General features: G+C 50.2%; 40 protein-coding genes, 1 pseudogene and 1 riboswitch (1 of these 42 running past the window's edge). Of the genes and pseudogenes, 4 read left to right on the plus strand and 37 right to left on the minus strand.

The features are described from left to right. Positions 1-118, minus strand: the beginning of a protein-coding gene (locus tag BM159_RS03080) for a TAXI family TRAP transporter solute-binding subunit (protein WP_093912799.1). 866 nt of this gene lie to the left of the window's left edge; only the first 118 of its 984 coding nucleotides appear in the window; its start codon is at positions 116-118; its stop codon lies off the left edge, out of view. Positions 119-338: 220 nt separating this feature from the next. On the opposite strand from BM159_RS03080, the gene BM159_RS03085 reads away from it, so the two are divergent. Further along, positions 339-683: a hypothetical protein gene (locus BM159_RS03085; RefSeq protein ID WP_093912800.1), complete on the plus strand. Its 345-nt coding sequence runs from the start codon at positions 339-341 to the stop codon at positions 681-683. A gap of 117 nt (positions 684-800) precedes the next feature. On the opposite strand, the gene sucD is transcribed toward BM159_RS03085, so the two are convergent. The 11 genes from sucD to BM159_RS03140 form a co-directional block, all read right to left on the minus strand. Next, the gene (gene sucD / locus BM159_RS03090; RefSeq protein WP_093912801.1) at positions 801-1,706 is read right to left on the minus strand and encodes a succinate--CoA ligase subunit alpha; all 906 of its coding nucleotides are present in this window, start codon (positions 1,704-1,706) and stop codon (positions 801-803) included. Between the two features lie 3 nt (positions 1,707-1,709). Beyond that, a complete protein-coding gene (gene sucC, locus BM159_RS03095) occupies positions 1,710-2,909 on the minus strand; it encodes an ADP-forming succinate--CoA ligase subunit beta (RefSeq protein ID WP_093912802.1) in 1,200 nt (399 codons plus the stop codon). A gap of 298 nt (positions 2,910-3,207) precedes the next feature. Next, positions 3,208-4,050 carry an Asp23/Gls24 family envelope stress response protein gene (locus tag BM159_RS03100; protein ID WP_093912803.1) on the minus strand — a complete coding sequence of 281 codons (843 nt, stop codon included), beginning with the start codon at positions 4,048-4,050 and terminating at the stop codon, positions 3,208-3,210. A gap of 22 nt (positions 4,051-4,072) precedes the next feature. After that, positions 4,073-4,897, minus strand: a complete 825-nt coding sequence (locus tag BM159_RS03105) for a PHP domain-containing protein (RefSeq protein WP_177205882.1) — start codon at positions 4,895-4,897, stop codon at positions 4,073-4,075. 19 nt (positions 4,898-4,916) lie between these two features. Beyond that, the gene (locus tag BM159_RS03110; protein ID WP_093912805.1) at positions 4,917-6,473 is read right to left on the minus strand and encodes a leucyl aminopeptidase; all 1,557 of its coding nucleotides are present in this window, start codon (positions 6,471-6,473) and stop codon (positions 4,917-4,919) included. Between the two features lie 78 nt (positions 6,474-6,551). After that, complete coding sequence (locus BM159_RS03115) at positions 6,552-7,844, minus strand: SH3 domain-containing protein (RefSeq protein WP_177205883.1); 1,293 nt, start codon at positions 7,842-7,844, stop codon at positions 6,552-6,554. A 440-nt stretch (positions 7,845-8,284) separates the two neighbouring features. After that, on the minus strand, positions 8,285-9,178 hold the full coding sequence (gene dapA, locus BM159_RS03120; protein ID WP_093912807.1) for a 4-hydroxy-tetrahydrodipicolinate synthase: 894 nt from the start codon (positions 9,176-9,178) through the stop codon (positions 8,285-8,287). Positions 9,179-9,304: 126 nt separating this feature from the next. Further along, a complete protein-coding gene (locus tag BM159_RS03125; protein ID WP_093912808.1) occupies positions 9,305-10,336 on the minus strand; it encodes an aspartate-semialdehyde dehydrogenase in 1,032 nt (343 codons plus the stop codon). A 35-nt stretch (positions 10,337-10,371) separates the two neighbouring features. Continuing rightward, complete coding sequence (gene dapB, locus BM159_RS03130; protein ID WP_093912809.1) at positions 10,372-11,145, minus strand: 4-hydroxy-tetrahydrodipicolinate reductase; 774 nt, start codon at positions 11,143-11,145, stop codon at positions 10,372-10,374. 212 nt (positions 11,146-11,357) lie between these two features. Next, a riboswitch (Lysine riboswitch) is annotated at positions 11,358-11,539 on the minus strand. A 125-nt stretch (positions 11,540-11,664) separates the two neighbouring features. Beyond that, positions 11,665-11,892 carry a hypothetical protein gene (locus BM159_RS03135; RefSeq protein WP_218149484.1) on the minus strand — a complete coding sequence of 76 codons (228 nt, stop codon included), beginning with the start codon at positions 11,890-11,892 and terminating at the stop codon, positions 11,665-11,667. 5 nt (positions 11,893-11,897) lie between these two features. Beyond that, positions 11,898-13,121, minus strand: coding sequence for a Y-family DNA polymerase (locus BM159_RS03140; RefSeq protein WP_218149485.1), 1,224 nt, complete (start codon positions 13,119-13,121; stop codon positions 11,898-11,900). Between the two features lie 282 nt (positions 13,122-13,403). Between BM159_RS03140 and BM159_RS03145 the strand changes: the two genes are divergently transcribed. Further along, positions 13,404-14,909 (plus strand): hypothetical protein, encoded by a 1,506-nt coding sequence (locus BM159_RS03145; protein ID WP_093912812.1) that lies wholly within the window; start codon positions 13,404-13,406, stop codon positions 14,907-14,909. A 296-nt stretch (positions 14,910-15,205) separates the two neighbouring features. Here BM159_RS03145 and hypE read toward each other — a convergent pair whose 3' ends face one another. The 13 genes from hypE to dut all read right to left on the minus strand — a co-directional run bounded on the left by hypE (position 15,206) and on the right by dut (position 27,006). After that, the gene (hypE, locus tag BM159_RS03150) at positions 15,206-16,189 is read right to left on the minus strand and encodes a hydrogenase expression/formation protein HypE (protein WP_093912813.1); all 984 of its coding nucleotides are present in this window, start codon (positions 16,187-16,189) and stop codon (positions 15,206-15,208) included. Continuing rightward, a complete protein-coding gene (hypD, locus tag BM159_RS03155) occupies positions 16,186-17,229 on the minus strand; it encodes a hydrogenase formation protein HypD (protein ID WP_093912814.1) in 1,044 nt (347 codons plus the stop codon). Before hypD ends, hypE begins: the two co-directional genes overlap by 4 nt. Continuing rightward, positions 17,222-17,530 (minus strand): HypC/HybG/HupF family hydrogenase formation chaperone, encoded by a 309-nt coding sequence (locus tag BM159_RS03160; RefSeq protein WP_093912815.1) that lies wholly within the window; start codon positions 17,528-17,530, stop codon positions 17,222-17,224. Before BM159_RS03160 ends, hypD begins: the two co-directional genes overlap by 8 nt. Continuing rightward, positions 17,521-19,962 (minus strand): carbamoyltransferase HypF, encoded by a 2,442-nt coding sequence (gene hypF / locus BM159_RS03165; RefSeq protein ID WP_093912816.1) that lies wholly within the window; start codon positions 19,960-19,962, stop codon positions 17,521-17,523. Before hypF ends, BM159_RS03160 begins: the two co-directional genes overlap by 10 nt. A 22-nt stretch (positions 19,963-19,984) precedes the next feature. Next, positions 19,985-20,635, minus strand: coding sequence for a hydrogenase nickel incorporation protein HypB (hypB, locus tag BM159_RS03170; protein ID WP_177205885.1), 651 nt, complete (start codon positions 20,633-20,635; stop codon positions 19,985-19,987). A 2-nt stretch (positions 20,636-20,637) separates the two neighbouring features. Continuing rightward, positions 20,638-20,988: a hydrogenase maturation nickel metallochaperone HypA/HybF gene (locus BM159_RS03175; RefSeq protein ID WP_093912817.1), complete on the minus strand. Its 351-nt coding sequence runs from the start codon at positions 20,986-20,988 to the stop codon at positions 20,638-20,640. A 66-nt stretch (positions 20,989-21,054) separates the two neighbouring features. Further along, a complete protein-coding gene (locus BM159_RS03180) occupies positions 21,055-21,513 on the minus strand; it encodes a 4Fe-4S dicluster domain-containing protein (RefSeq protein WP_093912818.1) in 459 nt (152 codons plus the stop codon). A gap of 12 nt (positions 21,514-21,525) precedes the next feature. Beyond that, complete coding sequence (locus tag BM159_RS03185) at positions 21,526-22,611, minus strand: hydrogenase large subunit (RefSeq protein ID WP_093912819.1); 1,086 nt, start codon at positions 22,609-22,611, stop codon at positions 21,526-21,528. A 1-nt stretch (position 22,612) separates the two neighbouring features. Then, positions 22,613-23,098 (minus strand): complex I 30 kDa subunit family protein, encoded by a 486-nt coding sequence (locus BM159_RS03190; RefSeq protein ID WP_177205886.1) that lies wholly within the window; start codon positions 23,096-23,098, stop codon positions 22,613-22,615. Next, positions 23,095-23,604 (minus strand): NADH-quinone oxidoreductase subunit B family protein, encoded by a 510-nt coding sequence (locus tag BM159_RS03195; RefSeq protein WP_093912820.1) that lies wholly within the window; start codon positions 23,602-23,604, stop codon positions 23,095-23,097. Before BM159_RS03195 ends, BM159_RS03190 begins: the two co-directional genes overlap by 4 nt. 18 nt (positions 23,605-23,622) lie before the next feature. After that, entirely contained in the window at positions 23,623-24,498 is an 876-nt protein-coding gene (locus BM159_RS03200) for a respiratory chain complex I subunit 1 family protein (RefSeq protein WP_093912821.1), read from the minus strand. Then, a complete protein-coding gene (locus BM159_RS03205; RefSeq protein WP_093912822.1) occupies positions 24,491-26,395 on the minus strand; it encodes an NADH-quinone oxidoreductase subunit 5 family protein in 1,905 nt (634 codons plus the stop codon). Before BM159_RS03205 ends, BM159_RS03200 begins: the two co-directional genes overlap by 8 nt. A gap of 152 nt (positions 26,396-26,547) precedes the next feature. After that, entirely contained in the window at positions 26,548-27,006 is a 459-nt protein-coding gene (gene dut, locus BM159_RS03210; protein WP_093912823.1) for a dUTP diphosphatase, read from the minus strand. Positions 27,007-27,226: 220 nt separating this feature from the next. Between dut and BM159_RS03215 the strand changes: the two genes are divergently transcribed. Continuing rightward, positions 27,227-28,714 (plus strand): 4Fe-4S dicluster domain-containing protein, encoded by a 1,488-nt coding sequence (locus tag BM159_RS03215; RefSeq protein WP_177205887.1) that lies wholly within the window; start codon positions 27,227-27,229, stop codon positions 28,712-28,714. Positions 28,715-28,789: 75 nt separating this feature from the next. On the opposite strand, the gene BM159_RS03220 is transcribed toward BM159_RS03215, so the two are convergent. The 5 genes from BM159_RS03220 to BM159_RS03240 form a co-directional block, all read right to left on the minus strand. Next, positions 28,790-29,680: a fructose bisphosphate aldolase gene (locus BM159_RS03220; protein ID WP_093912825.1), complete on the minus strand. Its 891-nt coding sequence runs from the start codon at positions 29,678-29,680 to the stop codon at positions 28,790-28,792. A gap of 300 nt (positions 29,681-29,980) precedes the next feature. Beyond that, positions 29,981-32,065 carry a polyribonucleotide nucleotidyltransferase gene (locus BM159_RS03225; RefSeq protein WP_093912826.1) on the minus strand — a complete coding sequence of 695 codons (2,085 nt, stop codon included), beginning with the start codon at positions 32,063-32,065 and terminating at the stop codon, positions 29,981-29,983. A 328-nt stretch (positions 32,066-32,393) separates the two neighbouring features. Further along, complete coding sequence (locus BM159_RS03230) at positions 32,394-39,671, minus strand: ESPR-type extended signal peptide-containing protein (RefSeq protein ID WP_093912827.1); 7,278 nt, start codon at positions 39,669-39,671, stop codon at positions 32,394-32,396. A gap of 248 nt (positions 39,672-39,919) precedes the next feature. Beyond that, positions 39,920-44,155 (minus strand): ESPR-type extended signal peptide-containing protein, encoded by a 4,236-nt coding sequence (locus tag BM159_RS03235; RefSeq protein ID WP_093912828.1) that lies wholly within the window; start codon positions 44,153-44,155, stop codon positions 39,920-39,922. A 65-nt stretch (positions 44,156-44,220) separates the two neighbouring features. Further along, positions 44,221-45,474: a zinc ribbon domain-containing protein gene (locus BM159_RS03240; RefSeq protein WP_093912829.1), complete on the minus strand. Its 1,254-nt coding sequence runs from the start codon at positions 45,472-45,474 to the stop codon at positions 44,221-44,223. Between the two features lie 576 nt (positions 45,475-46,050). On the opposite strand from BM159_RS03240, the gene BM159_RS03245 reads away from it, so the two are divergent. Further along, positions 46,051-46,653 (plus strand): recombinase family protein, encoded by a 603-nt coding sequence (locus tag BM159_RS03245; protein WP_093912830.1) that lies wholly within the window; start codon positions 46,051-46,053, stop codon positions 46,651-46,653. 274 nt (positions 46,654-46,927) lie between these two features. On the opposite strand, the pseudogene BM159_RS12125 reads toward BM159_RS03245, so the two are convergent. The 7 genes and pseudogenes from BM159_RS12125 to BM159_RS03285 all read right to left on the minus strand — a co-directional run bounded on the left by BM159_RS12125 (position 46,928) and on the right by BM159_RS03285 (position 57,597). After that, a pseudogene (locus BM159_RS12125) lies at positions 46,928-47,923 on the minus strand (Rpn family recombination-promoting nuclease/putative transposase). 231 nt (positions 47,924-48,154) lie between these two features. Next, the gene (locus BM159_RS03260) at positions 48,155-49,021 is read right to left on the minus strand and encodes a hypothetical protein (protein ID WP_093912833.1); all 867 of its coding nucleotides are present in this window, start codon (positions 49,019-49,021) and stop codon (positions 48,155-48,157) included. A 95-nt stretch (positions 49,022-49,116) separates the two neighbouring features. Beyond that, a complete protein-coding gene (locus BM159_RS03265; RefSeq protein ID WP_093912834.1) occupies positions 49,117-53,583 on the minus strand; it encodes an ESPR-type extended signal peptide-containing protein in 4,467 nt (1,488 codons plus the stop codon). Between the two features lie 90 nt (positions 53,584-53,673). After that, positions 53,674-54,933: a transposase gene (locus BM159_RS03270; protein ID WP_143089384.1), complete on the minus strand. Its 1,260-nt coding sequence runs from the start codon at positions 54,931-54,933 to the stop codon at positions 53,674-53,676. A 233-nt stretch (positions 54,934-55,166) separates the two neighbouring features. Continuing rightward, positions 55,167-55,436 carry a helix-turn-helix domain-containing protein gene (locus BM159_RS03275; RefSeq protein ID WP_093912836.1) on the minus strand — a complete coding sequence of 90 codons (270 nt, stop codon included), beginning with the start codon at positions 55,434-55,436 and terminating at the stop codon, positions 55,167-55,169. A 260-nt stretch (positions 55,437-55,696) separates the two neighbouring features. Then, positions 55,697-56,296, minus strand: a complete 600-nt coding sequence (locus BM159_RS03280) for a recombinase family protein (RefSeq protein ID WP_093912837.1) — start codon at positions 56,294-56,296, stop codon at positions 55,697-55,699. A 428-nt stretch (positions 56,297-56,724) separates the two neighbouring features. Continuing rightward, positions 56,725-57,597: a hypothetical protein gene (locus BM159_RS03285; protein WP_093912838.1), complete on the minus strand. Its 873-nt coding sequence runs from the start codon at positions 57,595-57,597 to the stop codon at positions 56,725-56,727. Positions 57,598-57,671 lie beyond the last annotated feature (74 nt).

The following is a 57,671-nucleotide window of genomic DNA, read 5'->3' on the forward strand; positions in this document are numbered from 1 at the left end:
TTTTGCCACCGTCAGCAGCCGGTTTCGGAGCTTCTTTTTTCTTGTCTCCGCCACCGCAGCCGGCCAGTACGGAACCAATAACCGCGAAGGCCATCAGGAACGCCAAAAACTTTTTCATAGAAAAATCCCTCCCTTTCGCTTACAGCAAAAAATACCTACTAATGCTAATTAAATTCGCATTCAATTATATGTTCTCTGTTTCTTTTAAAATTCCTGCTTATACAAAATTATTTTTTTAAAGAATATTGTATACAAAATCTTTGAATTCACTCTTTCCCATTAAAAAAGTTTGTGTTAAAATATGTGACGACAAAATTTATTAAAGGAAGTGTGACGTAATGAATAGTGCACCTGTTTACAAATTGCGGTTAGCCCGCACCCTCTACAATAACTTTTTCCGCGCCCGCCTGCAGGACGCCAATGGCGAAGACGCCGGTCAGTTGCTGATCGTGCCCGGTCTCCCTCTGGACCGCAGCCAGCTCCCGGAGAACGCTCCGGAAGCAGATCCTTACCTCCTGGTAATCGTAGAAGACGCCAACATCAACAAAAACAATGTCATCGACTTTGAAGAAGGAGTATCCCGGGCCGTACTGTCAAAATTTACGACGGAAACCACCTCTTTCAACCACTGTGAATTTTACTATCCCTCCCCCGCATTCTACTTTGCGCAGGAAGAAGAATAACAAAAACGGATAACACGGAAAAACAATTTCACTAAGTAACAGCGGGAAATTTTATCGCGTATTACCTGAAAAAAAGGCAGAACTCTCATGAAGAAAGTTCTGCCTTCTTTTTTTATTTTAGCAGGTATGGCACTTGTCGTACAGGCCAGCTTTCTTCAGTACCCGCACCGCAGTTTCGCCGATATGGGCAACTGTGTCCGCCACTTCGATGCCTGCCGCGTTCAGCGCTTTGATCTTGTCGTCAGCAGTTCCCTTGCCGCCGCTGATAATGGCGCCCGCATGGCCCATGCGTTTGCCGGGAGGCGCCTGACGGCCGCTGATGAACCCGATAACCGGTTTCTTCATGTTGGCTTTGATCCACTCCGCCGCCTCTTCTTCCGCCGTGCCGCCGATCTCGCCGATCATAATGACAGCCAGCGTATCGTCGTCCGCGTTAAAGGCTTCCAGGGCTTCGATGTAGTCCATGCCCTTAACCGGGTCGCCGCCCAGACCTACCGCGGTAGTCTGGCCGATGCCCGCCATAGTCAGCTGATAAGTTGCTTCATAGGTCAGGGTGCCGGAACGGCTGATAACGCCCACGTGGCCTTTCTTATGAATGTATGTCGGCAGCAAGCCCAGACGGCATTCATCTACCGTTAGAATACCGGGGCAGTTGGGACCCAGCACACGGGTCTTCTTCCCTTTCATGTAAGCGCGTACTTTTACCATGTCCTGTACCGGGATATGCTCGGTGATGCAGCAGACAAAATCCAGGCCTGCGTCAATCGCTTCGCAAATGGCGTCCGCCGCAAAGCGGGCCGGAACATAAATCACAGAGGCGTTGCCGCCGGTAGCTTCTTTCGCTTCGCTTACCGTATTGAATACGGGAATCTTGCCCAGCACTTTTTCCCCGGCTTTACCCGGCGCTACGCCGGCTACCACATTCGTGCCGTACTCCAGCGCGATTTTTGTATGGAACGTGGCCTGACGGCCCGTGATGCCCTGCACGATGAGTTTTGTATCTTTTCCTACAAATACTGCCATCTTTTACGCCTCCTTTCCTTCCGCTCTCTTTGCTTTCAGTTCCGCCGCCAGCTTTACAGCCAGCTCCGCGCCCTCTTCCATCTTCTGAACCGCGTGGACCATGGGAAGGTTGGCTTCTTTCAAAATGCGGCGGCCCTCTTCATGATTGGTGCCGTCCAGACGGGCGATGACCGGAACTTTGAGGCCTACTACCTTGGCCGCTTCCACGATACCGCCGGCGATCACGTCGCATTTGTTGATGCCGCCGAAGATGTTTACAAACACGCTGCAGACCTGGTCATCGGACTGCATGATGCGGAAGGCTTCCGCAATCTTTTCCACCGTACTGTCGCCGCCTACGTCCAGGAAGTTGGCCGGCTCGCCGCCGTAGAATTTGATGATGTCCACCGTGGCCATGGCCAGTCCCGCGCCGTTTACCATGCAGGCTACGTCGCCGCCCAGGTTTACATAGGACAGGGATGCCTTGGCCGCCGCTCTTTCCTTCGGGTCCTCTTCCGCTTCGTCGCGCAGCGCCTCAATTTCCGGATGACGGAAAATCGCCGCGTCGTCAAACTGCAGCTTGGCGTCCAGGGCCATTACTTTATTGTCCACCGTCACCACCAGCGGATTGCATTCCGCCAGGGTGCAGTCTTTTTCCACAAACAGGTTGTAGAGATCCATCATGCATTTCTGCGCTTTGGCGATGACCTTGTCTTTGAACTTCAGGTTATAGGCCATGCGTTTGGTCTGGAACGGCATCAGCCCGATGGTGGGATCGATGTATTCCTTGAAAATACGGTCAGGCATCTCGGCCGCCACTTTTTCAATTTCCATGCCGCCTTCGGAACTGCCCATCATAACAACCTGCGCAGTCTCGCGGTCAATGACGAAACCAAGGTAATACTCTTTTTCAATGTTGCTGCCCTCTTCTACTAAAAGACGGTTGACCATCTTCCCTTCCGGACCGGTCTGGTGGGTTACCAGCACTTTGCCCAAAATCTGGGAAGCATAATATTTTACTTCATCAATGTTGTGAGCCAGCTTTACGCCGCCCGCCTTTCCGCGGCCGCCTGCGTGGATCTGCGCTTTAACGACAGCAATCGGCGTGTCAAAATCTTTGGCGATACGGGCCGCTTCTTCCGGACTGAAAGCCGGGCTGCCGTTGGGCACGCTGATGCCGTACATCTTCATGATCTGTTTTGCCTGATACTCATGAATTTTCAAAATGATGTCCCTCCTTTAGATTTGGTGTTCATTTGTGTTACGCTTCGCTGCCTCTCTGCCATTCCCGGAATTTTTTATAATTCCGGAAACAGCCGGAAGAATATAACTTTTTAAAAAAATTGCCGTACGTGAAAACGGTTACGTACGACAGCATTGTTACATTATTATTATCGTATTTTTTACATAAAATGTCAATTGTTTTTAAGGTTCCCGGCAGATGCTTCTTACTGTCATTCCAAAACGGAATACCGTTCTCACGCGTAAGATAACGCCATGCTTCCAGACAGACACCTTTTACTCATTGCGCCTGCATCCGGGCTGCTTTAGACTGTAATTCCAGGCTGCGGACGGAAATGTTGACTCGCTGGACCTGCATCCCTGTCATGGATTCTACCCTTGTTTTAATTTTACGCTGTAACAGACGTGCCACTTCGAAAACCTTTACGCCGTAATACAGGTTAACTTCAACATGGACAGCCAGACCTTTATTATCGGTGCGGCGGCGTACGTGGATATAATGGATCTTCGCCACACCTACCATGCGCTGCACGATCAGGTTGATGATATCCTCAATCACGTAGTCGGATATCAGGATCGTCCCGTAATAGCTGAAAGCCGGCCGCACGATAGAACGGCTTTCCCGGCGCTCGTTTTTATTTTTGGAAAAAATATTATAAGGAAGGTTGGCAAAAAAACCGCTGAAGTGCTGCTTTAATTCCACCGTCGGTACGGGCACGATGTGCTTGCCGTAACGCAGCCTGGACTCATGCGCCTTTTTGATTTCCTGTTTGGAAGCAATGTCCGTAATATAAATTGTCTTTAACGGGTCGGGCAGGACCAGACGCGCCGTGATCTTACTGATCATACGGTCCGACGTGGCAATAATCAGGATACGGCGTATACTGGAACGCGCCAGCGCTTCGCGAACTGCTGAAGCATGGCTGTCTTCATAAAAGATGGCGCGTTTTACCGCCTGCACCCGGTTCTGTTCACTTTTTGCCGAAGTACCGCCTAAAATCTTTGATCCCTGTATCAGCAGACCGTCGTCAATAATCGCATCGCAATGATACTGGTGCGCCACCCCGATGGCGCGATGACTTTTTCCCGAACCGCTGGGACCGACAAACGCAACAACTTCCATCGTAAATCTCCGCTGCCTGATATTAAAAACCAAATCTGTTTATTAAATCCCGTACTTTTTCTCTGGGGATCCGCCATTCCGTCAGTTTTTCCGGAAAGCGGCCCGCGTTTCCGTGGTAATCGCTCCCGCCCGCAATCAAAAGACCGCGCTCCTGTGCAATCTGCAGCCAGAACGCTTCAATGTCTTTCTCTTTCGCCGACGGATGATACACTTCCAGTCCGTCGTAAGGCAGTTCCTCAAGGAGCCGCAATGCCATTTCACGGTCCCCGATTTCTTCTGGGTGCGCCTGCACCGCAAGCCCACCGGCCTGATGAATCAGCTCCACCGCTTCCGGGGGCGTCATCTTGGTCTGGGGCTGGTAGGCAGGCCTGCCCTCCCCTATGTATAAATCAAACGCTTCCTGCACCGTCCGCACATACCGCTGCGCCACCAGCGCGCGGGCAATATGGGGACGCCCCACGGCGCGCTGCCCTTCTTCCGGAACCGGAACATCCACATCCATCCCCATCTCATGCAGCCGCTTTATGATTTTCTCCAAACGGCTCCTGCGGGCGTCACGTACGTCCGCCAGTCGTTCCAGCAGCAAGGCATTATGTTCGTCGATGCCATAACCCAGAATATGTACCTGGCGGTTTTCCCACCGGGCGCTGAATTCCACACCGGGAATAAAATCTATGCCGGCAGAAGCGGCAGCTTCTTTCATTTCCGGCAGGCCTTTCAGCGTATCATGGTCCGTCAGGGCCAGCACCGTAATGCCGGACGCCTTTGCCATTGCCGCCAGTTCCCGTGGCGGATACACGCCGTCAGAATTGGAACTGTGGATATGTAAATCTGCGAATCCCCTCATAATCATTACCTTCAGCAGTTTAAAGCGTACGCGCGTATTCTATCAGCGTGGCCGTACCGAACGCGGTGCAGCCTTCCGGCAGATGTCCTTCCGCTTTTTTTGCGGTAGACGTTCCGCCGATGTCCAGATGCGCCCAGGGAATTCCCGGATCCACAAACTGCCCGATGAACACGCCGCCCGTAATCGTACCCGCCGGACGCCCTGCGCTGTTTTTGATGTCCGCGCAGCTGCTCCTGAGCATTTCTTCCGCTTCTTCCACGACAGGCAGCTGCCACCAGCCCTCGCCCACGCGGTGCCCGGCCTTTTTGATTTCCTCTGCCAGACCGTCGGTATTGCTCACGATACCCGACGTATGTTCACCCAGCGCAATGATCACCGCGCCGGTCAGTGTCGCGATGTCAACGACCTGCGCCGCGCCTTTGCGGCAGGCATACCACACGGCGTCGGCCAGAACCAGCCGCCCTTCCGCATCGGTATTGTCCACCTCAATGGTTTTGCCGCTGGCCGCCCGTATGATATCGCCGGGCCGCTGGGCCGAACCGGAAGGCATATTTTCCGCGCAGGCCATGACGCCGAGGATATTCACCGGCAGCTTCAGGGCCGCAATGGCCTGCATGGCGCCCAGCACGGCGGCCGCGCCGGTCATGTCGTCCTTCATTTCCCCCATACCGTCCGAAGGCTTGATGGAGATCCCTCCGCTGTCAAAGGTGATGCCCTTGCCCACAAAAGCGACGAACGGTTTGTCACCACCGTTGGCATATTTCAGCGTAATCATCCGGGGCTCCCGGACACTGCCGGCCCCCACCGCAAGGATCGCGCCCATACCCAGCGCCTGCATTTCCTTAACGCCCAGCACTTCCGCTCCCAGATTGTATTCTTCCGCAACCTGCAGTGCTTCCTCGGCCAGTGTCTCCGGGTAGATTACATTGCCCGGTTCGTTGGCAAGGTCCCGGGCGCGGCAGATCGCGTTACATACAACTTCCGCTTCGCTGATGATCGCGCCGGCGTTTTCGATTGCACTGAAAACCGTCACGGACGTGTTTTCTCCGCTGTCAGGCGTTATACCGGAAACTCCGGCATTTTCAGTATTATTTATTTCCAAAGCGGCTGCGCCGCCGTTTACCTTTTTGTTCTTGTACTTATCAAACGCATAACTTCCCAGCAGCAACCCTTCCGCCAGCGCCTTCAGGTAATGCCCCCGTTTGGGATTTGTCAGCAGCGGGGCCGCTGCAACCGCTTCCCTGATTTTATTCTTTTTCAGTTCCCGGGCCGCGTTGCCCGCCGCAACGCGCAGATGGTTCGGGGTGCAGGCTTTGCCGGCGCCGATTCCCGCGAAGAGGATGCGGGTAAAACCCGCTTTGGTTTTCAGCAACACTGATGTGATATTTCCTGTATCGGTGAAACCATAGCCCTGCGTTTTAATCTGCCAGGCAACGGCATCATAAAATTCTTCCGGCAGGGAAAGCATGTGAATGTGGTCCGCGCATTCCCTGCACAGGAACAGAACCACCGATTCCGCCTTTTCGTAACATTCAATATTTTCTTTCGCGCTCTTTACGGTAATTAACTGTGCCATAAACCCTTCCCCATATCCTTTTCACAACACCGGCGGCGCGTCTGCCTTACCACATCCGTACAGCACCGGCTGAAACAATCACTGATACGTTACTGCATTCACCAGATTTTCCAAAAAGCTTTTCCCGTTGCTCCGGTCCATGGCCAGATCGCTGACCAACACCCGGCGCACATAGATCTTCCGTCCGTCTTTAAAGTAACTGCTGGAAGAATGTATCACATAAGGCGTCCCCTTTTCCATGCCCAGGTAAATCATAATATGCCCTTTCATGGAAAGCGGTGAACCCGGCCTCACTGTTTCCAGCGCCTTCAGTCTTTCGTCCCGGCTCCGGCCGGTAAGGTCTGTCACGCTGCCCGGCATTTTGACAAGCTGTGACGTATTGCGGGGCAGATCCAGCCCCATGGTGCGGTAGACCGAACCCACCAGGGAGGAACAGTCCACGCTGCGCATTGCCCCGCCCCAGCCGTATATGGAACCGTAAAACTTAAACGCCTGCCGGATCACCTGGTCGGACGTGTACGGAAGATAGCCGCGGTGCAGATTTTCATCTTTGTTGATCCATGTCTGCTTCTCTTTCAGCAGACCCGCCTTGTGATCCTTATACGGCAGCAGTACCTGCCAGCGGTTTTTCTTTTCCTGCAGAAGCTGCAGTTTCGCGCCCATCAGATGGAACACGTCCTCCCCGTTGACCCGGGTATAAAAATCCCTTCCGGTAACCATAAGAAAGTCCTGCGGGTCAGCGTATTTCATCCACTGCTCCCGGGTACAGGGCGCCACATCCTCTCGGGCGATCCACCCAAACAAATTGTACAGCCTCACATAGTAATACTTTTTGTCCAGGGATTCATGCAGGATTGCCACCGGCTCCCCCGCTTCCAGAACGGAATCCTGCACATTATCGTAATATACATCTTCCGGCGACTCAAACAGACCGTCCGCCAGGGGCAGGTTGCGGATCAGCGCGTGCCGTACCGTAACCCCGTAACGCACATCTGCCGCTTCGTTTTCCGAAGGCAGCGCCGCCAGATTCAGGTTGTTTTGTATCGCTTCCTTTTCCGCTTCGGTTACTTCCCTGCCGTTCCGGTACACAGTTCCCCGCATGGCCCATGTGTTTGTAATCCAGGGCAGGAACTCTTTCACGGGAATGGAAGACGGCAGCCGTTTCATATCGGTCACATCCAGGTCCGCCGTACGGATTTTCTGATTGAACGCTTCAATCTGTTCTTCGTCCAGGATCACCTGGTCCCCTGCATTGTTATTTAAAATCCAGTAAGACGCCTCTGTCAGTTCCCCGGACTCCACGATGCCCGCCAGAGCCTGCGAAGAGAAAAGGAATACGGTCATGCATGCCAACGCCGACGCCTTAATCATGTTTAATACTGATTTAATTATGCTGAATCGGTTCAAAAAATCTTTACCCATTGCCTTCTCCGGAAAACACACCTTGTTTAATGTGCAGCATTCTGTTTCGTTTAAACTCTCTGTTTACTTACGCCCGTTATCTTGCTTACCTAATTATAACCCATAAAAAAAACGTATTCAATAACCTTGCGGTTAAAGAATACGCTTAATTTAATCTGATCCCGGCACCTGCCTTTCCCGAGTTCTCCCAAAACAGGTCAGGCAGATGTCTGTATCAGTTTGTGATAAGATTATAAACTAAAACGGTTTGAAATGCAAACTTTTTTCAAAATTTGACGCGTACATGAAACCAATTACTGATAAAACAGTAATTTTTTAAACAGAATACTGCGATAATCGTCCAAAAGCATTAAGCCGGAGTCTTATCCCGCAGCATTTCGAAGCGCGTGTCAGATCAGCCCGTTCTCTGCCAGGATCGCTTTCATCTTGGCCAGTGCGCCTTCCGTCATGGGGGTCAGAGGCAGACGCGGCGCGCCTGCGTCAATGCCGGTAACCAGGGTAACGGCCGCTTTGACCGGGATCGGATTGGTTTCGATGAACAGGGAATTGGCCAGCGGAACCATTCTCTTATTGATTTCCGCTGCTTTTTTAACATCGCCGCTCTCATAAGCTGTCATCAGATCCTGCAGAATCTCGCCGCCGATATTGGACAAAACGGAAACAACGCCGGTAGCGCCTACCGATGCGAAAGGCAGCAACAGTCCGTCGTCGCCGCTGTAAATAGTGAAATCGGCAGGCAGCAGACGGAACAGTTCCGCAACCTGGGCCACATTGCCGGCCGCTTCCTTGATCGCCACAACATTTTTGAAATCTTTGGCGATACGGGCTACCGTCGCCGGCGGGATGTTCGCCGCGGTACGTCCGGGAACATTGTATAAAATAATCGGTTTTGCGGTGCATTCGGAAATAGCCTTGAAATGCTGGTAATAACCTTCCTGGGTCGGTTTGTTGTAGTACGGGCCAACGATCAGGAAGCCGTCTACGCCGATTTCGTCGGCAATCTTTGTGGTCTCTACGCTGTTGGCGGTGTTATTGGAACCGGTACCCGCAATAACGGGGATACGTCCGTTAACCTGTTTTACAACAGTTGCCCAGATTGCTTTCTTTTCTTCCATGGTCATGGTAGCCGCTTCACCGGTAGAGCCGGTTACCACCAGGGCGTCAGTGCCGTGGGCGATCCACCACTCCACCAATTGTTTCGTAGCTTCCAGATTTAAGCTGCCATCCGCAGCAAAGGGGGTTATCATAGCGGTCAATATTCTGCCAAAATACGGATTCTTCATAATGTTCCTCTCCTTTTCTCATAAACTCATCAGATTGAACAACATCGCGCTCATAAATTAATCTATACGGGTTTTGTTTTGCCGGAATGTAACGGGAAAAGCCTGTGCTGTTTTCCGGATTATCCTTTATACCCAGCCGTTTTTGATCATGCATTCCGCGATCTGCAGGGTGTTCAGGGCAGCGCCCTTGCGGATCTGGTCGCCCACTACCCAGAAGTTGAAGGTGTTGGGGTTGGAGAAGTCGCGGCGCAGACGGCCTACATAGCAATCATCCTTGTCGGATGTGTACAGCGGCATCGGGTAGATCTGCTCTTCCAGATCGTCCTGCACCTGTACGCCCGGGAAGTTTTCCAGCGCCTTGCGCATATCCGCCAGGTCAAGGTCATGTTCAAACTCTACATTGACGGATTCGGAATGGCTGCGGTAAACAGGCACGCGTACGGTCGTTGCCGTGATCCGCATATCATAGTCGTCGAAAATCTTCTGGGTCTCATTGACCATCTTCATTTCTTCCTTGGAATACAGATTGTCCAGGAACACGTCAATCTGCGGAATCAGGTTGAACGCGATGGGATAATGTTTTTTCAGGCTGGCGGACGGCAGAATGTGGGGAATCATCTCCCGGCCTTCCGCGTACGCTTTGGTCTCATCGGTCAGCTCGTCGATGCCTTCCTTGCCGGCGCCGCTGACTGCCTGATAGGTGGAAACGACGATACGTTTGATACGTGCCAGATCGTACAGCGGTTTCAGCGCCATGCACATGATGATAGTGGAACAGTTGGGGTTGGCGATGATGCCTTTATGTTTCAGGATCGCCTGGGGATTGATTTCCGGAATGATCAGGGGCACTTCCGGATCCATACGGAAAGTACTGGAGTTGTCAATGACAACCGCGCCTGCCTTTACAGCGATGGGGGCAAACTCTTTGGAAATGCTGCCGCCGGCAAACAGGGCGATGTCGATGCCGTTAAAGGAATCTTCTTTCGCTTCCTGCACCGTGTATGTTTTTCCTTTTACCGTAAGCTGGGTTCCCGCGCTGCGGGCCGAGGCCAGTAACCGTAATTCCGCAAAGGGGAAATCCCGTTCCTCAATCAGTTTTAAAAACTCCGTTCCTACCGCGCCGGTAGCGCCTAAAATGGCTACGTTGTACTTTTTCATAAAAACTGCTCCTTTTTTTATTAAATTTAATAATTTTAATCCAGAATCTGATCCAGGCCGTATACCAGCCCCTGACGGGAACCGATCTTCTTGCAGGCCATGGCCACGCCCGGCATGTAGCATTCGCGGTTGATGGTATCGTTGATGATCTTCAGGGTCTCGCCCTGGCTGCCGAACACAACTTCCTGGGACGCCACGTAACCCTGCAGGCGCATGCTGTGGATGCGGATGCCGTCGATATCGCCGCCCCGGGAACCGGCCAGGGTCTCTCTTTCATTGGGATGACCCTGCTTATGGGCTTCACGCACCTCCCCAATCTTCTGGGCGGTTAAAATTGCCGTGCCGCTGGGAGCGTCCAGCTTCTGGTCGTGGTGCTTCTCGATGATTTCCACATCTTTAAAATATTTGGCCGCTTCCGTGGCCAGTTTGATCATGACCACTGCACCCAATGCGAAATTGGGAACGATCAGGGCCGCGGTATTGTTTGCTTCCGCCAGCTCTTTGACTTCCGCCAGACGCTCCGGGGTGAAACCGGTAGTACCGACTACCGCGCGGATGCCTTTTTTCAGGATGATACGCAGGGAATCCATGACCACGTCGGGACGGGTAAAGTCAACCACTACGTCCGGTTTGACCGCTTCCAGCGCCTCGCCGATATTGGTAAATACCGGTTTACCGTCCGGCAACGTTTTCCCTGCCGCATTGATGTCAACACCGCCGGCCAGTTCCAGTTCGGGGTTGGCAGTAACCATGCGGACCACCTCGCTGCCCATGCGCCCGAAGGCTCCGTTCACTAATACTTTGATCATAATAAACCCTCCCGTTTCTCCATAAATTTAAAAAGGTTTTGCATCGTCGTCTTATTATTATATTATATACTGTTTTTGCAACGTTGTCAGCCTTTCAGCCCAACAAATTGATATTTTCCCACAAAATATTTCTATATGTTGTGCAAATAAGAAAAGCCGTTGAGAATTATCCCAACGGCCAGCATGAATTATTTTGCATAATAAAACACTTTAGTTGAGATAGCTCTCCGCTGCACCGGCATACGCCGCACCGCAACGACAGTCCTGAAATTATTCACCCCAGGCCCAGCAACCTGTTCCCGCCGGAACCGGCCCTTCGGCAGCAATCCCTTTCCCTTACTTCCACGATGCCTCTCCGTAAGGTACTCTTACTTGCCGCGCCTCTATCATTGTTATTGGAAATATTATATGTTAGCTTGTTTTTCTTGTCAAACAAAAAGACTGATTTTTTCCTTATTTACAATAATTGATTCTGTTTTTGCTGTTTTTGGAACGTTTGTTACAGATATTGATAATCTTTCACTTTTCCATAAACCATTTATTTTCATCGTTGAACAGCGCTACCGTCCTGCCGCAGATGCGGCAGATGTAACGCAGCCCCGTGCCCCCGGCTTTCAGTGAAGCGGCGCGGCGCACATCAATCACCCGGTCCACGGCAAACACGCGCCCGTCTTCCCATTCAATGGACCGCGGCATAATTTTTCCGCTCAAATCAAAATCTGCATTCACTTTCAAAGGAATCTTCATTGTATTCACCTGAAATAACTGTATGGATGTATGGTGTGGTCCTCTTTCGGGTTGAAACCGGTCAGCTTCGGGTCCAGCAAGGCCGAGGCCCGGGTAATCGCATCATGCCCGAAACGGTCCCGCAGTTTGTCAATAGTCTTCTCGAGCTGCTCCTGTACCAGCAGCCGTTCCGCCGTATCGTCGAATAACGAAAGCTGCACGTGCCGGCTGGCGGTCACAAGGTAAATGGCGGAAAGGCTTACGCTCCGTAACGGTTTAGGCCACCGGTAATGCTGCCGGAACAGCTCCATGGCCGTTTCCAGAATCGGCGCGGAGGTGCAGCAGGGAATTTCCATTTGTTTCTGCCGCGAGAGGGTGAACAGCGAATTATCCCGTAAAAAAATCTGTACGCCCCGGCATTTCACGCAGCAGTCCCGCAACCGTGCCGCCACCGATTCCGCCAGCACCGTGAATACCAGCCTGACATCCTGTTCCGTCTGCAGGTCCCGGGGACAGGTAGTGCCGTTGCCGATGCTTTTGATCTGCTCGCTTTCACTGATTTTCCGTACCGGGGACGTATCCATCCCGTTGGCGAAAAACCACAGGATTTCCCCCCACTTCCCTAACCTGCGCCGCAAAATGGCAACGTCCGTCCGCGCCAGGTCGCCGATGGTGTTGATCGCAATCAGTTCCAGCTGCCGCGCCGTGGACCTCCCGACATACAGCAGGTCACCCACCGGCAGCGGCCACACGATTTCCTTAAAATGTTCGAAAGGAATCACCGTGGTGGCGTCCGGCTTTTTCAAATCGCTGCCCAGTTTGGCAAAAATCTTGTTGAAGGACACGCCCACGCTCACCGTCACACCCAGCTCCTCTTTTACCCGCCGGCGGATGGTATCCGCAATAGCCACCGGATCGCTGTGCATGCAGGACAGGGAACCGGTCAGGTCGATCCAGTTCTCGTCCAGCCCGAAGGCCTCCACCTGATCGGAGTACTCGTAATAAATCTCCCGGGCCATGCGGGAAAAACGGATGTACTTTTTGTAGTCCGGCGGCACCAGCACCAGCCCCGGCGCTTTCAGCTTCGCTTCCCAGATGGCTTCCCCCGTCGTGACGCCCAATTTCTTCGCGATCATGTTTTTGGCCAGTATGATGCCGTGCCGGTTCAGGGGATCCCCCGCCACCGCCACAGGAAAATTCCGTATTTCCGGATGGTACAGGCACTCTACGGACGCATAGAAATTGTTCATATCTACATGCAGGATGGATCGCATGGCAACACACTTTCAGGGAAGCATTTTTTAAATTATATAAAACTATTGTTCGCTTTATATTGTAACACAGTTATTCCAAAAAGAAAAGCGAACACAACGAAAAAACCTGACGCGCATTAAACGCATCAGGCCAGAAAACACAATCCGGCATTTAATTCCGGAAAACGTGGTTGGATATTTTATCCGGCATACTTGTATTTACCGTAACACAAGCGTATAATACATTTTTGTACGGAAAAATGAAAAGGAGATCCCGTTGTGACCGACAGCAGAACATTTCATAAGCAGCAACCGCTCACCTTCCGCATCATCGATTCACCTATGGGGATAGGAAAAAGCGCCACCCTGATAGACCTGGTCCGCTTTCATAACAGAGGTTTTGACCCGGAGCCCCGGCGCTTCATTGTCTTCGTTCCCACCATCCGGGAACGGGACGGACGCTACGGGCCGAAACTGGATTTAAAAAGTCCGGCAACGCCGCCCTACAATAAAAGCATCCTGGAACTGATCCGCAACGGTGAAAATATTGTCACGACCCACGCCCTCTGGAGTATTTTCAACGATGAAACGCTGCGCGCGTTTAAGGAAAGCAAATACAAATATGTAGCGCTCTTTGACGAAGTGCCGCCGCTGTTCCGGGACGTGGTGGGCATAGGCTACAAACCGGACGAACCGGCGGGCAGCATACGTTTCGGTCCGGCCGATGTAAAACTGATGCAGCAGACCGGCATGGTCAGCGTCAATGGCGGCACGATCCGTTTCAATCCCGAATGCGAATACGTAAAGTCCGATAAAGAATTCAAAGTATTCAACGCGGTAAAAAACCTGAGCTACAACTGCACGCTGTATCCCTTCGGCGAAAAGGACGGCATGTTCACTTCCATCATCGCCTTTGCCAGGCGGGAACTCTTCACCTGCTTCCGGGAGTGCTGGTTCTTTTCATATATGACATATGACAGCATGCTGCACAAATATTGCGCGATGAACCGGATTGGTATGGAATATTACCATATCTACGACTGTCACATACTGCGAAACCCGGGCGGAAAATATATAGAAACCTACCCGGAAGGAATTGAAAACCTGGTCATTTTAGACGGCAAACAGTTTAACATGGACGCCAGCATGTCCAAAACCTGGTACAGCCGCGCCAGCAGGGACGCCTCCCGGGCCGGGCTGAAAGAACTGAAGCAGAAATTCCGCAACGCGTATGAATTCATGAAAGCCCGGGGCGTGCGCAGTGATTCCTTTATGTTCACCGTCTTCAACACCTATAAAGACCTGCTGCGCAGCAACGGAAGGCATTACCCTTCCCTGCGCCGTTTCCTGCCCTGCAACACCAAAGCCACCAACTCCTACAAAGACTGCACAGGCGTGGCCTACCTGTGCAACCGTTTCTTTGATGTGACCTGTACAAAATTCCTGGAACAGCGGGCCAAAACAGAAAACAATCCGGAACTGCAATTCAACAACGATAATTACGCGCTGTCTGAACTGGTACAGTTTGTCTGGCGTTCCAACGTACGGGTAAGGAAATCCCGCCGGCCTGTTTACGTGTGGGTACCGGACCGGCGGATGCGGACCCTGCTGCAGGACTTCCAAAAGCGGGCGATTTGGACAAGGAAAAACCGGTCCATGCTACATGGAACCTGGAAAACCCGCCCGACAGCTCCCGGATTGAAACGCAGGCTTTCACGGAAGAATCTGGACAAAGCGGATCTGCGCTACGCATTCGAAAAACTGAAAGCCAAACGGTTTTTATAAGAGCATATTTTGCGTTTCCGGTCACTTCAGTGACCGGATTTTTTTCGCAACTCCAGTCGTGGCGCGGTTTTCCAGCCTGCTTTCTGTTAATATATATAGACAGTCTTATTTATCTGTCTCCAGATGACATATCTTTCGTTCATTTTATTGCTTTGTCAGGGAAAGCTGCCACTGAGCCGAGCGTGAAAAATGGGGGTAAAACTTTCGTATTATCCCTGTCAGGGGACTCCATACTATAATAAAAAACCTGGCTTCGTTTTCAGAAGCCAGGTTAATTATTATGCCTGTTCCCCTTTTCAGCAAATCCTCGGCAGGCCTTCCCCCCGCAGCGGCAGCACTTTACGGTAACTGCCCAGCGCGGTCAGCAGGTACACGCCGGTCCCTTCCGTAACCTCGCCGGCAACTACGGCGTCTTTGCCGTATTTTGTACTTTGCAGAATCGCTAATACTTTCTCTGCTTCACTATGAGGAACTGCCATCAGCATCTTCCCCTCATTCCCCATGGTCAGCGGGTCCAGTCCCAGAATACCGCTGAGTCCTTTCACCGCTTCGTTGACCGGCAGCTTCTCTTCTTCCAGATTGATGCGGCAGCCGGACGCTTCCGCCAGTTCCGTGGCAACTGTTGCCAGTCCGCCCCGGGTAATATCGCGGATTGCATGGACATCGACACCTGCATCCAACACGGCCTGCACCATATGGTTCAGCGGGGCGCAGTCACTCTGCAGGGAGGTTTCCATCTGCAGGCGCTGCGTCAGGATCGTTGCATGATGGTCGCCCAGGGTGCCTGTCAGGATGATGGCATCACCCGCTTTCAGGTTCGCGGCAGAGATGTTGCAGGCAGCCGGGCGCACGCCGATGCCGGCGGTATTGATATAAACCCCGCCGTTCCCTTCCACCACTTTTGTGTCACCGGCTACGATTTTTACGCCGGCCTCTTCAGCCGTTGCTGCCATGGACGCAACAACTTTTTCTAACGTTTCGGTTTCCAGCCCTGTTTCCAAAATAAAGGAGGCCGTCAGATATAACGGTTTGGCTCCCATGCAGGCCAGGTCGTTGACCGTGCCGCAGACAGACAATTTTCCGATATCCCCGCCGGGAAAGAACAGAGGCTCTACCACAAAGCTGTCGGAAGTAAAGACGGGGGCGCCATCTATTTTTGGCAGCACAGCCGCGTCTTCCATTTTATTTAAAATTTCGTTTTGAAAATGGGAAGCGAAAATGTCGTGAATCAGTTGTGACGTTTCTTCGCCGCCCGCTCCGTGCCGTAATGCGATTTTCATGTTGTTCCGCCTTCTCTGTATGTTATGCAGCAGGTTCCTTCGCTGCTGACCATGCACGCCCCCACCGGATGCTCCGGTGTGCAGCGTTTGCCAAAGTGAGGACATTGCGTTGGCAGCGCATCCCCCAATACAATCCGGCTGCACAGGCATCCCGGTGGAATCCGGTCTTCGTTTAAACCGCGGCTTCCTGCGTCAAATTCTTTGTATTTTTCTTTTAGGTACAAACCAGAACCCGGCAATAAGCCGATTCCCCGCCAGACCGCATCGCCAGCTTCGAAGATTTCATCAACCATCTTTTGCGCCGCCGCATTTCCTTCCCGTTTCACAACGGAGGGATATTCATTCCACAGTCCGGCGTGTCCTTTGCCGCTTTCCAATACCAGACGGACCATCGCCCGCAACAGCTGGGGCTGCGAAAAACCGCCGATGACCATGGTCTCCCCATAGGCTTCGGCCAATTTCTCAAACGGCTCGCTGCCGGTAATAACCGCCACATGTCCCGGACACAAAAAGCCGTCTATCCTTCCTTTGCTGCATAAAAACGATAAGGCCTGGGGCATAGTCTTTAAGGCCGTCAGAAATTTTAAGTTTTTTATATTATTGTCTGCTGCCATTTTGATTACCGTAGCCCACACCGGCGCGGTGGTCTCAAAGCCAACAGCAGCTAAAAAAAACGTTGTTTCCGGTTGCGCTTTGGCTTTTTCCAGCATCTCTTCCGGTGAATAGAAAAAATCCGCAGCGCCGCCCTGATCCCGGGCTTCCGCCAACGACATTTTGCTGCCCGGTACCGCCAGCATGTCCCCGAAGGTCATCACCTGACACCCTGGAGTGAACGCGTACTCCACCAGCTTGTCGATGTAGGACGTGGGCGTCACACAGACAGGACAACCCGGACCAGACACCAGTGTTATAGTTTCCGGCAACAGCTGCCGCAATCCGGTACGGTACAGCGCCGACGTATGGGTGCCGCACACTTCCATCAGCTTCAGGGGACGACCCTTATACTGTTGTAAAAAAGCAGCCAGTTCTTTTTCACGCATGATGGGTATCCTCTGTTTCTGATACAGATGATGCAGCCGTTTCGGACTCTTCCTGCGCGGCATCCTTAATTTTATCCGCTGCATCCGCTGTTGTTTCTTCCAAATCCCGGAACAGCGCGATCCACTCTTTCGCTTCTTCCGTTTCCACCTTCTGGATCGCCATACCGGCGTGCACCAGCACATAGTCGCCGGGCGCCACATCTACCATAGAAATGTTCACCGGCACAACCGAGCCGGTAAAATCCACGCGGGCATGATTGTTTTCAATTGACAAAACTTTTCCCGGATATGCTACACACATAGTGAACTCCTTAACAGTCCGTAATACGCCTGTCCCAGGCTGATACCTCCGTCACCGGGGGACACAGCTTCGTTATAATAAACCCGAAAACCTCTTTCCTGCAGTTCTTTTGTGCAAGTTTCTAACAAAATCCTATTTGCAAAACAGCCCCCTGCCAGAGCAACCTGCTTTACATTCATGCGTTCCGCCATATCGGTCACCATGTTGACAACAGCATAATGAAACCCCAAAGCAGCTGCACAAATATCTTTACGTTCTCTCTTTGCTTGTAACAACGCTTCCCATAATGGCGCAGGATCGTAGAGAACTTTTACTAAATTATAATTATCTTTTCCATCCGCATTGATAGTTTCGTTGAACTTTCTATCAGTGCTGTTTTTAATATCTTCGTCTGACTTGGCCAATTCTTTCGCAAACGCAAGCGGAAGCGGCTCTATTCTTTCCCGTAACGCAACCCGCGCCGCCGATTCCAGCGCCATGGCGCAGCGCCCCTGGTGGGAGTTAAAATCCGCCAGTCCCAGCAGACTTGCCGCCGCGTCAAACAGACGCCCCATGCTGGAAGTCCGGATTGCGTTCATGTTTTGCTGCAGCGCTTTCTTTACAATTGCAAAGCGCGGATCATGACTATGCAAACCGGCCGCAGCTAAATGACACAACGCGGTTTTCCACGCCTGCTGCATGGAAACATCTCCGCCTAACATGGAGATTGTTTTCAGATGCCCAGCCCTTGTAAAACGGCTGCCTTCGCAAAGCAGGAACTCCCCGCCCCAGACGGTACCGTCCGCGCCCAGCCCGGTCCCGTCAAAACACGCCGCCAGCACGTTTCCTTTCAGGTGATGCTCTGCCATCACCGCTAACGCGTGGGCGTGATGGTGCTGCACCTGATAAAACGGCAATCCGTTTTTCTCCGCAAACATTTTTCCCCATTGTGCTGTTGCATAACCGGGATGCAAATCTCCTGCAACTGCCTGTGGCTTAATGGAAAGAAGCTCTGTCCAGTCCTGCACAGAATCGGCAAAGAACCGCTCCGTCTTTTCCAGTGATACATCCCCCGGGATTTCAGCCGGGAAAAAGCTTCCCTCTGCCGTCAGACAGAAGCCCGGCTCCATCTGGGCCCCAAGAGCTAAAATATGATTATTGTTATGCGAAACATCAACGTTTGCCTCCGGATCCGCCTTTGCCACAGGTTCCGGCATATACCCTTTCGTACGGCGCAAAATCTGCACTTCGCCATTCACAACCCGGATCACCGCGTCATCGGCCGGGCGCAGGATTTCCCGTTCATAGGTAAACAGCGCGGCAATATTTTTGTGCGCATCAAAAAAACGCTGCGCTTCTTCGTCTTTATAAATAATCGGCTGCCCCGTATAGTTGCAGCTGGTAACGATAAAAGGAAACTCTGTACCAAGTTCACTGTAAAAACCCATGGACGGCAGGAACACACCTGCCTGGTCGGAAACATCCGTCACGTTTTCCGCAAGCCAGACTGCCGCATCTTGTTTTTTCTGACACAATACAATGGGACGGGCTGCCGACTGCAGCAGTGCTTTTTCTTCTGCAGAGACATAACAAAACTTTTCTGCCAGCGCTATATCCGTAACCATCACGGCAAACGGCTTGGACATTCTCTTTTTCAAATCCCGCAGGCGCGTTACAACTTCCGCCTTGTCTGCACGGCAAAGAAGATTAAATCCTCCCACTGCCTTGACCATGATGATCCGGCCCTGTGTCAACAATTTGCGGGCGACGGCAATTATGTTTTTATCTTGCGCCTGTCTGTCCGGAGAACCGGAAAAAGAATTTGCAGATAAAGCACTTTCCATACAGTCAGATGTTAAACCGTTTTTGTATTCTTCTTTTACAATGCACTGCAGCTGCGGCCCACAGTGATAACAGGAAATGGTTTCCCCATGTCCGCGGCGGTTCTGCATGTCGCCGTACTCTTCCGCACAGTCATCACATAACGCAAACTGATCCATGGTCGTATTGACACGGTCATACGGCAGCTTACGGATAATCGTGTAACGGGGTCCGCATTGGGCACAGGAAATATAAGAGTATCCCTCCCGGCGGTTACCGTTTTCTTTTAATTCCCGCAAACAGTTTTCACAGATACCGATATCCGCAGAAACAAGTTTAACTTCTTTCGATTCCGTACTAAGCACGGAGGTAAAAGTGGCAAACTCCTGAAGCTGAACTCGCCTGCACACAAAACGTTCCATTTTAACAGGTAACGCAGCATTGCGCAAGCTATCGCACAGCTTTTCAATATGTTCCGCAACACCAGTCGCCATAATTTCCACATGGGTTCCCGCATTGCGAACATAGCCCGTCAGTTTATTATCTTTTGCCAAACGACAAACAAGGGGACGGAAACCGACCCCCTGCACTTTTCCGTATACAGTTATTACAACAGTAATGCAATGTTTCATTTCCCGTATAACAAATTCTTATTCAAAACCCTGCCCGCTGTTTCAGCCATGCAGCCGCTTCCGCATATCCTTCCCCGGTCTTGCCGCTGACCTTGAACACCGGCGCCGTTTTATTGAGATGCCGGATGCCTTTCATGAAAAATTCTTCATCAAAGTCAACATAGGGCAACAGGTCGATCTTGTTCAGCACAATAATATCCGCTTTTTCAAAGGCCAGCGGATACTTGTAAGGCTTGTCGCTGCCGTCTGTCACGCTGACCTGCAGCAGCTTGATATCTTCGCCGATGGAAAACTCCGCCGGGCAGACCAGGTTACCCACATTTTCAATAAACAGGATACCGGGCTTGTCAAACGGCAGCGCATGGATGGCATTGTGTACCAGCGGCGCGTCCAGATGGCAGGCGCCGAAGGTGTTGATCTGGGTGGCCGCGATGTTTTGTTTCCGCAAGCGTTCCGTATCGATATTTGATTCAATATCGCCTTCGATGACATACCCGGGCACGTCCAGATGTTTCAGCAGGTTTTCCAGGGTGGTGGTCTTCCCCGCTCCCGGCGCGCCCATGATATTCACAGCGAAAATTTTATGTTCCGCCAGATGTTCGTGAACATGCTCCGCAATATGGTTGTTCCGTGCATGGATGTCCACCATCACATCCGCTTTCATCATATGCATTGTTACTGATCCTCCACTTCCAGTTCCACGCTTTTCACGTAGAACTCTTTGCCGATGGGCGTAGGTTCCCCATCCCCGCCGCAATAAGGACATTGAAAGGAAAACCGTTTCCGTTCAAAATGTTTCCCGCATTTTTCACAGCGCAACTGCGGTTTCACGCCCTCGATGAAAAGCTGCGCGCCTTCACAGAGGGTGCCTTCCGCTATCACATCAAAATACATCTGGATTGACTCGCCGATAAAACCGGAATCTTCCCCTACCACCAAATCGATGCGGCGCACACAGCCGTTGTTCTTTCTGGCAGTTTCGGAAGCGATATCCACGATTTGTACGGTAACGGGATACTCATGCATGCGTTGCTCCTTATGCTCAGGCCGGCAACATTTACCTGCTGCAGCCTGCGCGTTTTGCTTCCATTATCAGGCTTTGGCCTGCCCCGCTTCGGCAGCCGCCTTCTGTGCCGCCGCTTTTTTCGCCTGGGCTGCGGCAATGGCCGCTTTCTGTGCTTCCGTCAGGACCAACTGGGGTTTGGGCGGAGGCGGCGGTCCCTGCAGCACTTCTTCCGTTTTCTCGGTGGCAGGCGCCGTATATTCCGTGTCCATGGACAGGCACTTCTTCGGGCAGTTGGTCACGCACTCTTTGCACTGGACGCAGGCAAAGCGGTTGATCTTCCAGGTGCGGGCATTCCGGTCCACCGTAATGGCGTCGGACGGACAGTTCCGCATGCACATGCCGCAGAAGATACAGTTGTCGATATTGTTGATTACCTTGCCCCGGTCGGCTTCGTAAACTTTTCTCGGTTTAAAAGGATACTGACTGGTTGCCGGCGGTTTAAACAGATTGCCCAGCATCTCGCTGGCAAAGGACATAAAACTCATCGCCAGACCTCCTTATCTTTCACAGCAGCTGATACACGGATCGATGGTCAGAATGATGTTCGGCACGTCCGCCAGGTCGCAGCCCTGCAGCATTTTTACCAGCACCGGGATGTTCGCATTGGTCGGCGTGCGCAGGCGGAACCGTTCCAGATTCTTTGTCTTGTTGCCTTTTACGTAATACACTGCTTCGCCGCGGGGCTGTTCCACACGGGTAAAATATTCCGCCGCAGGCGGGAAGCCTTTCACCGGTACCGCGATGTCCCCGGCCGGCATGTTTTCCACACAGCCTTTGATGATATCCAGGGACTGGTACAGTTCCAGCAGGCGGACTTTGACACGGGCGAAACAGTCGCCTTCCGTGGCAAGGACCGGGGTAAAGCCTAACTCTTTATACGCTCCCCCTTCGTCGCCAATCCGGTAATCCTGCGGCACGCCGCTGGCCCGGGCCGTCGGTCCTACGGCGCCAAGAGCAACCGCTTCATCATAGGTAACCGTTCCTACGCCTTTCAGCCGGGCGTGGATGGTTTCATCATTCAGGAAGATGGCCGCCGCTCCGTCAATTTCTTTTTTCAGCGCATCCAGGCGCTTCACGATTTCTTTTAACTCATTATCGGGAATATCCCGGCGCACGCCGCCTACTTTGCAGACGGAAAAGATAACACGCCCGCCGGTGGTCTGCTCGATAATATCCAGAATCGTTTCGCGGATACGCCAGCACTGCATGAACAGGCTCTCAAAACCCAGGGCGTCGGCACCCAGACCTGCCCACAGCAGATGGCTGTGGAGACGGGAGATTTCATGCCAGATGGTACGCAGGTACTCCGCCCGTTTCGGGATTTCAATTTCCATTAATCCTTCAATGGCCTTGCTGTAGCCCCAGCCATGACCGAAAGAACAGATGCCGCAGACCCGTTCCGCTACATACACATATTCCTGGAAACCGCGTTTTTCCACCAGTTTTTCCAGACCCCGGTGAACATACCCAATGGAAGGAATCGCCTTTACTACTTTTTCGTCCTCCAGCTCAAGGTCGAAATGAATCGGCTCCGGCAATACCGGATGCTGGGGACCAAACGGTACAACTGTACTTTTGCCCATATCAGTTTCCTCCTTCCGCTGGTTTCGCCGCCGGTGTGGCAGGTTTCTGCGCAGCCGGATTTGCTGCCGGTTTTACCGCAGCGTCCACACCCAGTCCGGGCCGCAGGTTCACTTTTACGGCCGCGGCCGGCTGCTGCGCCTTGGACAGTTCATGCCAGGGCATGGGTTTGGCAAGATGGAAGAACTTTCCGCCGTAATCCACTTCCGGCGCAATGAATTCCACGTTCAGGCCGAACAGGTCGTGAATCTCGTTCTCCCAGACAAAGGCGTACCAGTACTGGCTGGTGACGCTCATGACGGAACCTTCCAAAGGCACGATGACCCGCAGGTTCTCCATCACATAGTCCTTATCAAAACTGTAAGTCAGTTCATAGCCTTCCGGAACCCGGGTACACAGGATCTGCGTCATGCGGTATCCATCTTTTTTATACTGGGCTGCTCTTCCCAGCAGATCAGTTGCTTCTATCCGAATCATTTCCTGTTTCATTTTCCGGCCTCCTGACTTTTACTGACAGCCACGCCGGGTTCTAATGTCTTTTCCCGCAACGCCTGCTTCTCTCTTGCGGGAACCGCCAGCGCTTTCTGCTTTTCTTCCAGCACAGACAGACCTTTCACCACTCCGTCGATGATGGATTCCGGCCGGGCTGCGCAGCCCGGTACATACACATCCACCGGGATAGCCTTGTCCATGCCGCCCAGCATATTGTAGCAGTCATGGAACACGCCGCCGCTGCAGGCGCAGGTCCCTACCGCGATGACCACCTTCGGTTCCGGTATCTGTTCGTAAATCTGTTTCACAACAGGCAGGTTCTGGGTATTCACGCCGCCCGTCACCAGAAAAATATCCGCGTGTTTGGGGTTGCCGGTATTTACAATGCCGAACCGTTCCACATCGTACAGCGGTGTCAGGCAGGCCAGCACTTCAATGTCACAGCCGTTGCAGCTGGAGCCGTCATAATGGACAAGCCAGGGTGACTTCTTTATATAACTCATATAAGCCGCATCCTTTCATCAACGCATATACATTAAAAACATGATATTCACAAATCCGGCCACCAGCGTCACCAGCCAGGTGGAAGACAGCATCTGTTCCCACTTTACACGGGAACAGCAGTTATCGACCAGCACATCACTGAAATAGGTGAACAGACACATCAGTACGGCCAACGCGGGGCTCCAGGGCGCAGACCAGGCAAAGAACAGATACACGAAGCCCAGCAGGAATACGTTCTCATACCAGTGGGCCAGTTCGATCATGGCCAGCGTGCGTCCGGAAATTTCCGTAATCACGCCACGGATCAGTTCCTGATGCACTTCATGGGACATGGATAAATCGAAGGGAGACTTCCTGAATTTTATCAGCAGGATAAAGCTCAGGCCGACGAAGATGCCCGGCATATAAATAAAGTTCATGGAAGGCGCCTTCAGAATGGTATCGATACTGAAGCTGCCGCACTTCAGGTAAAAACCCAAGGCCATTAATAACAGCATGGGCTCGTACGCCATCGTCTGGACCAGTTCCCTTTCCGCCCCGACCTGACTGTAAGGAGAGTTCGAAGAATAAGCAGCCACGATGAAACATACGCTGGCCATCGTCAGGGTGAACACAACCAGCAGGATATCCCCGTGGGTAAAGAAGAACAGGCCGCTGATGATCACAAACAGCAGAAAACCGAACACGTAAAAGCGCTGGGCTTCATTGACCGCGATGGGCTGTTTGTCCCACAGTTTAAAGAAATCGTAGAACGGCTGCAGAACAGGAGGGCCGACACGGCGCTGCATCCGCGCGGAAATTTTCCGGTCGAACCCGGCCAGCAGCCCGCCGATGACCGGCGCCAGAATCAGGTATGCTATCCCCGAAATAATGTTTAAAACCATCTCAGACATGGAAAGCACCTCCCAGAATAATCGCAAATTCAATCAGGAGACAGGAGCCGCAAAGAATAAACCCGCACAGTTTCATTTTGGCCTCTCCGAACCATTTTTCCATATACCAGTTACGCAGCGTAACCGGAATCGTCTGTCCGGCCGCGCCCCGGTAAGACAGGTTGTCTCCGGAATTTTCCCCGGCCAGGTTGGTAACGACCTGTTTCTGTTTGCGGCCCTTGCCGAAACGCAGCGGCAGCACCACAAGCAGGATGACCATCATGGACATGATCAGCAGGTTGCTGCGGGCGATGACATCCATATTTGTCTGATAGGTAACTTCCAGATACGGAATTACGCCGTACTGGGAAATCCCCGGGAACAGGATACAGGTAATGATCGTCAGCGCGCTTAAAACCCGCAACGCGATCCATTGCACGCCGTGGATCCCTTCTTCCAGATTTTCCTTTGCCGGAATAAACGCTGTAATCTTACCCAGCCACTTGGTCCAGTAGAACAATGTCGTGGAAGAACCGAACACCAGGACCAGCAGCAATAACGGATGACCTGCGTCCACAAATGCCTTCATGGCGGCCCACTTGGAAATCAGCATGCCAAAAGGCGCCAGGAACATGCCGCAGATACCGATGATCATACACAAGGATAGCCTGGGCATGGAACAGAACATCCCGTCAAAATTCTCAATATTCCGGCTTTCCAGCTGCTGCTCGGCCGTACCGACCGACAGGAACATGAGGCTTTTGGCTACCGCATGGAACACAATGATCATGATCGCCGTCCACGCAGCTTCATAGGAACCGATGCCTGCGCAGCAGACAATCAGGCCCAGGTTGGAAATCGTAGAATAGGCCAGGACCTTTTTGCCGTCGGACTGTGAAATCGCCGCACAGGAAGCGAACAGGAAGGTCGCGCCCCCGACGAACATGGTCATCAGGCCGGCATGATTGGCTCCCAGAATGGGGCAAAGTTTAATAATCAGGAACACGCCTGCTTTAACCATTGTGGAAGAATGAAGCAGCGCGGATGTGGGCGTGGGAGCCACCATGGCGCCCAGCAGCCAGCCGGAAAACGGCATCATGGCAGCTTTGGTAAAACCGCAGAATACCAGCAGCGCAACCGCCAGTTCCACAGGCTCCGAGCTGCGGCCCAGATTCACCAGCATGGAAAGTTCCACCGTGCTGTACTCCAGTCCCAGCCAGACAATGGCAATGGCAAACGCCAGACCGCCCAGCAGGTTCATCCATAACGCTTTAAACGAATTGTTGATGGCTTCCTCCGTCTGGGTATAGCCAATCAGCAGGAACGAACATAAGCTGGTAATCTCCCAGCAGGTGTACATGAGCAGCAGGTTGTTGGAAATGACAAGGCCGAACATGGCCGAAAGGAACAGGAAGATGACAAAGAAAAAGAACGGGCGGCGGTCTTCCACATCACGGTGTTCTTTCTGGAACTCTTCCATATAACCAAGGGAGAAAACAGCGATCAGGCTGCCGATAATACCTACGATCAGAACCATGATCATGGCAAAGTTATCAATCGCAATATTGGCCGCTATGTCGATGCTGTGCCCCACGGTCTTCTCAAACCAGAACACGGCCCCCAGCTGGACCAGTTCCAGAAGCGCAATCCAGGGCCTTTTAAACCGGACCAGCGTGTAGTACAGAATCACAACGGCCGCGATGATATCCAAGGCCATGATAACCATCGGCAGTTCCGGCGCGGCAAGTTTAAAAAACTCCGGATGCCCGAAAAACTTCACGGCCGCTGCCACAGATAATCCCATGGTAACCGCTGACGCCAGCGGAACGATCGCATTACGCGCCCCGTTGCCGCGCAGACAGAAGACCAGGAACGCAGCGATCAGAGGAACACCGATCAACAAGGCAAACAAAGACATAAAGCATTCCTTCTTTCTTAATTAGTGTACATTTAACCCCGCAAATGATAAATATAGTATGCACTATATCACAATTTCTAGATAATGACAACCTTTTTTTTACATTTTTATAAGAAATCATGTAAAAACTACGGTAATTGTAACAATCGCAACTATTTTGCTGTTCCGGTACTGCCAAAACCGCCGCTGCGTTCTTTCTTTTCCGCAGCATTGTCGTCGTCTGTTGTCAGATATTTATAAAAAATACCCTGGGCGATCCGTTCGCCCTTCTTTAAAACCAGCGGCTGCAGACCGGTGTTCACCAGCGCCAGTATAATATGTCCTTCGTTATCCGGATTATTGTAATAATCCGCGTCAATGATACCCACGTTATTGACCAGGCGGATGCTTTTCTTAACTGCCATGCCGGAACGGATATGCACACCCAGGAACTCATCTTCCTGCATATAAGCCTTCACGCCGGTAGGCACCATAACAAGACGGCCGGGACGCAGGGCCACGTCTTCCGGTACGCAGATATCATATCCGGCAGACGTTTTTGTCTTGCGTGCCGGCATAGGGAAATCAATATTTTTATACTTACTGATTTTTTCAAATCCGCGGATTCTCATTTTACATCCCCCATTTCTGTTTACCCGGCCAGGACACCGGAAATAAAATACCTATTATTATAAATAATTATACCATATTCTTCGCAATTTATCGAAAAATAATCGTCGTTCCGCAATTAAACTTTCAAAAACGCAATAATTCATATATAATACTGATAAAGATATAATTAAAGTTCTTCTCATGGTTTTAAAGGACATCATCAGGAAAAGGAGGTTGCGCATGGAAATCACACAGGTAGTCAATTTCAGGCGGGAAGTATTACGGAGGATTGCGGAATATACATGGAACGACTGTCTTCCGGAACATATTTATGATATTCTCTATAAAACAGTCAGGGACGATACCCCGCGGGTCCGGTGCTGTGTGCATAAAGAACGGGCTGTATTAAAGAACCGTGTCCAGATGGCGCTCTGGCAGCCGCTGGGACGTAATATCATCAACGCCGCAAAAGCCGCGCTGAATGGCGAATTCGACAAAAGCCTCCCGATTATTGACGTGCTTCCGGATGCCTGCGACGCGTGCCCTATCGATAAATACTATGTAACGGATATCTGCCGGCACTGTATCCAGCATAACTGCATGAACAACTGCCCGAAAAAAGCCATTTCCATTGTTAACAACAGGGCGTTCATCAACCGCGACGTCTGTATCGAATGCGGACGCTGCGCCAAGTCCTGCCCCTACGGCGCCATTATTGAAATCAGCCGTCCCTGTATCCGCGCCTGCGCCCTGGACGCCCTCTCCGCCGGGGAAGACAAGAGAACGAAAATCGATTACGAAAAATGCACGAACTGCGGCAACTGCCGGGCAGCCTGCCCCTTCGGCGCCCTGGACGAGCGTAGCATGATCGTTCCCCTGCTTCTGGCCTTAAAACAGCGCAAACCGGTGGTCGCCATGCTGGCTCCCTCGTTTGTAGGACAGTTCGGTATGAAAATAACGCCGGCGCAGATTATCGCCGCGTTAAAGAAAATCGGCTTCTCCGACGTGGTCGAAGTGGCCATAGGCGCCGATATAACCACGCTGCATGAGGCAGAAGAGTTTATGGAAAAAGTGCCGAAGAAACTTTCCTTCATGACCAGTTCCTGCTGCCCTGCTTTCGTAAAATTAGTGAAAAGCCGTTTCCCCGAATACGAAGAAAATATTTCCAAAACCACGTCCCCCATGGTATCCTGCGGCCTGTACGTAAAGGACAAATCCCCGGAAGCCATGACCTGCTTCATCGGCCCCTGTATCGCGAAGAAACGGGAAGCGGTGGAACATGCGGATACGATCGATTTCGTACTCACCTATGAAGAACTGCAGTGTATCTTTGAAGGCATCGGCATTGATCTGACAGAACCCGTGGAAGAAGAATACGTAACACAGGCAACCGCCGGCGGCATCGGCTTCCCCCTGACCCGTGGCGTGCAGGCCTCCATGAGAGAAGTGCTGCCCATCGAGCGGCAGGCAGAACTTACAGCCGAATATGCCGATGGTCTGGAAAACTGCAACGATAAACTGGCACTGATTAAAAGCGGAAAGCTTTCCGCCGACTACTTTGAAGGAATGGCCTGCTGCAACGGCTGCGTAAACGGTCCCGGCTCACTGGCGCAACAGGGGCTGACCCGGGTCATGGTTAGCAAATTCCAGAAAGCGGCGGAAAAAAAGACCAGCGACCAATTGCCGGAAGCAGTGGACGCTGTCGGTAAAATCAGTTTTGAAGTGTAATAACGTTTCCAACATAAAGCTGCAAAGAAAAAACCTGATGCGCGTAAGCGCACCAGGTTTTTTTATCGTATGGAATCAGGTAATAGACGCCTCGTAAATGGAGTCAACCGATGCTTTCAGCATTGCGTCAAATTCCGCAGCCGTCTGCTTCGCGTTCAGCCCTTCGGACAACGCGCGGGAGAAGCTGGCGATGAGGCCGTGGTTTTCTGCCAGTTTCTTGTTGGAATCTTCCCGGGTATAGCCGCCGGACAGCGCTACCACACGGACAACCCGCGGATCGGCGATCAGTTCCGCATAGGTATCGGGAATCGTGGGAATGGTCACCTTGAACATCAGCTTGGTGTCTTCAGGCAGTTTCGCCAGATGTTCCATAATATTTTTCTTCAGGATTTCTTCGGCTTTTGCCTTGTCCGGGCAATGGATATCCACTTCCGGTTCGAGGATGGGAACCAGACCGGCCGCCGCGATTTGCAGGCCGATTTCAAACTGCTGGTCTACGATTTTCTTAATGCCCTCTTCCGCTGCTTCTTTAATTACGCTGCGCATCTTGGTGCCAAAGATATGCCGCTCGTCACGGGCGCGGGCCAGCAGCTTGTCCAGACCGGGAATGGGTTTCATCAGCTGCACGCCGCCTTCCGGATCCATAAGTCCCTTGTCGACTTTCAGGATCGGGATGATGCCCTTTACGTCCCACAGATAATCTGCCGTAAATTTGTCGTCGATCTTGCGGTCCATGGTATTTTCAAATAAAATGGCAGCCAGAACACGGTCGCTTGTGAAAGAAGGGCTCTTGATGATCCGGGTTCTCATCTCGTGAACCAGGGTGAACATTTCTTCATCATTGGAATAGGCGCTTTCCTCCACGCCGTAAAGCCGCAATGCTTTCGGTGTGCTTCCGCCGCTCTGGTCCAGCGCAGCAATAAATCCTTTGCCGTTTTTCATTTTTTCCAACTGCTTTTGATTCATGTTTTTACCTCCATCCTTTTTTTGCTGATTCTCTATCGTTTCCTTACCGGGTACCGGATAACCGTCGCGATGATTTAATCAGGCTATACTCGTTATTATTATTATACCATTAACTTACCGCCACGTCCAATTAAAAAACGCTTTGTAAACAGTAAAACCGCAAAGGAAAAACTCTCCCCTGCAGCTTATTTGCAACTCACATAAACTTCTGCTAAAAAACGCAGCCTGCCATTTTGTGCTGACAGGCTGCGCTTTAAATTGCATATTCAATTAATTACTCATTAACGGAATATTGACGGATTATTTTTTGGTTCCCTGCAGGATCGCTTTGCGGGACAGGTTGATGCGGCCCTTGCTGTCGATCTCCACGCACTTCACCATGATTTCATCGCCCACGGAAACCACGTCTTCCACTTTCTCGACCCGTTCGGTGGAGAGCTGGGAAATGTGAACCATGCCTTCCTTGCCGGGCAGGATTTCCACAAAGGCACCGAAGTTCATGATGCGGGTTACTTTGCCGGTGTAGATCTTGCCCACTTCCGCTTCGGCCGTAATGCCATCAATGGCTTTGATAGCCTTTTCAATGGCATCGGAGTCCGGGGAAGCGATATACACTTTGCCGGTATCTTCGATATCGATCTTGGCGCCGGTTTCTTCCACAATCTTCTTAATGGTCTTGCCGCCGGGCCCGATGATCTTGGCGATCTTTTCCGGATCCACAGTGATGGAAGTAATCTTGGGAGCCCATCTGGACAGGGACTTGCGGGGCTCGCTGATGCATTCCATCATCTTGCCCATGATGAATTCGCGGCCGCGTTTGGCCTGGGCCAGCGCCTGCTCGAAGATCTCACGGTTGATGCCGTCGATCTTCATATCCATCTGCATGGCCGTGATGCCGTGTTCCGTACCAGCTACCTTGAAGTCCATATCGCCCAGCGCGTCTTCCAGTCCCTGGATATCCGTCAGGATGGTAAAGAAGTCGCCGTCTTTTACCAGGCCCATGGCCACACCGGCCACCGGAGCTTTAATGGGTACGCCCGCGTCCATCAGGGACAGGGTGCTGGCGCATACGGAACCCATAGAAGAAGAACCGTTGGATTCCAGCACTTCGGAAACCAGGCGCAGGGTGTACGGGAAATCTTCCTCGGAAGGAATGACAGGCAGCAATGCGCGTTCCGCCAATGCGCCGTGACCAATCTCGCGACGGCCCGGGCTGCGCAGGGGTTTGGTCTCCCCAACGGAGTACGGCGGGAAATTGTAATGATGGATGTAACGCTGCATCTCTTCCGGTCCCAGGCCTTCAATAACCTGCGCTTCACGCAGCGGGGCCAGGGTGCAGGCGTTCATGATCTGGGTCTGGCCGCGGGTGAAGAGCGAGGAGCCGTGTACCCGGGGCAGCAGCCCTACCCGGCAGGTAACCGGACGCACTTCATCCAGCGCCCGTCCGTCCGGACGGATCTTGTCCACCGCGATGGTGCGGCGCACAATCTTCTTAACCAGCTTCTGGGTAATATAGGCAACATCGGTGCCGTTTTCCGGATATTTTTCGATAAACGCTTCCGCAATTTCTTTCTTCACGCGGTCCACGTTTTCTTCGCGCTGCAGTTTGTTGGCGTCCATGAGGGCCGCTTTCAGTTTTTCAGCGCCGAACTCTTCGATTTCTTTTACCAGTTCTTCCGGCGGATTGTATTTGGGCACTTCCATTTTCGGTTTGCCGATCTCAGCCTGGATGCCGCTGATAAATTCGCAGATCTTTTTGATGTTCTCATGGGCAAAGAAAATCGCGTCCAGCATTTCCTGTTCGGAGATTTCCTTGCAACCCGCTTCTACCATCAGGATGGCGTCCGTGGTTCCGGCTACTGCCAGGTTCAGGCGGCTCACCTTGAACTGTTCCACAGTCGGGTTGACGATATACTGCCCGTCGATCAGGCCTACGCGCACGCCGGCGATGGGTCCTTCAAAGGGAATATCAGATACGCACAACGCAGCGGAAGCGCCGATCATGCCCGGGATATCCGGCGCGTTGTCAGGATCTACGGAAACCGCAGTAGCTACGATCTGCACATCATTCCGGTACCCGTCCGGGAACATGGGACGGATAGGACGGTCGATCAGGCGGCTGGTCAGTACCGCATGGGTGCTGGGACGGCCTTCCCGTTTGATAAAACCTCCGGGGATTTTGCCTACCGCGTACATTTTTTCTTCAAAATCAACAGTCAGCGGGAAGAAATCCACGCCTTCACGGGGGGTCTTGGTACCGGTAGCGGCAACCACCACAACCGTGTCGCCATAACGCACCAGCAGACCGCCGTTGGCCTGTTTGCAGACTTCGCCGAATTCCAGCGTCAGAGGTCTGCCGCCCAGGTCCATTGTGTAACTCTTCATCTTTTTTCCTCCTATACTCTTACACTTTCTCTTACCTTTGCGATAAAGATTACCGCAAACTATAATAATGGGTTACTGAAAACAAGCATAAACATATATATTATAAAGTTTGTTACACTTTTGGTCAATATATAAATGAAGAGATTTTCCTGTTTTTCACAGATTGTTTGTAAACCGGCTGTGAACACTTAAAAAGGAATGTACTTTTAGGACAGAACACAGGAAAAAAGATCAAAATACAGCTGCGAAAACAAGAAAGAAGACCGGCGCTGCAAACGCCGGTCCTTTCCTATATTTTATTAACTAATCCGTTTGTATCTGCTTTGCGTTATTTTGCTGCCGCTTTGCCAGGAGCCTCGGAAACGGTCTTGCTGCCGTAGACGTCCCGGCTCTTCCCTTCCGGATACTTCGAATCCGAATTGTTCACGCGTACACGCTCCGCTTTCTTACGGTCGTTGTCCTGCCCGGAAATCCGTTCTACATAGATGCGGCTCTGCTCCGGCTCCAACTCTCTTTCCGGCACATCCGGGGACATAGCCGTGTTTGCAACCTGCTGTTCCGGCCCTACCAGCTTGTTCACCAGTTCTGTCAGTTTGGCAATCTGTTCATCCTGTCTGGCTATATGCTGTTTCAGTTCCACAATTTCATGGGCCATGGCCGTACGTGTCCGGGTAATCCGGTTCCGGGTGCCATCCAGGCCGAAGGTGATGCCTGCGTTGAGCATGTTGTCGCCATTTCCGATGACGCCGCCGATGCTGAACATCACATTTTCGTCCGGCCGGTAGAAGGCACCGATTGCCGCTGCATTCTCTCCGCGATAATGTCCAATACCGGCAGAGAACTGCATCTTGTCATCCGGGTTGAAGTCCATGGGGTGCAGGGCCGCAAGGGCTGCCGCGCCGGCCAGGCCTTTCTTCATACGGTCGTCCAGACGGTTCATCTGGTTGTATGTGTTGTTGAACTGGTCGTTAATATTATCGATTCTCGTTGAATTATCTTTAACCTTTTCGTCCAACGCAGTAATATTTTCCGCGGCCGTGTTGTCTTTCTTAATATAATTACCGTCTTGTTCCACACGGGTTTCCTTGTAGACTGTATCTCCTGTTACGATGCCGCTGTCACCGGAAGCCACTTTGCCGTCCGTCTTCACATCTACGGTATAGACTTTAGGGTCATCGCCGGGATCGGGAGGCGTAACAATGATATTGTCGGAGCCTGCCTTTACTTCAACATCGGACGAAGCTTTTGCTTTAGCCGTAAGCGTATAGGTTACGCTGCCGTCTTCATTCGGCGTTGTTTCAACCTTTATGCTGTCGTCTCCGGCTTTTACCGTGTTACGGGTATCCAGATCTTTGAAACTGGTTTCAATCTTATTTCCGTCACTGTCTGTCAGGGTAACAGTCTTCTCGGCTTCACCCGTTACCGCGATTTCTTTGTTCGTTGTGTTGGTGACGACAACTTCCGCGGTTTGCACTTCCCCGCCATTATTATCCTTCAGCGAAATCGTATAGGTTGTACTGCCGTCTTCAGCGGGTTTACCCTTTTCCCCAGACAGGTTGTACTGCGTATCGGTATCGACAACCGGTTTTAATTTTTGGCCGTCCGAATCTGTTACGGTATACTCATTTACTACGTTGCTGCCTTTTTCTCCCGGTTCTGCCTTAATGGTATAGGTGGTATTAGTATCAATCTTCTTCTGCAGGTCGCTCAGTTTTACAGCACCTGTCACCTTGTTCTTGTCAGTGTCTTCAACAGTTAAACTTAACTCCGTGTCGGTTAGCGCCAGACCGTTACCGGACGGAACCAGCGTTGTATCTTTCGCATCTACAATATATGTTGTTGTATGATCATTGGAAGTTGGCGTTACAGCACTTTCTCCTTCAGCGCCCGCTCCTGTACCCGCAGTCTGACCTTCAGTCTCGTTTCCGTCACCAGGTTTCGGATCAACAGTAACATTACCGCTCGGTCCGGGTTCTACAATCGCATTCAGCGCATGGATGGTATAAACCGTATGTCCGTCATCATCAGTTGTCGTTTTTACATCGACATTATCACCGGCTTTGATTGTGAACTTCATGGCATCAATAGCCGCATACAACTGACTGCCGTTGACGGCATCGGTGCTGGCGGCAGATATTCTGCCCGGTGCCACATTGAGAATCGTGCGTTCTTTGCCTGCCGAACCAATACTCACAGTCCCGTTATCTTCACCGGGAGTCCCTGCAAATTTATATGTTTTCCCGTTGATTTCCAGCTCCTTCATACCGCCAATCTCAGTAGTAGAAGAACCGAACCCCAACGCCACGCTGTGTGCTTTAGTCGCAGAGGCATTGTTACCAAAGGCAAGGGTATTGTCGGCAGAAGTTACTGCTTTCTGCCCAATAGCATAGGTGTAGGAATTCTGCGCGTTGGCACCTTCGCCAACAGCCATAGCGCCACGGGCATTTTTCTTAATTGTTACAATCGTATTGTCTTCTATTTCATCATCTTCTTCAATTGTACCTTCGCCTGTTATACCACCTAACATGGCAATCGAATTGTCACCGTATGCCTTACTTCCAAAACCAATCGCAGTGGAAACCGAACCTGCCGCATCAGCTTGATAACCAAACGCAGTAGACACATCGCCAACAGCTCTTGTATCCCATCCGAACGCAGTGTCTCCAAATGTAGATACTTCATCACCTTCTTCGTCAACATACACTCTGCCGGCTTTCGTGGCATAACCAAAGGCTGTACTTGCATATCCCATGGAAATCGAAGAATCACCAAAAGCAGTCGCAACAGTTCCTTTGGCAATCGTATCGGTTCCGAATGCCGTAGCCTGCCCTTCGCTGGCTGTCGTATTCTCACCCCAGGCAGTTGTATCGTTACCGCTGGCTATGGTCTCATCTCCCCAAGCCGTGGCGTTTTCACCACTGGCGGTAGTCCCAAAGCCAAAAGAAGTAGAATTGAGCCCACTTGCCGTAGTATATAAGCCAAATGCTGTAGCGTTTGCTGCATTAACATCCGGATCAGCCGCCTCACCGGCTGTGTTCCGCTCACCCCAGACCATGGAATTTTCGCCAAGAGATTCCGACTCACCAATACCTAACGCAATTGATCCAAGACCTTCAGCTTTTGATGAAATTCCCGCACCGTAAGAAACACTACCAATTGCAATTGCACCTTCACCTGTTGCTGTGGCCCCGTTGCCAATAGCAATGGCGTTCTCCTTAGTCGCGCTGGCATTTACTCCTGCTGCCAGGGCATTTTTACCGGTCGCGCCTTTATTGTCGTAGTTGCCTGCAGTCGAGTCTGTAGAATTGACAGAATAGAAATGCGTTACGTCTTTCTTTGGAGCAAGCCCTTTAATGGTTACCTTTTTTACACTTTTGGGGTTCATCTGATCCTGAACATTCAGTACGACAGTACCGTCGTCACCCACTGTATATGCTGCATCATAAGAAGCGCCCGATCCTACCAGGCGGTAGTCTGTCGACGATCCGCCCAGGTCACCCAGGCTGATGACTGTATCCGGGATACCGTCATTACGGCTGAATGTTACCGTCTTGTTTGGTGCATCCTTCGTCACCGTCGTATAGGTGTTCTTTAAACCTTCAATGGTTGCTGTCGCATCGTCGTTATGCGTCAGCGTCACGGTAACAGTATCTTTATCTCCATAACTCGCCACGCCTTTCTTTACGTGCATGTCCTTTACCGAAACTGCGTATGTCGTCGTCATAGTACTGTCAGGACCAGTTGGAGTAACTGTAATATTTGTCTCCCCTTCTGCCTTTTTTACTACAGATTTATAGGCGTTAATCTTCACAACGCCGTTCGCTTCTACTTCCGTCGTCGTGTTCTTGCCGTCCTGAAAATCCAGACCGTCTGACAGCGCAATACCCTTTGTGGACGTCTCGTTCTTACCATTTGCCTTGTAAGAAAGATTATCTACATTCACGATATAGGCTTTATGATCGGTGACTTGCGGATCTGCTTCTACGGAAGTTACATTTGTTCCCTTTTTTACTTCCACCCGGGCAAGTTTCAATTGTGCCACATTGACTGCGTCTGTGTCTTCCGTGCCTGCTGCAACACCCGTAATCTGGCGGGTAACACTGCCATCCGCTTTGCCAACAGAAACTGCCGCATAGGTGGATTCCCAAGTTGCCGTACCGTCAGTATATGTAGTTGTTTCGGTTTTTGGGTTAAATCCGCCCGTACTCTTTTCTCTTGAAGCTTCGCTGTAACTACCCAATGCCACACCGCCGGTTTTGGTCACAGACGCATTATTACCCAGAATAAAAGCATCCGTGATACCCGCTTCCGTTATATTGCTGTTGTTACCAACCACATACGAACTGTCGGCATTCACCACGTTCGGATCGCCGAACGCACCGGAATTATTTCCGCCCACCTTATGACCGGTACCAATAGCGATACTGTTATCACCTTTCACTTCGGAACCTGCGCCAACGGCTATCGAATGGTTGCCTGACACCTTTGTCTGAACATTTGTCTGATTATTATTACCAGTAGTATCAACCGTACCGTTAATCGTACCAATTGCAATGGAATTGCTGCCCGTCACTTCTGCTTTCCGCCCGACAGCTATCGAGTTCTGTCCTTCAGTTAGATCCCCCTTGACGCCAACCACTGCTTCATGACCGAAAGCCATGGAATCCTTCCCATAAGCATTGGAATCCAGGCCAAACACAGTGCTGTTGTTGCCAAACGCTCCGGAGTTCCGGCCTACGGAAATCGCCCTGTCACCTAATGCGTGGGCATACGAACCGATGGCAATACCACCCTTCACATTGACTTTATCATCTTCGGGATTCCTGACCGGGATCCCGGTTCCGGTGTCAGACACCTTCAGTATACTGCGTCCTTGTCCGTCTTCTTCCACTTCCGCCCCTGCTACCGTGTTGTGTCCAATAGCCATGGCGCCTTCCCCGAAAGCGTTTGCAAACAGACCTATGGCAGTGCTGTTTTTATCATAGGCGCCCGCCGCACGTCCTAAAGCCACGGACCTGTCTCCTTCCGCATGGGAATAGGAACCGAAAGCGATACCGCCGGAAGAAAGCGTCATTTTGCCGGCCGGCACGGTGACATGGATACTCCCGTTATCCGAATCGGTAAAAGTGATTTTTTCATCAGGACCAACCTGTACTTTCTTCCCGTTTTTATCCGTATAATAATAGTTACCCGTAGCATCGTCCCTGCTTACCGCTTTGGAAGAATCTGACGCCAAAGATATTTTATTCTTGTCAAAACCAAATTTATTATTGTTAACCTTAAGAATCTCCCCAATGGAGTTCACTTCCACAGCGGCAGGTACGCTGTCACTGCTGTTAATCTTATAAACGCTGTTCTTGTCCAAGCCGGCTACACTGCCGTCCACCAGAGTACGCGGTGTGATGCCATCCTTTGAAACCCAAAATTCAGTGGTATGGGCGTCTTCGATATTTGCATTTTTCTTTATGGTTACACGGGCTCCCGATACCGTTTCATGTCCGAAAGCAATGGCTCCTTCCCCGAAAGCGCTGGCGTATAAACCATGAGCTGTGCTGTTTTTCCCATAAGCGGCCGAGGTCAGGCCCACTGCCAGGGAATGTTCGCCCTGTGCGACCGTATATGAACCGATAGCAATGCCGCCATCCAGCGGATTGGTCCTTGTGCCCTCAACTTCATTATTGTTTTTATCAATCTCATAATAATAGTCAATGTGTTTTACTTTATCACTTGAAAACCGAGGATCCCTTATGTCTTTATCAGTACTTTGGCTTGACTTATATTTCACAGCTGCCTTACCCGTTTTCGAAACAGGCTTTCCATCTACGTCAACTTTTTCAAATCTCCAGTCCGCAATAGTACCCTGATCGCCGGAAATGGGATTGCCCTGATTGTCAACAGCCAGATTCCCTTCACTGTCAACAGGAAACGCCTTAACTTTATAATATGTGCCTTCAGTTTCCCCATTGGTGGTAGAATTGCTTTCCTGCAGCAAAACCGTTCCGTCGCTTGTCTGGAGATACAGCTTCGAATCGCCGCTTAGCCTTGAATTCGTCGGAAGCATGAAATATTTAGTGTCAGTCAATTCATGGTATCCCTCTTTTGCCGGCATTCCCGTTATCGCTAAATGACCGATTGCCAGGGAACTGTCACCGGCAGTTGCTGTATCGTGACCGACAGCAATGCTTTCCGAATGGACTGCAACCGCATGGAATCCCAGGGCCATGGTCTCGTATTTGCGCGCCTCTGATCCTATGCCTATAGCAACATTTTGTCTGCCGGTAGCTACGGTTGACGCGCCTATCGCCGAACTTTGCTGGCCAAATGCTTTAGCAGAAGTACCGATGGCTGTACTATTTGCTTGATTTGCTTTTGTATTTGCGCCTATTGCGGTACTGTTCTGGTTGTTTGCCTGTGCGCTGGCACCTATTGCCGTACTGTTCGAGTTTTTTGCCTGCGCACCTGCTCCTATTGCCGTACTGTACTTACCCTGTGCAAAAATCATGGTACTCTTGTTCGTTGTGTCATCAACAATTACCGTACCTATTGCAATACTGTTCTTTCCTGATGCCTCAGCTTCTGCCCCTATCGCCGTGCTCTTTTCAGTAGCCGCCTTCGCTTTGACCCCGATTGCCGTACTGTTTTTATCAGTTGCTTCTGCCCTTACACCTAAAACAGTGCTATTATATGCTTTAGCTTTAGCTAAATACCCAACTGCTGTAGCTTCAGTCGTAGCGACAGATTCCACATCGCCTTCTTCTTCGTAATTATAATCATTTTTGAATGTAGTTCCCGCTTCGGCAGAGGGCCCGATGGCTGTACTGGAATCAGACCATGCTTTTGCATTTGAACCGATAGCTACACCTCTTACCACAGGATTATACTGCGGTACTTGATTAATAATTACCTGTTTGCTCTTACCTACCTGGGAATTCTCGCCGATTGCAACCCCCTGATCCCCGTAGACTCTGGCCGAAGCTCCCAGTGCAGTTGAAAGTTTTGTAAATATTCCGTCCGTCGTACTGTTAAAGGAATTATAGTACCCTATAACCGCATTAGCACCTATAGCCGTATTACTACCGGCCGTATTTCCATAAACTTTTGCTGATGATCCAATCGCAAGATTATCTACACTGGCTTTATCTTCTCCGGGAATTACGGATATTATTGTACCCTGTCCTAACGCAAAAGACGACTTGCTGCGAGCGTCAACCGCAGAAACCGGATCGGGTTTCTCCGGGTCTGAATCGGGATACGTTGCATTGAATTTCATATATTTCTTTAAGAAATTCAACGTTTCATTTTCTTCCGCAGATACAGTGATTACATTGCTTCCCTCTCCTCCTTCCGGTGTTGCAACAGTAAAGACTATGCCGCTACCTGCCTGGATTGTATCACCGGCTTCAATAATAACCGGATCGGCAGCCCTCACGGGCATGCTGTACCCTGTAGTTAAAAGCGAAGCCAGCAGCATTGACGTGAGGGATGCTCCCATATGAGGAACACGGTGGGCAGTTGAACCGCCTTTGCTGTGTGCTTTGGCAATTTCCGATACAACCACATAACAGTTTCTGACTTTACTCCAGATTACGCGGTAGATTTTATTCATTTCCGTTCTCCTTTCATAAAAGGATGCAATTCAGATTTTAACAGTGTTGGAATGAACACTTTTATATAATATTTTATCACTTTTTATTAATTGCGAACAGTATACTTTTTCTAAAAAACAGAATTTGACTTAAAATTTTAAAAACAACCTTGCCCAAAAGAAAAACCCGGGCATTGCACCCGGGTTTTGATAAAAATGTATTTTACTTTTTGTCTCTTCAGCTTTATACTGGATTGTTTTTACTTCGCTTATGCCTGTTTGGGAACCGCCGTCACGATCTTGCTGCCGTAAACGTCCCGGGTCTTCCCTTCCGGATACTTCGAATCCGAATTGTTGACGCGTACCCGCTCAACCTTCTTGCGGTCATTGTCCTGGCCGGAGATACGTTCCACATAGATACGTCCCAGCTCCGGCTCGAACTCCTTGGCAACCCTGGAATCCAGCGTTACGCCGCTGCGTACCAGACGGTCCAGCATCGCCGCGAACTCATAACGGGTCATCGCGCGGTCGCCCTTGAACAGACCGTCCGGATATCCCTTCAAAGCTCCGCGTTTCTGCAGGTCTTCCACATATTCATACGCCCAATGATTTTCCGGTACATCCGGGAACATGGCCGTCTCGATGTTGGCGCCTTCCAGACGGTCCATCCGGGCCGCCATCTGGGTCACCAGGCTACGCAGATCCTGGATCTCGCGGGCCATAGCGGTGCGGCTCCGGGTAATCCGGTTCCGGGTGCCGTCCAGGCCGAAGGTGATGCCGGCGTTGATCATGTTGTCGCCGTTGCCGATGACGCCGCCGATGCTGAACATCACGCTTTCGTCCGGCCGGTAGAACGCGCCGATAGCCGCTGCGTTCTGTCCGCGATAATGACCGACACCGGCGGAGAACTGCATCTTATCGTCCGGGTTGAAGTCCATCGGATGCAGGGCCGCTAACGCTGCCGCACCGGCCAGGCCTTTCCGGGTACGGTCATCCAGACGATTGAGTTCATTGTAAATGTCGCCGGATGCTTCTCTCAGCTGGCTGACGTTCACCGCATCGGTATCCGCTGTACCACGCTCTACGTTCGTAATCTTCTTCTTCCCGGCATCAATTCCGTCTTTCGTTACAGACGGCCCGTTGCCGCCGTCAGTCGTCAGTCCATTGTCATCAATGGTCGTGCCGCCGGCCTTAACTGTATCGGCGTTCACGGTCTTCGTGGTAACCGTGTCACCTTCAATAGTCGTATTGTCACCCACTTTAATCTTCTTGTTGACCGTTATGCTGTCCACATCTTTAATATCTTTCGCCAGCCTGATGGTCAGTGTGTCTTTGCCATCGGATTCAACACCGATGTTTCCATCCGACAGTTCACCCGTCGCTCCGCCTTCAATGTTGAGGACTTTCGGGCTGTCGATCTGGGCATCCTTGTTGTCGCCGTTGAAAGATATCTCTGCAAGGCCGCCGCCACCGGCAGCGTTGATGGTATACGTGAAACTGCCGTCATCATTCTTAACTTCATCTATCGTGACATTCTTGCCTGCCTCTACCGTGTTGCGGGTATCCAAAAACTCAAAGGTGTTTTCACTTCCATCCGTGCCTTTCAGCGAAATTGAATACTGGGTATGGTTATCCGTAGTTTCACCCTTTTCACCGGACAGTTCGTATTGGGTATCGGTGTCCGTATCTACGACAATCGCTTCACCGGCATCATTACCCTCTTTGTCTTTCAATGAAATGGTGTATTCCGTACTGCCGTCTGCTGCCTTTTCACCCTTTTTATACGAAAGGGTATAGGTGGTATCTTTTGCGGAGATAATGGCTTTGCCGTCCTTTTCGGTAATCTTCACATTCTCGCCCGCTTCGATAGTCCCTGTCCCGACAGCTTCGCCGTCAACTTCACTTACTGTAAAGGTCGTCGACCCTTCTTTATAGTCTTCACCGGATTCGGTTTGCTGTTTTGCCTCATACTTGGTATCTAAATCTGTAATGGTGAAGGTACCAGTTTTTTCCACATCCCTGGTTACGATTTTGTTCTCCTCAACACTCTGTTCCTTGGATGTTACGGTGACAGTATATTCTGTTTCCGTTTTATTACCTGTTGTTTTTGGTTCCCCTGATTCTACCTTGACGCTGTCGACCTTGGAGTCCGCCGCATCCACGGTGTAAGTCGTTGTGTGGTTATTGGCGCCTGATGGCTCAATCGGATTATCGGACGGCATCGGTTCCAACGTCGTTCCGGCAGTCTCACCGGCAGTCAGATCTGTCGTCTGCCCGATTGTCTTATCAGTGGTTTCCGGAGTTGCAGGTGTAACAGCAACGTTTTCCCCCGCTTCAACAATCGCGTTCAGTGAATGAATGGTATATACCGTGTGGCCGCTGCTGGTGTCTTTAATGACCTCTACATTGTCACCACCGATGATTTCAACCTGCGCTGCTTTCAGCTGTGCCACATTAACTGCATCCGTATCCGCAGAACCGGCTGCCACGTATTTAATCTGACGGGTCACCTCGCTGCTCCCCACGGAGACGGGGCCTGTCGTGGCCGTCCATACATTTGTTTTATCCGTATATTCCGTTTCACCCGTTGAGGGATTGAATCCGCCAGCAGTGGGGGCATCATCCGCAAGGACCTTGGAACCTGCGCCCAGCGCTACGCCTCCTTCATAGGAGACTTCGGCGTTATTGCCCAGGATAAAGCCGTCAGCCGCTCCAATTGAATTATCGTTGCCAATCGCGTAAGAACCATCACCGGTAATTTCACTCGGATCACCGAACGCACCGGAATTCTTGCCGCTTACGGTATGCCCTGTGCCGATGGCAATGCTGTTCTCACCGGATACAGTAGAACCACTCCCAATGGCAATGCCGTTTTTGCCTTTTACCGTGTTAACTGAACCGATAGCAATAGCACGGCCGCCCTTTTCTGCAATCTCATTCTTCACTGCATCAGGAAGTGCTGCCTCAGCAGTAGTATACTCTGTTTGAGCTTGTAGATACTTATCACGGGCTTCCTGTAACTCCTCCCAAGTAATCTGCCCAGCTTTATAAGCTTTATCGGCCGCATCATAATCGGCCCTGGCAGTTACATAAGCGCTCTCCTTTGATCTAATATTGTCCCATACCGTAGTAATTTCATCACTGAGGTCTTCATATGAGTCCTGAACCGTATTCCCTGTCCCAACAACAACGGAACTGTTCGCATTGCTGGTCAGGTTTCCAACACCGAAAACGCTATTGGCAAAACCGTCAAAATCCACACCGGACTTTGCTTCAACCGAATTATATGCGCCATAAACAGAAGCCGCTACTCCCTGAAGATTAACGCTACTACCTCCAATTTTTGAACCAGTACCGATTAACGACGAGGATACGCCATACGCATATGCTCCATTACCAATGGCCAGACTGTTTTTTGCCATAGCTCTTGTATTGTTACCAATGGCATAAGTATAACTTCTGTAAGCTACTGCCTTTTTGCCAATCGCCACTGCTCCTTCTGCATTAACTGAAATTTTAGTTGCATAGACGTTCACGGCGAGAGCCTCTGGATCTTCAGGAAAATTATACCCTAATGAGCCACTCCCAGTCTGACCACCAAGAGCAGCCAGCGAATTATCGCCAAGCGCATACGAATTCTCACCGAAAGCCGTCGAGAAAGTTCCTGCCGCCAGTGAATTACTGCCAAATGCAGTTGACGCCTCGCCTTGAGCGGTTGTCGCACCGCCAAAAGCTGTTGCTGAGCTATTCATAGCTAATGAACCTACACCAAAAGCCGTTGCTCCCATTTTACTTTCATCATCAGATGTTATAGCGCGGGTATATTCTCCAAATGCTGTAGCGTTGCTTCCATCTGCTAATGTCTTTTCACCCCAAGCAACAGCTTGACGACCTTTGGCCACGGTATCTAGACCAAAGGCGGTTGAATCTACACCCATTGCCATAGTTTGAGTTCCCCATGCTGTTGCATGTAAACCGTACGCTTTAGTTTTAAATCCAAAAGCAGTCGCATCTGTTCCAAACGCCTCCGTATTAGATCCCCAGGCTGTCGTGTTAGTGCCAAAGCCGCCAGTTTCATTGCTGTGTATTTGATTTTCTTCTAATAATCTATTTATTAAATTCTGCTTATCCGTCTTGTTTTGGCCAGCTTTATTGTACGAACCCCATACAGTGGCATAACTATCTGCCGCAATATTTTTGTATCCCCATGCAGTGCCATACAGACCGGTAACGGTATTGCCAGAACCGAAAACCGTCTGTGCGTCACTATCCCCATCGGGTTCAACATAATTATTCCTTCCAGTAATCTGATAACCTCCAGGTACAGGTGCTGGTTCCGCCCACGCACTGCCCGTCACAGACAACACAGTTCCCGCAGCAAGGAACGCAGCAATCAGTTTTTTATTCAGACTCGAACTGCATTTGCCGTTGCGTTTGGCAATTTCAGATACAACGACATAACTGTTTTTCGTTTTGCTCCAGACAACCTTAAAAATTTTGTTCATGGTTTCTCCCTTTCTTTATTAAAATAATTGGTTAAAAATGAACAGATTAAAAAATCTATATAAAATCAGAGTTTTGTATCCTCCGATTTATAAGCTGCCAAATTCCGCGCCGCGTTGTAATCCACCGTGATGGATCCGCTGCGCCGGTTCTTGTCTGCTTTACCGTAACCGCAGTCTTTGCAGACGAACGTGTGCTTTTCTCCCTCCGGTTCCTGTTCCTTCCCGCAGAGGCTGCAGCGCGTCCGAAGGTTCGGTATGCTGCATTCCGTTACCTGGATTCCTTTTTCTTCCGCTTTCCGGCGGATCTTTTCTTTCAGATCGTAAAGAGGCCAACGGGACAGCAGGATCTTCTTTCCGGAACTTACATAATTCGCCGAATCCAGATGGATCATGCCGCATCTGTTCTTCATCGCAATGTCAACGACCCATTTGGCATACCGGCTGTTCACCAGGCTGCGATAGTTCCGTTCAGTCTCGTACAGATGACGCAAAGGTTTCAGCGCGTCTTCCCTGCCGTGGCCTTTCCGGCCCGACCAGTTGTACTGCTCCTGTATCTTCTTCCTGCGGGCCGCGTACTTTTCCTGATGGGCCAGCACTTCCTCCCCGGAAACCGCGCCCCGTTTCAGTGAGGTATTAAAAGCATACACCAGGGCATCCTGCAGACCGAAAGCGACCCCCATGACAAGATCCGGTTCAAATCCTTCCCCTGTGTTGACTGCTTCCGTAACATAGGGAATCTGGAAATACCAGTCGTTCTTCACCCGGAACAGGGAAGCCACGCCCCGTTTCACTTTACCGTCCGCAATTTGCCGCAAAGCGGCTTTTGCGGACTGATCCCGCCAGTTATCCGCCAGCACCAGACGGATGCGTCCGGGCAGCTTCTGCGTTTTGGCGCCCTGCCGGGACAAAAGCTGAACATCGGCATACACGTTGTGGTCCGAATCCTGCAGAATCTTATAGCCGGCTACGGGAACCGGTATGCTGCTGTCCTTGCGGAACCTGGGCAGAGACGTTTCCGAATGCAGTACCGCTTCCGCGCTGCGGCGGAAGACCTTGCGGGCCCTTGTTTCCGCGGCGCAGATAATGCCGGTGGGCACGTCCGGGTATTCTTCCGCCAGACGGGGATAACAATAGAGGTTCCCCTGCGGGTTCAGCAGTTCCGTTTCAAGTTTTAACGCGTGGAGAAGCTGGTGGGTCATGCAGAAGTTGCACATGCGGCAGACTTTGAAAGAAAGACCCCGCAGCAAATAGCCCAGTTCTTCCCAGGAAATCGTTTCATCCTCGGGACGGATAATCTTCAGAGTTACGCTTCGTTGCATTGGTTTACTCCAAATAACTCTATTTCAGCCTTCCGGCTGTCAGGACTTACGGTTCTGCCTGAGCTTTTGGTGAGCGGACAGGATCAGAGTCATCCGGCCCTTCTCTCCTTTGGGAAAGCAAACGAACCCAAAGGCATCGCTGCCTTTTATATAGAATGGACTGACAGTTTGCTGCCGGCCCGCTTCTCAAACAATACTAAGCGAATTCTTCCTGCTTCACGTTCGGAAAAGTACACTTTTATGAACGCAATCAAATTACGTAGATTATCGGAATTTAATTAATATTAAACACAGGATTGATAACATATAAGATAAATTATTCAGATAAAAATCCAATAATATAATAACTATTATTTTATAAATCGTCAAGTGCTTAATGTATATAAAAGTGTACTTTTTAAGATAATTTTTTACAATTTGTATACTTTTTTTATGGAATTTTATTGTAAAATTAGTATTGTAAAACACAATTGTGCGATACTATGTTTAAAAATACATCCTGGTATTTCCTGGCATTTATCGGTTGTAATCAAATAACCGTGCCAAACAAATCAACGAATCAAAACGGAGGCAACCGTGTCGGGGACTGTATACGGCTATATACGGGTATCAAGTAAAGACCAGCATACCGACAGGCAGCGTACAGCGTTGCTTGAATATGGCGTACTATCGCATTGCCTTTTTACCGACAGGCAGAGCGGCAAGGATTTCGACCGTCCTCAATACAAAAAGTTGCTGCGGTCTCTGAAGCCAGAAGATTGCATTGTCATTACTTCTTTAGACAGGCTGGGACGAAATTACGTGGAGATACTGGAACAGTGGAATCTGATCACCCATACCAAAAAGGCGGATATTACCGTGCTTGACATGCCGTTGCTGAATACCCGCGAATCACGGGACAATTTAACGGGACGGTTTATCGCCGATATGGTGCTTCAGATTTTAAGTTATGTGGCGGAAACGGAACGGCAAAACATCCGCAAGCGGCAGGCGGAAGGAATCGCCGCTGCCAAAGCAAGAGGCGTAAAGCTTGGCAGACCGCGGAAAACGTTGCCGGAACATTTTGAGGAGATGGCGCAGCTGATTCGCGAAAGAAAACTGTCCTATCGGGAAGCGGCGGCAAAACTAAACGTGAGCCCTTCCTGGCTATACGGCGTAGTAAAAGTAAAAAGAATATAATAGCAATAAAAATATAGTCATGACATAATTGGTTAAACATGTCATGGCTATAAATGATTCCGGCAGGTCGGCTACTGTGCAATAACAGATTGTTTGGTAATAAATACCGGCTGAGAAAAGCCCCGTGCACATACAGTAAACCTCAAAAACGCGGCCTGCCCTTTTCTGGGCAAGCCGCGTCTACGTGCGTTTTATTTTGGAGACAATAATCCGTTTTCAATTTAATTATTCGTTATGGCAATACTATCAAATACTATATTAAAATAGCGCAAACTTATTGCAGAATTTGACGGACGACAGCAATATCCTTGTTCAGCCGTGTCGCAATCTCTTCCGCGCTCATACCGCTGGCGTGTAACAACTTAATCATATCATGTTCCGCTTTAGCTTTCCCAATGGCCTCGCCTTCTTTGCGAACAAACTTTTCCCGCGCATGTTTATCGCGCAAATATTTCTGATGCTGCTCATACGCGGTAATGCAAATCGGATTCTTCACAAACTCCTTCTCCGCTTCCATGGCAGTGTGAATATTACTATCTTCCATCGCCAGCCGCCTCCTCTCTTCCATGGTCGTCTTCGGCGATAAATACCGCAACCAACGTTCCAGATGCCGGGTATTTTTCCTTTTACTGACTACCAGTTTCGGCAGTTCCACAAAATGAATCTCCATATCCTTCGTCAGTGCATGTTCCACGTTCCTTGTGTTCAACACTGCAAAGCAACTATGATACTCCGGCCATATTTCATCCAAAAACAGTCTTTAATCCAGAATGTTGATAGCCACTGTACGGTTCAGGCTTTCGTAGTCTTCCCCGCACAACAGACGGCGGGTGTACAACTGCGACCAGTAATACAGTGTTCGTCTGTCCATGTCATCAAACTGCTGAAGCTGGATTTCCACATTCACTAACGTCCTGTCGCTGCTCTCGCCGACCACATCCAAAACCACGCCTTTGCCAAGCTTTCTTTCCGGGTCCAGCTCTCTGTCACTGAATTTAAAATCCGTAATCTGGGTCGTACCCTCAAATTCAAAGAAACTGTTAACCAGATCCAGCGTCAACTGCTTTCGTGCTTCGTTCGCAAAGATAAATTTGGCAAACGCGTCATTCATGCGGTTCAGGTTCTCAACGGTCAGGACTTCACCCTGTACAACTTCCTGTAAAACATTTTCCATGCAATCATCCCTTTCACTTTTCGGAACGATTGTCTCCGGCCCAAAGCTTTTCACTTCCCTGCCTGCACGCAACGCAGAGAAAAGCCCTGTGCACATACAGTATAGCACACTTCACCGCTGATTTCCATGAAGTTCGTGTAAAAAGCGTAAGCACAACGTATTCACCCATTTTTAAAAAGGCGTTTGCCAAACCATTCCCGCACTTTGTAAAACTTCCGGTTTTTTTACAAGAAAAACCGGAGTGATGTTACAAACATCACTCCGGTTTTCTTATTCAACATTCAGTTTTAAAATCACTCTTTCAATCCATACTATCTGCCGTTCCCTTCAGTTTGCCCCGGCAATCGGAGGCTGCGGCCAGTTCTCAATACTCTCGAAACAGTCCACGGAAACATATTTCACACCGTTTTCTTCCTGTACTGTCCCGAAGAATGTTCCCCGTTGGCCCAGCGGGCAGTAGGTATTGTTCATCTTCAGCGTTACCGGGGTCATGTTCTTATCCCAGAACTTCATCCAGTCCCCTTTGATCGTGGCGATGTTGCGGCCCATCAGGGCTACCTTCGTTCCCACTTCCAGGTTGCCGTCCGCAAAAGCCTTGCCTTCTATCGTCTGATAGGATGCCAGGTCCGCGTAACTCAATCCTTTCGGATTGTTCTGCAGGAAACGTTTGTTGTCGCTGACGATGGGATCGTGGAAATAAGCCGGATCCCGGTCGTTGACTACCTTCTTATTTCCTTCCGGGGCCAGGGGGCGGCTCTTGTTCTGCGCATCAAAGTATTCCTGGTACGGATTTACATCACGCCAGATAACCTTTTCCACCTTTAAGAAATCCCCCTGCTCGTCTTTCTGCATCACCCCGATGGCGGTAAACGGCGTACGGAACAGCAGACGGCGGCTGTATTTTCCAAAATCCGCCCGCAGCCGCGTGCCATTATCTGCCTGCATTTCATACATATTACGGGTCACAAAATACCGGATCGGGCCCTGTACGGCAATCGGTTTTTCCGTATACAACTGCGGGGACGCCACAACGTCTTCTATTGCCACTACCGGGTAGTCCTTCACAACCACCGGTTTGTCATCGCCCCGGCGCAACGCTTCCTTGGAATATTCGCCTGTTTCGTACGCAAACGCCTGCGACGCAAGTAACGCGCAACCCAGCGCTGCCACGGCAACTATCTTCTTAACAAACATAATCGATACCTCCTGTTATCAAGTATCATCCACAACGCAAAATGCGCTTTGCCTGTATGTAACCGTCCTTATGCATGATCCTCATGCCGGTCTCGTTATTCCACCGGTTTTTCCGCTACTTTTATCTTTGCCTTTTTCTTTTCGGCTTTTTCCGGGGAAAGGTCCGATTTTTCGTCTACCCGTTCCTTGATCGTACGTACGCGCTGGATATGCGGCGTGCCGTCCTTATGCTTGGTGATCGTATCCACGCGGATGCGGTCCAGTTCCGGCGCGAATTCGGTCAGGGCCCTGTCGCTCAGGCGGGCGCCGTTCTGCATCAGACGGTACAGAACCGCCGCCATTTCGTAACGGGTCATGTTGCGGTTGCCCTTGAAGTAGCCGTCCGGGTAACCTTCCAGCACACCGTTGCCGGCCATGGTAGCTACGTAATCATAGGCCCAATGGTTTTCCTCCACATCCGGGAACAGCTGGATCTTGGACAGGTCAAGCTGGTTGCCTGCTACGGCGTCTGCCAGGAAGGAGTGCACATCTTCCTGGTTCTTGCGCAGCTCGATGATTTCCTTCGCGGAAGAAATGCGGTTCGCGGAAATGCGGTTCTTCTGGCCGAACTTCCAGCTTACGCCGACGTTGACCATGTTGTTGCCATTGCCGATGGTCCCGCCGATGCTGAACATGGTGTCTTCATTCGGACGGTAGAACGCGCCGATGGCTACAGCCTGCTCGCTCTTGTAGCTGCCGACGGAGGCTGCGAAATCCCATTTCTCATCCGGGTCGAAGTCCAGCGGATGCAGGCCTGCCAATGCAGCTGCCCCTGCGCCTACCTTCTCAATCTTGCTGTCCAGGCGGGTGATCTGGTCGCCTAAGCGGTTAATGGCATCGGCATTACCCTCACCGCCAGACTGGATGTTGGTAATGGTTGCTTTGTTGCCGTCCTGGTCCTCAATGGTTACACTGCCCACGCCGTTCTCGTCGTATTCTACCTTATACGTGTCGCCCGTCAGGCCGTTGTGGGTATCTTGTATTTCCCCGACTTTATTGTTGTTAGAATCGGTTACGGTGTAGGTCGCGGCTACAGTACCTTTCTTCTCCCGCTTCTCTTCAATCTTGTAGGTGGTATCGGTGTCCGTATCTTCAAACGTATATTTATCACCATTGGTGCCGGTCATAGTATACGTATTGACAACGCCTGAACCTTTCTCGCCGGCCTCTTCCGAAATCTTGTAGGTTGTATCGGTGTCCATGAATTCCGTTGAGGCTCCGGTAATGTCGTTCGTGATGGTCAGTTTGGAAACCTGCCCTTCTTCCAGACCGTCTGTGGTGACTTTCGTCGTATAGGTGGTATCCTGGATGTTGTTAATGGTCGTAGTGTTGCCATCCTGGTCTGTGATGGTCACGCTGCCCTTGCCGTTTTCATATTTTACATCGTTCTCGTCGTTCTTCAGACCATTGTGGGTATCCGTATCAAAGAAATCCGTACTATCCCCCGTAATATCGTTTGTAATAGTCAGCTTGGAAACCTGACCCTCTTCCAGACCTTCGTTGGTGACTTCTGTTGTATAGGTAGTGTCTGTCGCGTTGACGATATAATTTGTTATATCGCCATCTTTTTCGGTCTTAACAGTAATATTACTTCCTTGTTTGACAGCTACGTTTGTAGCCGGTTTAACTTTCAGGTCGTAGATAATCACACCGGTTTTGTCTGCATTGTCTTCGTTAGTCGCTGTAATCTCAACGCTTTCATCGGAAGATGTTACCTTGGTCTTCAGTCCGTTCACCGTATAGATGGTGTGGCCGTCCTGTTTATCCTTGCTTTCATCAACCGTCACATTGGTTCCGGCAGCTACTTCCGTTCTTGACAGTTCCCCAATCAGTTTTAACTGTGCCACATTGACGGCGTCGGTATCGGCAGTACCGGCTGCCACACCGGTAATCTGACGGGTTGCCGTTGCAGCGGTTCCGATTTCAGCATCCGTATCCTTAGCGGTACCGCCTACGGATACTGCCCCTAATGTGCTTACCCAGACAGGAGAGTCAGCGTCATCTCCAGCGTAATTGGTGCCTGTAGTCACGTCATAGCCTGCACCGGCACCGCCGTTTTCCTTATCCCTGTATGCATGGGATTCACTGCCCAGCGCAACGGATTTTTCCACCGTGGCGGACGCATCGTTTCCGATAACAAAGCTGCCGTCGGCGCCTTTGTCGATTGTACTGTTATTGCCCACCACATAAGAACTGTCAGCGTTTACAATATCAGGATCGCCTAATGCGCCGGAGTTTTTACCGGTCACGGTATGCCCTGTGCCAACAGCAATGGAGTTTTCTCCTTCTACAGTGTTGCCACTGCCAATCGCAAGTGCTCCGGAACCATCTTCACTGATGGTATTGGAATTACCCACAGCATAACCGTTTTCTCCGGCAACTGTATTATTTGCGCCGAACGCACCGGCATTGCTGTCTTCCGTACCGGTAATCTTATTATAAGAACCTACTGCATAACCGGACACGGTGTTCTCCTGGACTGCGGACAGCACGCCGTTATCATCTTTAGCCACGGCGCCCACTTCATTGCCCGCCCCAATACCAAGGGAACTTAAACCGGAAATCGCGTTATCTTTGCCGAGTGCGGTGCTCTGGGTGCCTACCGTCTGATTCATATAGCCGACTGCGGTGCTGTAATCACCGCCAGCCTGGTTTGCGCCCATTGCTGTATAGATACGATCTCCTTCCGTGTTTATACTATCCTTGTCTGCACTCGAACCATCGTCGTTCTCTTCGCCAGGAGTATAGTTCTCTGACCAGCCTGCACCGATAGCAGTACTGAATTTACCCGTTGCCTGGTTGGAATCGCCCACCGCCACCGCATGCCAGCCTTCCGCATTAGTGCCTGCGCCAACAGCAGTAGTATATTCATTAATCGCCTTTGCACGGTTACCGATGGCAACTGCAGAGTCGCCGAACTCAGCACCTTGAGTAACATATTCCAGCCCGTCGTCATCAGTAACTTTTACGGTAGGAAGAACCTCATAGCCGGTAACATTCCCATAATCATCAATATTTTCTTTATAAATCTTACCCGCACTGCCTGCAATCGCCTTATTGCCGATAGCGATGGAGTTCCAGGCATTAGCGTGGGCATTATTGCCGTAAGCGGTCGCATTACGCATTATCGCCTTGGTATTACGGCCCACTGCTGTGCCATCCAGCGCTGCGGCCCTTGCATTTTGACCCACAGCAATCGCATTCATGGCAATACGCCGCTGTTCAATACCCGCTGCAGCACCGTCATAGTCTATTTTTGCGCCATCACCGATAGCAATTGCGCTTGAAGTGTCTGCATGGGCATTTATGCCGATAGCTGTAGCATGATAACCATACGTTTGTGTATTATCATAATTTCCTACGCCGATAGCAATACTTTCATCACCGAAGGCTTTTGCCTGGGAACCGACCGCCAGTGATTTATACCCTGTTGACTCACTAGTATTACCAATAGCCGTACTGGCAACACCACTTGCTGAAGAACTATCACCTATAGCTATAGAAGATACGCCTTCGGCTTTACTCAAAGCACCAACAGCAACACTACGCCAGCCTCCTGCCGTACTGGTATCACCTACAGCGACACTATTACTGCTGGTAGTTGTTGCATTATATCCAATAGCAACATTATTATAGTTTCCATGACTGATTCCTATATCGTCCCACGTAAGATCATAAAGGGGATTACCGTTATCATCTACATGTTCATAATCAACATTAAGGTATCCATTTGCATTCCTTTTAAAATAGTTTTCACTTATTATCGTATATCCCCATTCTTGTATAGTTTGGCCGTTATTATCAGTTTTGTTGTTCCATCCACCTCTAATAAATTTACCATCATCTCTCCTATAAAGCTCACCATCACCACCAGAAATATAATTCGCGTCAACTTTGTAGTATGTTTTCCCTTCAAACTCAACTGACTCAGGATTTCCACTTGACGGTTTTTCTTCAGTATACCCCGTTACAGAATCAGGTTCTACAATCACATAATTGGCAGCGCCCCCGGCATTTGCATTATTTCCCACAGCAACATTATTTTGTACACTTGAATTTTCAGTATATAAGCTATATGGCTGACTTTCTATCCAATGGCTTGTACCATCACTATCAATAAAAACCGTACTGAATCTTTTGTGCTCAATCAGCCCCCCGTTAGTATTATAATCCTTGATTGGTGATATACCATAACCGCTTGGAGTTGCAACAGGTACACCACTATAATAAGTATAATTGTTTCCCTCATAATCGGTATTATTAAATTGCATATAATAATAATTACTAAGGTAGTAATAAGGATTGCTCCAAGAACCTTCACGACTTAACTGGTAATAATCACCACCGTTATACGCTTCCGCACCTCCCATGGGCAGCATTAAACCTGCTACGACCGCGCCAGCCACCAGCATGCGTCCGATCCGCTTGCCTGAGCAGCCTTTGCTGTGGCTTTTTGCCAGTTCCGAAACGGCCACATAGCAGTTGCGAACCTTGCTCCAGATCACTTTGTAAACATGATTCATAAATTTATCCTCCTTTTAACTGAATTAAAAAATAGTTTTATGATAATCCAAATAAGAAAAACTGCTCACAGCAACTTTTTCCAATGTATCTTAAACCGGTTCTGTATCTCCGGTGTCATAAACTGCAAGATTCCTTGCTGCATTGTAATCGGCACTGATATACCCATTACTTTTATTCTTATCTGTCGTTCCATAACCGCAGTTTTTACAGAGGAACATCCGCTTCCTGTTCTCAACAGCCTGTTCTGTTCCACAGTGGCTGCAGCGTGTCCGCAGGTTCGGAACGTTGCATTCCGTTACCCGGATGCCCTTTTCTTCTGCTTTCCGGCAGATTTTATCCTTCAAGTCATATAAAGACCAGTGTGACAGCAGGATTTCTTTATTTCCCTTGGACGTACTGTTGCCAGAATCCAGATGAATCTCACCGCAACGGTTCTTTACCGCAATGTCGACAACCCACTTCGCATACCGGTTGTTTACCAGGTCTCGATAGTTTTTTTCCACTTCGTACAGATGGCGCAACGGTTTCAGAGCGTCCTCCCTGCCCTGTCCCTTTCGTCCGGACCATGCATACTGTTCCTGTATTTTCTTCCTTCGGGCCATGAACTTATCCTGATGGGAAAGCACTTCTTCTCCCGATATCGCGCCCCGTTTCAGCAACGTATTGAATCCGTATGCCAGCACGTCAAACATGCCGAAAGCGACTCCCATAACAAGTCCCGGTTCAAAATTTTCCCCGATATCCGCAGGTTCTGTAACATATGGTATACACAAATACCAGTCTTTTTTAGCGCGGAACAACGTGGCCACACCGCGCCGGACTTTACCTGCTGCAACCTTCTGCAGGGCGGACTTTGCGGATTTATCCCGCCAGTTATCTGCCAGCACAAGACAGATACGGCCGGGCAGTTTCTGTGTTTTTGCTCCCTGCCGGGATATAAGCTGTATTTCTGCGCAATAATTGCCATCGCCATCCTGCAGGATCCGGTAGCCCGCAACCGGGATGGGGATACTGCTGTCCTTACGAAAGCTGGGCAACGATGTTTCCGACCGGAGCACTTTCGCCGCGCTGCGTTTGAACAACTTACGCGCCCTTGTTTCCGCGGCGCATATGATACCGGAAGGAACCTCCGGATATTCTTCTGCCAGAACGGGATAACAATACAAATCCCCCCGGGGATTCAGAAGTTCTGTCTCCAGCTTTAACGCATGCAACAGATGATGGGTCATACAAAAGTTAGACATGCGGCAGACCTTCATGGAAAGTCCCCCTAACAGATAACCCATCTCCTCCCATGAAATCTTCTCATCACGGGGCCGGAGGATTTTCAGAGTTATGCTTCGTTGCATAATTGACTCCAAATTACCTTATTTCAGCCTTCCGGCTGTCAGGACTTACGGTTCTGCCTGAGCTTTTAGCGAGCGGACGGGATATGATTTCTCACGCCCTTCTCCCCTTTGGGAAAGCAAACGAACCCAAAGGCAACAAGGCCTTTTCTATGAAATGGATTGATAGTTAACTATACATCCGGTTTCATACGACATAATGGACATCTTTATGATAATCAGTTAATTTCCTGTTCTCATTTACTGCTATGTGCAAGCAGATATTTCATGTCTGCGTCGCAGACTTGCAGCATTGTTTCACAGTCAACCTGTAACGCATCTGCAATGACTTGCAACAGGCTCATGTGTAATTCTTTCTGATACGTTCCTGCTTCAATTCTCTGCAGGACTGCCTGGTCGATATTTACCGCGTCTGCCAGTTCTTCAGGCGCTAACCCGTTTAAAATCCGATAATACGCTATTCTGGCACCAATGTACCGGAAAACAATATCTGTCCCGTATTTCATCAACAGTCTCCAAATTGTGTTTTTTCCTGATTTCGGTCAGGTTTGATGTTCAGATAAGTACACTTTTGTGAACGCAATCAAATTACGTAGATTATCGGTATTTAAGTAATATTAAACACAGGATTTATAACATATAATATAAATTATTCAGATAAAAACCCAATAATATAATAACTGTTATCAAATGAATCGTCAAGTGCTTAATGTGTATAAAAGTGTACTTTTACGGACGTCAGCTTTTCCACATTAAAATATTATTATTATTTTGAATGGATCACATAATACAACCAGGAACGGCTTACGTTCAGTTTTTGCGCGGCTTGTCGGTACGATATCGTTCCACTGCGGACCTGGGCCATTATTTCCTGAAAATTATCAGGCAGCGCTTTTTTCGGTCGTCCCAGTTTCACGCCTTTTGCTTTTGCTGCGGCAATTCCTTCCGCCTGCCGCTTACGGATATTAACCCGCTCCGTTTCAGCTACATAGCTCAAAATCTGCAACACGATATCGGCTAAAAACCGACCGGTCAGGTTATCACGTGATTCCCGTGTATTTAATAAGGGCATATCAAGCACCGTAATATCCGCTTTTTTGATATGTGTTATATAGTTCCACTGTTCCAGTATTTCTGTATAGTTTCTTCCAAGCCGGTCTAAAGACGTTACGACAATACAGTCGTTTGGTTTCACAAGTCGCAGAAGTTTTTTATATTGCGGACGCTCAAAGTCTTTGCCGCTTTGCTTATCTGTAAACAGACAGTTCATCTGTATTCCGTACCGAAGCAGGGCGATCTGCTGTCTGTCAGTATGCTGATCTCTGCTGGAAACCCGTATATAGCCGTACATTTTCCCCCCTGCCATCTCGCTCCTCCCCATCTTCCCTGCAGGCGTCTATGTACAACAGCTATAAACATTTGGCCTGTAATTATTTTACATGAAATTTTCATTCTTGCAAATATTAATAACTATCTTTTGGTTGTCCTGATATAAAAAAAAGCATCCAAACAACAGATTTTAATCCTATTATTCGGGTGTTTTTATACCAATTCCATATAAAAGCAAAACTATATTTCCGAGATTGAGTAGCATCTTTTCCATGATTATATCAGGAATATTATAAAAATGCAATTATTTTTATTATATACTTATACAACTATACAATTTAATTTATAATTTTGTATTTTTTAAAGAAACAGGGCCGGCGTGTAAACGTCGGCCCCCTTACTGTCTTAGAATTCTGTTTTCAATTAATGTTTAATTTCTTCAGTCCGTACTGCCTTCTGTTCAATTCAGTTTGCGCCCGCAATCGGCGGCTGCGGCCAGTTCTCAATACTTTCGAAGCAGTCTACGGAAACATATTTCTTTCCGTTTTCTTCCTGCACCGTCCCGAAGAAGGTTCCCCGCTGGCCTAACGGGCAGTACGTATTGTTCATCTTCAGCGTTACCGGGGTCATGTTCTTATCCCAGAACTTCATCCAGTCCCCCCTGATCGTGGCGATGTTGCGGCCCATCAGAGCTACCTTCGTCCCCACTTCCAGATTCCCGGCGGCAAAGGCCTTCCCTTCAATCGACTGATAGGACGCCAGATCCGCGTAGCTCAATCCCTTCGGATTGTTCTGCAGGAAACGTTTGTTGTCACTGACGATGGGATCATGGAAGTAAGCCGGATCACGGTCGTTAACGACCTTTTTATCGCCTTCTCCTTCCAGGTCTATGGGGCGCGGTTTGTTCTGGGCCGCGAAGTATTCCCTGTAGGGGTTCACGTCACGCCAGATGACCTTTTCCACCTTCAGGAAGTCCCCTTTCTCGTCCGTCTGCATCACCCCGATGGCGGTAAACGGCGTACGGAACAGCAGACGGCGGCTGTACCTTCCGAAATCCGCGCGAAGCCTCGTCCCGTTCCCTGACTGCATCTCATACATATTGCCTTCCACAAAGTACCGGATCGGTCCCTGCACCGCAATCGGTTTTTCCGTATACAGCTGCGGGGATGCCACAGCCTCTTCAATCGTTACCAGCGGATAGTCCTTCACCACCACCGGTTTGTCATCGCCCCGGCGCAACGCTTCTTTCGAATATTCGCCCACTTCGTACGCAAACGCCTGCGACGCAAGTAACGCGCAGCCCAGCGCTGCCACGGCAACTATCTTCTTTACCAACATAATCGATACCTCCTGTTATCAAGTATCATCCATAACGCAATACGCGCTTTGCCTGTATGTAACCGTCCTCATGC

It is taken from the genome of Succiniclasticum ruminis DSM 9236 (assembly GCF_900112895.1).
GTDB classification, from domain to species: Bacteria; Bacillota; Negativicutes; order Acidaminococcales; family Acidaminococcaceae; genus Succiniclasticum; species Succiniclasticum ruminis.

Bases quoted from the DNA above. Each gene is read 5' to 3' on its own strand.
- BM159_RS03230 (WP_093912827.1), bottom strand. From the start codon at position 39,671: ATGAATAAAATCTACCGCGTAATCTGGAGTAAAGTCAGAAACTGTTAT.
- BM159_RS03135 (WP_218149484.1), bottom strand. From the start codon at position 11,892: ATGAAGATTCCTTTGAAAGTGAATGCAGATTTTGATTTGAGCGGAAAA.
- hypF (WP_093912816.1), bottom strand. From the start codon at position 19,962: ATGAAACATTGCATTACTGTTGTAATAACTGTATACGGAAAAGTGCAG.
- BM159_RS03220 (WP_093912825.1), bottom strand. From the start codon at position 29,680: ATGAATCAAAAGCAGTTGGAAAAAATGAAAAACGGCAAAGGATTTATT.
- sucD (WP_093912801.1), bottom strand. From the start codon at position 1,706: ATGGCAGTATTTGTAGGAAAAGATACAAAACTCATCGTGCAGGGCATC.
- BM159_RS03115 (WP_177205883.1), bottom strand. From the start codon at position 7,844: ATGATTAAGGCGTCGGCGTTGGCATGCATGACCGTATTCCTTTTCTCT.
- hypE (WP_093912813.1), bottom strand. From the start codon at position 16,189: ATGAAAATCGCATTACGGCACGGAGCGGGCGGCGAAGAAACGTCACAA.
- BM159_RS03180 (WP_093912818.1), bottom strand. From the start codon at position 21,513: ATGAGTTTTATGTCCTTTGCCAGCGAGATGCTGGGCAATCTGTTTAAA.
- dut (WP_093912823.1), bottom strand. From the start codon at position 27,006: ATGAGAATCCGCGGATTTGAAAAAATCAGTAAGTATAAAAATATTGAT.
- BM159_RS03260 (WP_093912833.1), bottom strand. From the start codon at position 49,021: ATGTTTGTTAAGAAGATAGTTGCCGTGGCAGCGCTGGGTTGCGCGTTA.
- BM159_RS03215 (WP_177205887.1), top strand. From the start codon at position 27,227: ATGGAAATCACACAGGTAGTCAATTTCAGGCGGGAAGTATTACGGAGG.
- dapA (WP_093912807.1), bottom strand. From the start codon at position 9,178: ATGAAGAATCCGTATTTTGGCAGAATATTGACCGCTATGATAACCCCC.
- BM159_RS03225 (WP_093912826.1), bottom strand. From the start codon at position 32,065: ATGAAGAGTTACACAATGGACCTGGGCGGCAGACCTCTGACGCTGGAA.
- hypD (WP_093912814.1), bottom strand. From the start codon at position 17,229: ATGCGTGAAAAAGAACTGGCTGCTTTTTTACAACAGTATAAGGGTCGT.
- BM159_RS03285 (WP_093912838.1), bottom strand. From the start codon at position 57,597: ATGTTGGTAAAGAAGATAGTTGCCGTGGCAGCGCTGGGCTGCGCGTTA.
- BM159_RS03175 (WP_093912817.1), bottom strand. From the start codon at position 20,988: ATGCATGAGTATCCCGTTACCGTACAAATCGTGGATATCGCTTCCGAA.
- BM159_RS03265 (WP_093912834.1), bottom strand. From the start codon at position 53,583: ATGAATCATGTTTACAAAGTGATCTGGAGCAAGGTTCGCAACTGCTAT.
- BM159_RS03085 (WP_093912800.1), top strand. From the start codon at position 339: ATGAATAGTGCACCTGTTTACAAATTGCGGTTAGCCCGCACCCTCTAC.
- BM159_RS03140 (WP_218149485.1), bottom strand. From the start codon at position 13,121: ATGAACAATTTCTATGCGTCCGTAGAGTGCCTGTACCATCCGGAAATA.
- BM159_RS03270 (WP_143089384.1), bottom strand. From the start codon at position 54,933: ATGCAACGAAGCATAACTCTGAAAATCCTCCGGCCCCGTGATGAGAAG.
- hypB (WP_177205885.1), bottom strand. From the start codon at position 20,635: ATGCATATGATGAAAGCGGATGTGATGGTGGACATCCATGCACGGAAC.
- BM159_RS03235 (WP_093912828.1), bottom strand. From the start codon at position 44,155: ATGAACAAAATTTTTAAGGTTGTCTGGAGCAAAACGAAAAACAGTTAT.
- BM159_RS03205 (WP_093912822.1), bottom strand. From the start codon at position 26,395: ATGTCTTTGTTTGCCTTGTTGATCGGTGTTCCTCTGATCGCTGCGTTC.
- BM159_RS03280 (WP_093912837.1), bottom strand. From the start codon at position 56,296: ATGGCAGGGGGGAAAATGTACGGCTATATACGGGTTTCCAGCAGAGAT.
- BM159_RS03125 (WP_093912808.1), bottom strand. From the start codon at position 10,336: ATGAAAAAGTACAACGTAGCCATTTTAGGCGCTACCGGCGCGGTAGGA.
- BM159_RS03200 (WP_093912821.1), bottom strand. From the start codon at position 24,498: ATGTCTGAGATGGTTTTAAACATTATTTCGGGGATAGCATACCTGATT.
- BM159_RS03110 (WP_093912805.1), bottom strand. From the start codon at position 6,473: ATGGCACAGTTAATTACCGTAAAGAGCGCGAAAGAAAATATTGAATGT.
- BM159_RS03240 (WP_093912829.1), bottom strand. From the start codon at position 45,474: ATGCAACGAAGCGTAACTCTGAAGATTATCCGTCCCGAGGATGAAACG.
- BM159_RS03160 (WP_093912815.1), bottom strand. From the start codon at position 17,530: ATGTGTGTAGCATATCCGGGAAAAGTTTTGTCAATTGAAAACAATCAT.
- BM159_RS03195 (WP_093912820.1), bottom strand. From the start codon at position 23,604: ATGAGTTATATAAAGAAGTCACCCTGGCTTGTCCATTATGACGGCTCC.
- BM159_RS03275 (WP_093912836.1), bottom strand. From the start codon at position 55,436: ATGAAATACGGGACAGATATTGTTTTCCGGTACATTGGTGCCAGAATA.
- BM159_RS03190 (WP_177205886.1), bottom strand. From the start codon at position 23,098: ATGAAACAGGAAATGATTCGGATAGAAGCAACTGATCTGCTGGGAAGA.
- BM159_RS03100 (WP_093912803.1), bottom strand. From the start codon at position 4,050: ATGGAAGTTGTTGCGTTTGTCGGTCCCAGCGGTTCGGGAAAAAGTCAT.
- dapB (WP_093912809.1), bottom strand. From the start codon at position 11,145: ATGATCAAAGTATTAGTGAACGGAGCCTTCGGGCGCATGGGCAGCGAG.
- BM159_RS03185 (WP_093912819.1), bottom strand. From the start codon at position 22,611: ATGGGCAAAAGTACAGTTGTACCGTTTGGTCCCCAGCATCCGGTATTG.
- BM159_RS03105 (WP_177205882.1), bottom strand. From the start codon at position 4,897: ATGAGGGGATTCGCAGATTTACATATCCACAGTTCCAATTCTGACGGC.